This is a genomic window from Klebsiella sp. GB_Kp047, from assembly GCF_040065235.1.
GTDB classification, from domain to species: Bacteria; Pseudomonadota; Gammaproteobacteria; order Enterobacterales; family Enterobacteriaceae; genus Klebsiella; species Klebsiella quasipneumoniae.
Window position 1 is genome coordinate 225117 of sequence record NZ_JBEAJG010000039.1, and the last position, 56758, is coordinate 281874.

A 56758-nucleotide genomic window follows, 5' to 3' on the forward strand; every position below is an offset into this window, starting at 1 on the left:
TCGCAGCTTTGGCGAAACCCGCCCGGGGAATAATCAACACCCGCAGCTCGACTCGGTGATCCGTATCGCCTCCCTCAGCAAACTGATGACCAGCGAGATGCTGGTGAAGCTGCTCGACCAGGGGGTGGTGAAACTCAACGATCCGCTGAGCAAATACGCTCCGCCGGGCGCCCGAGTGCCTGACTGGCAGGGAAAACCAATCACTCTGGTGAATCTCGCGACCCATACCAGCGCCCTGCCGCGCGAGCAGCCTGGCGGCGCCGCTCATCGTCCGGTGTTTGTCTGGCCAACCCGCCAGCAGCGCTGGAACTGGCTCTCAACCGCCACCCTGAAGACCGCGCCGGGCTCACAGGCAGCCTACTCCAATCTGGCCTTCGATTTACTGGCGGACGCGCTCTCCACCGCCGCCGGCAAACCTTATCCGCAGCTGTTTGAAGAGCAGATCACCCGGCCGCTGGGGATGAAGGACACTACTTTTACCCCATCGCCGGATCAGTGCCAGCGGCTGATGATCCCGGAGAAAGGCGCCAGCCCGTGTAACAACACTCTGGCGGCGATCGGCAGCGGCGGCGTCTACTCGACGCCGGGGGATATGATGCGCTGGATGCAGCAGTTCCTGTCATCCGATTTCTATACCCGCAGCCAGCAGGCCGACCGGATGCAGACGCTGATTTATCAGCGTAACCAGCTGACTCGGGTGATCGGTATGGACGTGCCTGGCCGCGCCGACGCGCTGGGGCTTGGCTGGGTGTATATGAAGCCGAAGAATGGCCATCCGGGGATTATTCAGAAAACCGGCGGCGGCGGCGGGTTTATCACCTATATGGCGATGAATCCGCAGGCTAACGTCGGCGCTTTTGTGGTGGTGACCCGCTCGCCGTTAACCCGTTTCAACAATATGAGCGATGGCATCAACGATCTGGTCAGCGAGCTGAGCGGCATGCAGCCCAACATGCAGACGGCCAGTCAGTAAGCCCGGGGGAGGTTTCGCCGATGCGACATAACGATCGTTTTGGCGAAACATCCTGATGCCATTTCAGTTACACTACCCTCTTTCATTTCACAAAATCAGGCAAACCATGACAGATTTAATCACTCGCCCCCGCCGCCTGCGTCAATCCGCTGCGCTGCGCGCCCTGTTTGAAGAGACAACACTGAGTTTGAACGACCTGGTGTTGCCGATCTTTGTTGAAGAAGAAATTGATGATTACAAAGCGATCGAGGCGATGCCCGGGGTGATGCGCATTCCGGAAAAATATCTGGCGCGCGAGATCGAACGCATCGCCAATGCCGGCATTCGCTCGGTGATGACCTTTGGTATTTCTCATCACACCGATGCCACCGGCAGCGATACCTGGAATGAAAATGGTCTGGTGGCGCGTATGTCGCGGATCTGTAAGTCCACGGTGCCGGAGATGATCGTCATGTCCGATACCTGCTTCTGCGAATACACCTCCCACGGCCACTGTGGCGTGCTGTGCGACCACGGGGTGGATAACGACGCGACCCTGGAAAACCTCGGCAAACAGGCCGTTGTCGCTGCCGCCGCCGGCGCGGATTTCATCGCCCCTTCCGCCGCGATGGATGGTCAGGTGCAGGCGATTCGCCGCTCGCTGGACGCAGCAGGCTTCACCAATACGGCGATCATGTCCTATTCGACCAAGTTCGCCTCTTCCTTCTACGGCCCGTTCCGCGAAGCGGCCGGTACCGCGCTGAAGGGCGATCGTAAAACCTATCAGATGAGCCCGATGAACCGCCGGGAAGCTATTCGCGAGTCGCTGCTCGATGAAGCCCAGGGCGCCGACTGCCTGATGGTGAAACCGGCGGGCGCCTACCTGGATATTCTGCGCGATATCCGCGAACGCAGCGATCTGCCGCTCGGCGCGTACCAGGTCAGCGGGGAGTACGCGATGATCAAATTCGCCGCCCAGGCGGGCGCTATCGATGAAGAGAAAGTGGTTCTGGAAAGCCTCGGCGCTATCAAACGCGCGGGCGCCGATCTGATCTTCAGCTATTTCGCCCTCGACCTGGCCGAGAAAAACATCCTCCGTTAAGCCTCCCTCTCCCCGGTGGCGCTGACGCTTACCGGGGCTACCAAACCTCATCTCCGGTGCGCTGTATTTATCGCGACCACCACACCGTAGCCCGGATAAGGCGCTTGCGCCGCTATCCGGGGACAGGCGCTAAACAATATCTGTAGCTAAAATTTTGCACGCCGCTTTCCATCTTCTGCGCGTTCTTCTTGGCGTACCGGATTTCGCCTTCTAACGTGTTAAACCACATCATAAATACCGAATTCCAGGAGATCCTGTGGTGGCTTATCGACGTTATTACATTAAAGGGGGAACCTGGTTCTTCACCGTTAACCTTAAAGACCGTAGAAGCATGCACCTAACTGAAAACATAGAATTATTGCGCTACTCTGTCGCCGTAGTTAAACAACATCGCCCCTTTATTATTGATGCCTGGGTGGTGTTGCCTGAACATCTGCATTGCATCTGGACACTACCTCATAATGATGACGATTTTTCTTCACGCTGGAGAGATATCAAAGGCTGTTTTACCAGAACGTTAAAACGACACCCCCTCTGGCAACCTCGCTTTTGGGAGCATGCCATACGCGATGAAGATGATTACCGCCGACACGTTGATTACATCCATATCAATCCACTTAAGCATGGCTGGGTCACCCGAGTGATCGATTGGCCATTTTCAACCTTTCATCGCGATGTCCAGCGCGGGCTATATCCCCCAAATTGGGCTGGCGATAGCTTTGATCTTAGCTGCGGTGAACGCCGATAGCCTCTCCCCGGTGGCGCTGACGCTTACCGGGGCTACAAATCGGCGCCAACCGTAGCCCGGATGAGGCGTTAGCCGCTATCCGGGAAACCTCGCTTGCTGCGACCGAATCTTCACCCAACTGTAATCTGAACGACATCTCTACCTTCTACTGTCTGGGCAGGACGGAGGAGGAGCCACTATGTTTAGTCTCGACAACGTACTCGATGACCTGTGGCCTCAGGCGAGGCCCGCCCCCTGGCAAAAGAAACTGTTAAAAAAGCTATTTTATGAGGAAGAGTTTCAACAATTTGCCGACCGTCACCGCCACCTGAAGGGGCTTGATACGGTCGAACAGGTGCTGGAATACCTCAATATCCGCTGCGCCATCCCGGCGCACGATCTCGAACAAATCCCCGAATATGGCCCGCTGGTCATTATCGCTAACCACCCCACCGGCACCCTCGACGGCCTGGCGCTCCTGTATGCGGTATCCCGCGTGCGACGCGACGTCAAAGTGGTCACCAACCGCATGCTCACCCACCTTGAGCCCCTGAGCTCGCTGTTTATCCCGGTGGATAATATTCATGGCCGCACCGCTAAAACGGCGCTGCAGCAGATGGACCAGCAGCTACAGGCCGGTGGGGTACTGATTTTCTTCCCGGCGGGGGAAGTCTCTCGCCTTACCCGTCGCGGCATTCGCGATAAAAAATGGCACTCGGGCTTTATTAAGCTGGCGGCGAAATATCGCGCCCCGCTGCTGCCGGCGTGGATTCATGCCCACAACAGCGCCCTGTTTTACGCCAGCACCCTGGTCTCCGACAACCTGCCGCTGCTCCTGCTGATGCAGCAGATGTTTCGCCGGCGCAACAGCAGCTTGCCGGTGCGTATCGGCCAGCAGATCCCCTGGTCGAGCTGGTTCGATGCCCAGTCCAGCGCTCGCGAACTTACCGGCCGCTGCTATCAGCACCTTGAACAGCTGCGCAAAGGGCTGCCTGGGCAGTTCAAAACTGAAAGCGCCATCGCCCGCCCGGAAGATCGGGCGCGGCTCAAACGCGAACTGCACAAGGCCGAATGCCTGGGCCGCACCGCCGATGGCAAAGTGATTTACCTCTGGCAGCGCAACGGTCAGGAGGAGGCGCCGCTGCTGCGCGAGCTGGGACGCCTGCGGGAAATCGCCTTCCGCGCGGTTGGCGAAGGCAGCGGCAAACGGCGGGATATCGACGGGTATGACGACGACTATTTGCATCTGATCCTGTGGGATGAAGAAGACCTCGAGATCGTCGGCGCTTACCGCTTTATGCCGACGGCCATCCAGCTGGCAAAGCGCGGCCTGGAGGGGATCTACAGCTCCAGTCTGTTCCACTACGACGGGCGAATGGACGACATCCTGCAGCACGGCATTGAGCTGGGGCGCAGCTTTATCCAGCCGCGCTACTGGGGTCGACGCGGGCTGGACTACCTGTGGTCCGGCATCGGCGCTTATCTGGCGCGCTACCCGCACTATCGCTATCTGTTTGGCCCGGTATCGATTTCTGGTGGGCTGCCGCCCGCCGCTCGCGATCTGCTGGTGGCGTTCTACCGGCTGTGGTTCCCGGCGACGCACCCGCTGGCGGAGTCCCGTCGCCCTTATCCGGCGTCGCTGCCCGACGTGCTGGCGCAGTTTGGCGGGGAGGATTACAACGACGACCTGGCCCGGCTGAAGTCCCTGCTCGGCAACCTCGGCTGCGCGATCCCGCCGCTGTATAAGCAGTACTCGGAAGTGTGCGAGCCGGGCGGCGTGCAGTTTATCGATTTCGGCAGCGATCCGGATTTCAATAACTGCGTGGATGGTCTGGTGCTGGTGGATTTGACCTATCTGAAAGCGAACCGCTATCAGCGATATATTGGCGCGCATCTGGGTGCGCAAAAATCGGCATAAAAGCTTTTTCCCGGCTTGCGGCGCGTTGCGCCTTAGCCGGGCTATGGTTCACCATTTCCGACGGTTCGGTAGCCCGGAAAAGGCGCGTCAGGCGCCGCCTCCGGTAAGCAGCGGGCAATGCAGCATCCGCCTTTCTCCGCGGCTCGCGGCTGATGCCTTAACCGGCTACAAGCCTTACCCCGCCCGGAAATACGGCTTATCGCCGAGAATCGTCGCCCGGTGCATAATGCGCCGCTGCGGCAGATAGTCGGCATTGGCGTAATGCTGCGTCACCCGGTTATCCCAGATAGCGACATCGTTCGGCTGCCAGCGCCAGCGCACCTGAAACTCCGGTTTGGTGATATGGGCAAACAGGAAGCTCAGCAGCGCCGCGCTCTCTTTCTCGGTCACGTCGACAATCCGCGTGGTAAAGCCTTCATTAACGAACAGCGCCTGCTTGCCGGTCACCGGGTGGGTACGCACCACCGGGTGCAGCAGGGGTGGATGCTTCGCCACCGCCTCCTGCCAGCGCCGATGCTCGGCTTCCGTGTGGTTGTACTTATACTCCTGGAACGATTTACGGAAATCGTGTTCCGCATGCAGGCCGCTCAGCAGCTGCCGGAAGGGTTCTGACAGCGCTTCCCAGGCGGCAATGCCGCTGGTCCACAGAGTATCCCCGCCGGTCGCCGGCAGCTCTTTCGCCGCCAGAATGGCGCCGGCGGGCGGCGTGTCGATAAAGGTGACATCGGTATGCCAGTTGTCATTATCCGGCGGATTATCGTTGTGGGTATCGAGGACGATAATCTCTTCCACGCCAGGGGCGTGAGGGTAGACCGGATGAATATGCAGGTCGCCAAACCGCAGCGCCAGGTCGCGCTGTTGCGCCGGGGTGATATTCTGTTCGCGCAGGAATACCACCTGATGACGCAGCACCGCGTGATACAGCTGCTCAAACTGGTTGTCGCTCAGCGGACGGGTTAAATCCGCCCCGGTCACCAGCGCGCCAATATACGGCCCCAGCGGGGTAATGCTCAGACGTTCACTCATTGTACTTCTCCATGCCAGGGCGTCAGGCGGCGCTGCAGCGCGCGCAGCCCCAGTTCCAGTAAAAAGGCGATAATGGCAATGACTGCGATCCCCGCCAGCACCACATCGGTGGCGAGAAACTCGCCGGCGGACTGCACCATAAACCCTAACCCACGAGTGGCGGCGATCAGCTCAGCGGCCACCAGCGTTGACCAGCCCACCCCGAGACCAATGCGCAGCCCGGTGAGGATCTCCGGCAGCGCGCCGGGCAGGATCACCAGCCACAGCACCTGCGCCCGGCTGGCGCCCAGCGAACGGGCGGCGCGAATCCGCACCTGCTGCGCGCTTTTCACCCCCGCCAGCGCCGACATCGCTACCGGGGCGAAAATCGCCAGGTAGATCAGCAGGATCTTTGACGTTTCACCAATGCCAAACCAGATCACCATCAGCGGTAAGTAGGCCAGCGGCGGCACCGGACGATAAAGCTCGATCAGCGGATCGAGGATCCCGCGCACCGTTGAGTTGAGCCCCATGGCGATCCCCACCGGTACGCCGATCAGCACCGCCGCCAGCAGCGCGATAACGATCCGCGTCAGGCTCGCCGCCAGGTGCTGCCAGAGCGTCGCATCCATAAAGCCCTGCGGCCCGGCGATGGTGATAAGCTTCTGCAACACCTGTCCTGGCGGCGGCAGAAACAGCGGGCTAATCAGCTGCAGCGCCGCGACCGCCCACCAGACGGCCAGCAGCACCGCCAGGGTCGCCACGCTGAGGGTAAGCTGACGGGAGAGCGGCCAGCGCCATTTCAGCGTCGACTGACGCGGTTTGTCGTTCAGTACCACGCTCATGAGAAAGCCTCCCGTTGGTCAAACACCCGGCTCAAAATGTATTCCCGCTGTTCAATAAAGCGCGGGTCGGATTTGATGCTGCGGCAGGATTCGCCCGCGACAAAGCGACGGCTGAAATCAAGCGGCAGCCGCTCCACCACCCGTCCCGGCCCCGGCGACAGCAGCACCAGCTCGGTGGCCATAAAGATGGCCTCTTCAATGTCATGAGTGATCAGCAGCACCTGTTTGCCGGTCTCATGCCACAGTTTCAGCAGCAATGTCTGCATCTGCTCGCGGGTAAAGGCGTCAAGCGCGCCGAAGGGCTCATCCAGCAGCAACAGCTGCGGATTCGCCGCCAGCGCCCGGGCGATGCCCACCCGCTGGCGTTGACCGCCGGACAGCTGCCAGATAAAGCGTTTTTCCGCCCCTTCGAGACCCACCTTCTTCAGCATCTGCGCCGCCGCTTGCCGGCGCTGCGCTTTATCCACGCCCGCCAGCTGGAGGCCCAGCGCCACGTTATCCTGCACATTGCGCCACGGCAGCAGACCTTCATTCTGGAAGACCACGCCGCGCTCTGCGCCCGGCCCGGTCACCCGCTGACCTTCGAGGGTGATGCTGCCGTGCTGATAGGGCACGAATCCGGCAATCAGGTTCAGCAGGGTAGTTTTACCGCAGCCCGAAGGCCCCAGCACCACCAACAGCTCCCCACTCTCCAGCGTCAGGTTGATATCCGCCAGCGCCGGTTTACCGCCGTAGTCGGCGGAAAGATGCGAGATTTGCAGCATCGCCGCCTCCTTTACTTCACAAAGCGGTCAGTGACGTACTGACGATAATCGGTTCCCGCCGCAGGCACTTTGCCCTGCTCTTTCAGGAAGCGCGCGGTATCCACGATGGCCTGATTGACCGGCCCGTTCAGCGCCTGCGCCTGCTCAGCGGCGGTGAGATAGGTATTGCCCTTCACCAGCCCCGGGACATCGGCTTCCGGCACCCCGCTCAGGCGCGCCAGCTTGCTGATGTTGTCCGGCTGTTTCAGCCATGCCTCCGGGTTGGCGATGTAGGGCTGCTGGGCGTCGATGGCGCTTTTAGCGAACGCTTTGACAATCTCCGGATGCTGCTCGGCGAAGTCCTTACGGACCACCCAGACGTCGAGGGTCGGCGCGCCCCACTCCCCAACCTGCGCGGAATCGGTCAGCACCTTGCCCTCTTTTTCCAGTTCATTAACCGCTGGCGCCCAGACGTAAGCGCCATCGATATCCCCGCGCTGCCAGGCGGCGATAATCGCCGGCGGCTGCAGGTTAATAATCTGCACCTGGCCCGGCTTGATGCCCCAGTGTTTGAGCGCCGACAGCAGGCTATAGTGGGTGGTGGAGATAAACGGCACGGCGATGCGCTTGCCGATCAGATCTTCCGGTTTGGTGATGCTTTTCTTCACCACCAGCGCTTCGGAGTTGCCGAGCTTTGAGGCAAGCAGGAACACTTCAATCGGCACCTGCTGGCTGGCGGCCACCGCCAGCGGGCTGGAGCCGATATTGCCGATCTGCACATCGCCGGAGGCCAGAGCGCGCACCACGCTGGCGCCGCTGTCAAATTTCCGCCAGTCGACGGTCGCCCCGCTGGTTTTGGCGAAGGTGTTGTCCGCCTGGGCGACTTTCGCCGGCTCTGCGGAGGTTTGATACGCCACGGTAACGTTGACCGCCTGCGCCTGGAAGGCGGCGACGGCCAGCGCCGCCAGAAGAGTAATTCGCGATGTGAATGCCATAATGTCTGCTTCCCCTGAGTTGTTATAGGTGCAGTATTTCCGGCATCAGGATGGAGATGAAGTAATTAAAAATTCTGGCTAATAGCGAATCGTTTTTAGAACAAAAGCGGGAAAGGATAGTTGATTTTGAGCGGTTGGTTGGTGGCAGATGGTTGGCGCCGGGTGGCGGCTGCGCCTTGCCCGGCCTCCGGTTCGCGCAATATGTAGGCCGGGTAAGCGCAGCGCCACCCGGCAAAAAACTCAGCGCTTCGCATTAAGCTCAGCAATATCCTTCGGCGTGGTGCGGCAGCAGCCGCCGATCAGCTTCGCCCCGGCAGCCAGCCACTGCGGCAGATAATCCGCCAGGCTGGCGCAGGCTTCGCCATGATGGTGCCAGGTCTTGCTCACCGCATCATAATGCTCGCCGGAGTTAGGATAGACCACCAGCGGCAGCGCCGTCAGGCTGTGCAAATGCGCCAGCGCCGCGGGCGTATTTTCCAGCGCGATACAGTTAATCCCCACCGCCACCACCTGCGGGTTATCCGCCAGGGCGGCCATCACCTTGCGCAGCGGCGTGCCGTCGCTCAGATGTTCGGCGTCGCGCAGCGTGAAGGAGTACCAGGCGCGAGCGCGGGGATACTCCTGCAGCAGGGCCGCCAGGGCCTGGATCTCGGCGAATGACGGCAGGGTTTCACAGGCCAGCAGGTCGGCACCCGCATCCAGCAGCGCTTCGACGCGCGGCCGGTGGAAGGCCTGGAACTCTGCCGCGCTGCGCTGATAATCGCCGCGATACTCCGAGCCGTCGGCAAGAAACGCGCCATACGGCCCCACCGAACCGGCGACCAGCAGCGTGCCGGCCTGCGGGTTCTCGGCGAGGTACGCCTCGCGCGCTTTGCGCGCCAGCTCGACGCTTTTGCCGATCAGCGCCCGGGACTGCGCGTCATCCAGCCCGCGTGCGGCAAAACCCGCCGGGGTGGCCTGATAGCTGGCGGTGATCGCCACCTGCGCCCCGGCGCGAAAGTAGTCGAGATGCACATCGCGGATCAGCTGCGGGTTCTCCAGCAGCACTTTCGCCGACCACAGGCTGTCAGCCAGATCGCAGCCGCGTGCCTCCAGCTCGGTGGCCATAGCGCCGTCCAGCAGCACGAAAGGCTGGGCGGCAAGCAGGGCGGTAAACGGATTAGTCTGCGACATGTTGGGGCTCCTGAGTCATTTTCCGTGAACGAGTAAGATACCAGGCACCATAGCACAGGGCCACAAAGGGGATCCCGCACCACAGCGCAATTCTCTGGCTCGGGTCAAAAGCAAGGCCCACGCAGGCCACCAGGCACAGCACAAAGCCCAGAATCGGCACCACTGGATACCAGGGGGCGCGATATTGCAGGTCGCTCAGCGCCTTACCCTGCTGCAGATGGCGGCGGCGGAACATAAAGTGCGAGGCGCAGATGCTCAACCACACCGCCACCACCGCAAAACCGGAGATCGCCGACAGCGCCACAAACACCGTGTCGGGCGCCACCACGCTGGAGAACAGCGCCAGCACGCCGCCCAGCATACTCACCGACAGCGCGGTCACCGGCACGCCCCGTTTATTGACTTTGGCAAAGCAGGCCGGCAGCGTCTTCTCGTTCGACAGCGACCAGAGCATCCGCCCGGAAGCGTACAGGCCGGAGTTGGCCGCCGAGAGGATCGCCGTCAGGATCACGAAGTTGAAAATATCCGCCGCGTAAGGGATACCCACCTTTTCAAACACCAGCACGAAGGGGCTTTTCTCCACCCCCGCCTGCTGCATCGGGATCAGCGCCGCCAGCACAAATACGGTGCCGATAAAGAAAATAATCAGCCGGGCGATGGTGGTGCGGATGGCGACCGGAATAACCTTATGCGGGTTTTCCGTCTCCCCGGCGGCAATGCCGATAAGCTCCGTCCCGGAGAAGGCGAAGTTCACCGCCACCATGGTCATCAGGATCGGCAGGCCGCCGTGCGGGAACCAGCCTTCGGCGGTGATATTGCGCAGGCCCGGCGCCGGGGAGCCATCCTGCATCGGAATGATGCCGAAAATGGCCGCACCGCCGAGAATAATAAACGCGATGATGGTGATCACTTTCACCAGCGAGAACCAGAACTCGCCTTCGGCGAAGAAGCGGGTCGAAATGATGTTAAGGCCGAAGATCACCGCGCAGAACACCACGCACCAGATCCAGACCGGCACCTGCGGGAACCAGTACTGCATACAGAAGCCAGCGGCGGTAAAGCTCGAACCCAGCGCCACCGTCCACGTCAGCCAGTAGAGCCACGCCACGGTATAGCCCGTCGCCGGGCCAAGGTAACGCGCCGCGTAAACGTGGAAAGCGCCGGTCTCCGGCATCGCTACCGACAGTTCGCCGAGGCACTGCATCACCAGCCAGACCACCAGGGCGCCAATCAGATACGCCAGCAGCGTCCCGGCCGCGCCGGTGGTGGAGATGATATAGCCGGTATTAAAGAACAGGCCGGTGCCAATCACGCCGCCGAGCGACAGCATGATCAGATGGCGCGTTTTCATGGTGCGCTTCAGTTGCCCACCTTGTTGTTGTGTTGTGCTTTGCATTTTATTTTCTCACGCCAGCCCGCTTGCCCGGGTCATGATGCGTATAAACGTATAGACATCTAAACATCCAAAAGAAGAAGTGTTATACCGTGCCGCCGCTGAAAAAGCAAAGCCGCTGCACCAGGTCGCGCGCCGACAGCGTGCAGCCTGCCCCATTTTTGCGCAGCGCCGACGGGCGCTCCCCGAACTGGCGCCTCATCGCGACGGACAACGTTCTGGCACTCTCTTTGCAGCCTGTCGTTCAGAACCTTTCTATCTGGCGAGGCAACACGTATGACAGAGCACACCACCACCTTAAAAAGAACGCTCGGCAGTTTTCGTTTATGGGGGATCGCCGTCGGACTGGTGATATCCGGGGAGTACTTCGGCTGGAGCTACGGCTGGTCGCAGGCGGGCACGATGGGGTTTATGGTCGTCGCCCTCGCGGTCGCCGCCATGTACTGCGCCTTTATTTTCAGCTTTACCGAGCTGACCACCGCCATCCCGCACGCTGGCGGCCCTTTCGCCTATGCCTACCGCGCCTTCGGGCCCACCGGCGGCTTTATCGCCGGTTTTGCCACTCTGATTGAATTCGTCTTCGCCCCGCCGGCCATCGCCATGGCCATCGGCGCCTACCTCAACGTGCAGTTTCCGGCGCTGGATCCGAAATGGGTCGCCTGCGGCGCCTACGTGATCTTTATGACGCTCAATATCCTCGGCGTCGGCATCGCCGCCACCTTCGAGCTGATCGTCACCCTGCTGGCCATCTTCGAGCTGCTGGTGTTTATGGGCGTAGTCGCCCCCGGCTTCTCCTGGAGCCATTTCACCACTAACGGCTGGGCGGGCGCGGAAAGCTTTAGCGGCCTGGCGCTGCCGGGGATGTTCGCCGCCATTCCGTTCGCTATCTGGTTCTTCCTCGCCATTGAGGGTGCTTCCATGGCCGCCGAAGAGGCCAAAGATCCGCAGCGCACCATTCCCCGCGCCCTGGGCGGCGGCATTCTGACGCTGACGGTGCTGGCGATTGGGGTGATGGTCTTCGCCGGCGGCGTCGGCGACTGGCGCGCGCTGTCCAATATTAACGATCCGCTGCCCCAGGCGATGAAGACGGTCGTGGGCAACGGCAGCGGCTGGCTGCATATGCTGGTGTGGCTGGGGCTGTTTGGCCTCGTCGCCTCCTTCCACGGCATCATTATGGGCTACTCGCGGCAGATCTACTCCCTCGCCCGCGCCGGCTATCTGCCCGCCGGTCTGGCCACCCTCAATCGCCGCACCCGCACTCCGCATCTGGCGATCCTTGCCGGGGGCGTGGTGGGCATCGCCGCGATCTTCTCCGACTCGCTGATCACCATCAGCGGCATGCCGCTGACCGCCTGCATCGTCACCATGTCGGTATTTGGGGCTATTGTTATGTATATCACTTCCATGGCGGCGCTGTTCAAACTGCGCCGTAGCGAGCCGAAGCTGATCCGTCCGTTCCGCGCGCCGCTCTACCCGCTGGCGCCGGCCTTTGCCCTCGGCATGGCGCTGCTCTGCCTGGTGGCGATGGTTTGGTATAACCTGCTGCTGGCGCTGATTTTCGCGGCGATGATGCTCGGCGGCTACCTGTGGTTCCGCAAAACCGCAGCGGCCCGTGAACGGGCGCCAGTGGATCCTCAACTGCGAACGGTCTCCTGAGGAGGCGGCATGTATAAAACCACGCTATCGGGCCAGGTATGGCGCTTTGATAGTCTGAAAACGCTGATGGCGAAAGCGTCGCCGGCCCGCTCCGGCGACGCCCTGGCGGGGGTTATCGCCCACTCAGCCGAAGAGCGGATGGCGGCGAAAATGACCCTCGCCGAGGTGCCGCTGACCGACATCCTCGACAATCCGCTTATCCCTTACGAGCAGGACGAAGTGACCCGCCTGATCATCGACACCCACGATGCGCAGGGCTTTGCCGCCCTGCGTCACCTGACGGTCGGCGATTTCCGCGACTGGCTGCTGGACGATGCCACCGATACCGCCACGCTGCAGCGGGTCGCCCGCGCTATCACCCCGGAGATGGCGGCGGCGGTAAGCAAGCTGATGCGCAATCAGGATCTGATCCTCGCCGCCAGCAAATGTCAGGTGGTGACGCGCTTTCGCAACACCATCGGCCTGCCCGGCCACCTCAGCGTGCGCCTGCAGCCCAACCATCCCACCGATGACCTGAAAGGCATTGCCGCCAGTATGCTCGACGGGCTGCTGTACGGCGCCGGGGACGCGGTGATCGGCATCAACCCGGCCAGCGACAGCTTACCGGTGCTGGCGCAGTTGAACGTGATGCTGGACGATATTATCCAGCGCTTCGCCATTCCCACCCAGTCCTGCATTTTGACCCACGTCACCAATACGCTGCAGCTGATTGAGCGCGGCGCGCCGGTGGATCTGGTGTTTCAGTCGGTGGCGGGAACCGAAGCGGCCAACAGCGGCTTCGGCATCAATCTTGCCATGCTGCAGGAGGCCCGCGAAGCGGCCCTCAGCCTCGGTCGCGGTACCCTCGGCAACAATGTGATGTATTTTGAGACCGGGCAGGGGAGCTGCCTGTCGGCCAACGCCCACCACGGCGTCGACCAACAGACCTGCGAGGCGCGGGCCTACGCCGTCGCCCGCCACTTTGAACCGCTGCTGGTCAATACGGTGGTCGGCTTTATCGGTCCGGAGTATCTCTACGACGGCAAGCAGATTATTCGCGCCGGGCTGGAAGATCACTTCTGCGGCAAGCTGATGGGCCTGCCGATCGGCTGCGACGTCTGCTATACCAACCACGCGGAAGCGGATCAGGATGATATGGACACCCTGCTGACCCTGCTGTGCGCCGCCGGGCTCACCTTCCTGATCGGCGTGCCCGGAGCGGACGATATCATGCTCAATTACCAGAGCACCTCGTTCCATGACGCGCTGTACGCCCGTCGTCTGCTGGGCTTAAAGCATGCCCCGGAGTTCGCCGACTGGCTGGCGAAGATGCAGATTATCGATCCGCACGGCGCGCTGCGGCTCACCGACGCCCGTCATCCACTGTTGTCCGTCCTGCCGCAAGGAGCCTCCGTATGAACCGTCCCGACGCCTGGAACCCGCTGCGTGAATTTACCGATGCGCGGATTGCCCTGGGGCGCAGCGGCGCCAGCCTGCCGACCCGCGAAGTCCTCAACTTTGGTCTGGCCCACGCCAGAGCGCGGGATGCTATTCATCAGCCGTTCGCCAGCCAGCAGCTGGTGGAGCCGCTGGCGGCGCTCGGCCTCGACGCTCTGACGGTGCACAGCGCCGCGCCGGACCGTCACACCTATCTGCGGCGTCCGGATCTCGGAAGGCAGCTTGCCGACGAAAGCCGCGCCGACCTCGCCGCCAGCGGCGTCCGCCCCGCCGACCTGCTGCTGGTGATCGGCGACGGCCTCTCTTCATGGGCGGTAGAGCGCCAGGCGGTGCCGTTGATCCGCGCCCTGCTGCCCTACCTGCAGACGCTGGGTATCGGCCTGGCGCCGGTGGTGCTGGCCCATCAGTCACGGGTGGCGCTGGGGGATGATATTGGCGAAACCCTGAAAGCCCGCGCGGTGGCGATCCTGATTGGCGAACGACCGGGTCTCTCCTCACCGGACAGCCTCGGCGTCTACCTCACCTGGCAGCCGCATCGGCAGCGGCTGGAGTCGGAGCGCAACTGTATCTCCAATATTCGCCCGGAAGGGCTGAGCCATGACGCCGCCGCCTTTAAACTGGCCTGGCTGCTGGAGCAGGCTTTTTTACGACGGCTTACCGGAGTGCGCCTGAAAGATGAAAGCGATAATCCGGCGCTGCATGGGAAAATAAAACCATTGCCCCCTTTAAAATAATAAGTCACGTGAGCAGCAGAATACATTGTTAATATTACCGGGCGCACCTGAATATTATATTCGGGTGCACGCTGAAATTTCCCGGCGGCGCTTCGCTTGCGCGGGCCGACGAAAACCGTTTAACTGGTATATTGCCTGTTTTCAGGCCGGGGAAGGCGCCTGTCGCCACCCGGCAAAATGCGTTCACCGTATCAAAAACCGTGTGGTCGCCAGCCTTATGCCCTTGCCTGCAGGTAATAAGAATATTGCATGAGTAAAAACGAAACGGACGTTGTAAGGTAATTCAGCGCATTAAAAATACCCGTCATACTTCAAGTTGCATGTGCGTTGGCTGTCAGTCACTTACTTCTGTAAGCGCCTGGGGACTCGCTCACTTGCCGCCTTCATGCGACTCGAATTATTTAGGGTATATATCTCGTTATCTATTCAACATAACAGCCAATAATTCGCCGGATAAGCTGGCGCATTATTCCTCAATGTTATGCAGTCATTGATGGTTAAAGATAAATAATCGACCGACGGAGAAATACCCATGAAATCGTTTTCCGGGAAAGCGTCTTTAATGGCCACGCTGGTTGCCGCGCTGGTCGGCGCCAGCAGCGCGCAGGCAGCGGAAATTAAAATCGGGGTGGTATTACCCCTGAGCGGCGCCCTCAGCGGCTATGGCCAGCCGTCGCAGAAAGGTCTGGACATTATTCAGGCCATCACCCCGACGTTAAAAAATGGCGATACCATCAAGCTTATCGTCATCGATGATAAAAGCGACAAAGTCGAAGCGGCCAACGCCATGCAGCGCCTGGTCTCCAGCGATAAAGTGGATGCCGTTATCGGGGAAGTCACCTCCTCCAACACCCTGGCGATGACCAAGATCGCCGATGACAGCAAAACGCCGCTGGTCTCCTCCACCGCCACCAACGACCGCGTCACCCGCAACCATCCCTACGTCAGCCGGGTCTGCTTCTCGGACAGCTTCCAGGGGGTGGTCGGGGCCAATCTGGCCTCCCGCGATCTGAAAGCCAAAACCGCCGCCATCGTGTTTGACAGCAGCAACGATTACTCCGTCGGCCTGGCGAAAGCGTTCCGCACCCAGTTCCTGAAAAACGGCGGCACCATTCCCATCGAGGTCCAGGCCCCGGGCGGCAGCAAGGACTTTAAAGCCCAGCTGGCGAGCGTCAAGGCGAAGAATGTCGACATGATTTATATGCCGATCTACTACACCGAAGGGGCGCTGATTGCCGTGCAGTCTAAACAGCTGGGGCTCAACAAACCGGTGGTGGGCGGCGATGGACTGGCCGCGGATCAGGTCTTCTTCGATGTCGGTAAAGACGCGGTCAACGGCTATATGACCACCGATTATTACTCGCCGAACGCCAAAGAGCAGACCCCGGCGGGGGAAACCTTCATCAAAGCCTGGGAAGCCAAATACCAGCAGCCGACCCATACCTGGGGCGCAATGGCGGCGGATGCCTATAACGTCATCGTCAACGCCATGAACCAGTGCAGCGATCCCCACGATCGGGTCTGCGTAAATGAAAAAATCCGCGCCACCAAAGATTTCCAGGGCGTGACCGGCACGCTGACCTTACAGAACGGCGATGCCATTCGCAGCGCGGTCATCAACGAAGTGAAAGATGGCAAGCTGGCGTTTCGTACCGTGGTTAACCCTTAAGTTGTGACGAGGCTACAAAATGGACGGCGCCATTTTTCTCCAGCAAGTGGTCAATGGAATGAGTCTTGGGGGCATGTACGCCCTGATTGCCATCGGTTATACGATGGTTTATGGCGTGCTGCGGCTGATCAACTTCGCCCATGCGGACGTGATGATGGTCGGCGCGTTTAGTACGCTGTTTTTATTTTCTTCGGTTGGGCTACCCTTCGGGGTAGCCGTTTTCCTGACCCTCGGGCTGTGCGGCCTGTTTGGTATGCTGATTGACCGGGTTGCCTATCGTCCGCTGCGTCAGGCCTCGAAAATCTCCATGCTGATCACCGCCATCGGCGTCAGCTTCTTCCTCGAAAACCTGTTTAACGTGCTGTTCGGCGGCAGCTCGCGCTTCTTCTCCGCCCCGGACTTTTTCAACCAGACCCGGGCCTTTGGCAGCGTCATCATTACCAACGTGGCGTGGATTGTGCCGCTGATCACCGTCCTGCTGCTGCTGGCGATCCTCTGGCTGCTGTACCGCACCCGCTATGGGATGGCGATCCGCGCGGTGGCCTTTGACGTCAACACCGTGCGCCTGATGGGCATTGACGCCAACCGGATCATCTCCCTGGTCTTCGCCCTCGGCAGTAGCCTCGCGGCGCTCGGCGGCGTCTTCTACTCCATCAGCTACCCGACGATCGATCCCCTGATGGGCGTGCTTATCGGCCTGAAGGCCTTTGCCGCCGCCGTGCTGGGCGGGATCGGCAGCGTCACCGGCGCGGTGCTGGGCGGCTTTATCCTCGGTTTTACCGAAGTGGTCGCGGTGGCGATCTTCCCCGAACTGGGCGGCTATAAAGATGCTTTCGCCTTCCTGTTCTTGATTCTGGTCCTCTTGTTCCGCCCGGTCGGCATTATGGGCGACGAACGTCTGGAAAGGAGCCGTTTCTGATGCTCAACGCGACGACGACCGCTGGGGCGCAGCTGCGCAACCTGGCCATTATTGTCATCTGTATCGCGCTGTTGGCCGGAATCAACGTGGTTTTCAATGACTACATTGTTCGTGTCATCAGCACCATTTTTATCTTTATGATCCTCGCGGTCAGCTACAACCTGATCAACGGCGTGACCGGCCAGCTGTCGCTGGAGCCGAACGGCTTCGTGGCGGTGGGCGCCTACGTCACCGCCCTGCTGATCCTCTCCAGCGACAGCAAGGTAGACATGTTTGAAATGGCCGCCCCCAGCCCGTGGATCCTCAGCCTGCACGCGGGTTTCCTCCCCGCCCTGCTGATAAGCGGCCTGTGCGCGGCGGCGCTGGCGGTGTGCCTCGCCGTACCGGTCTTCCGGGTGCGGGGCGACTACCTGGCCATCGTCACCCTCGGCTTCGGGTTTATCATCAAGATCCTCGCCATTAACAACCCGCAAATCACCAACGGCGCCATCGGGCTGAACGATATTCCGCAGCAGCCGCATCTTCTGTTCTGGTGCGGGCTGTTCGCCCTGCTGGCCACCGGCATGATCCTTCAGCTGGTGTGGTCGAAGTATGGTCGGATGATGAAAGCTATTCGCGACGACGAAGATGCGGCGATCGCCATGGGGGTCAACACCTTCCGCATTAAAACCTGCGCCTTCGCCACCAGCGCCTTCTTCGAAGGGATCGGCGGCGGTCTGCTGGCTTCCCTGCTGACCACCATCTCCCCGGGGCTGTTCGACTTTATGCTCACCTTCCAGCTGCTGATTATTATCGTCCTCGGCGGACTCGGCAGCACCACCGGCGCCCTGCTCGGCACCGTGCTGGTGGTCGGCAGCGGCGAGTGGCTGCGCTTTCTCGACCAGCCGCTGCAGTTCTTCGGTCACGATCTCGGCGCCTATCCGGGCCTGAGAATGGTGGTCTTCTCCCTGCTGCTGCTGATTATCATGCTCTTCGCCCGCGAAGGGCTGCTGGGGAAAAAAGAGATTTGGCAGACCGGAAGAAGGAGCGGCGGCTATGGCGGAAAATAAAATCATCCTGCAGGTGCAGGACGTCACCATGCAGTTTGGCGGCCTGCGGGCCATCGACAACGTCAGCTTCCATGTTGACGAGGCGGAGATCTTTGGCCTTATCGGCCCGAACGGCGCGGGTAAGACCACCCTGTTTAACGTCATCACCGCCAACTATAAGCCCACCAGCGGCAGCGTCACCCTCGCGGGCGCCTCGCTGAAGGGGCTGAAGCCCAACCAGGTGGTGAACGCCGGGATCGCTCGCACCTTCCAGAATATCCGGCTGTTTAACTCTATGACGGTGCTGGAGAATGTGATGGTCGGGCTCGACCGGGCCAGCCGCTATTCGTTGCTGGAGGCGGCCCTGCACATTGGCCGCTACTTTCCGGCCGAGCGGGCGGCGAAGGCCAAAGCGATGGCCATTCTGGAGGATATCGGCATCGCCCACTTCGCCCATATGCAGGCCACGAACCTGAGCTATGGCAACCAGCGCAAAGTGGAGATCGCCCGCGCGCTGGCCACCGCGCCGAAGCTGCTGCTGCTCGATGAGCCGGCTGCCGGGATGAACCCAAAGGAGACCGAGGATCTGGCGGAGCTGATCTTCCGCATGCGCCATGACTATCAGCTCAGCGTCCTGTTAATCGAGCACGATATGCCCTTCGTCAACCGCCTGTGCGAACGGGTGATGGTCCTGGAGTATGGTAAGCCATTGTTCAGCGGCCTGATGGCCGAGGCGATCCAGCATCCGGACGTCATTTCCGCTTATCTGGGAGAAGCCAATTATGCTTAACGCCCGGGAACTGAAGGTTTTTTACGGCGTGATCCAGGGGCTGAAGGGCGTCGATATCGACGTCTATGACCGGGAGATCGTCACCCTGATCGGTAGCAATGGCGCCGGTAAAACCTCCACCCTCAATGGGATCGTCAACCTGGTGCGCTCCAGCGGGCGCGTCAGCTTCCTTAACGACGATATCTCGCGCAGCCAGACCCACCAGATCGTGCGCCGCGGGCTTGCGCTGGTGCCGGAGGGACGCCGGGTCTTTACCAACCTGACCATCGAAGAGAACCTGCGCATGGGCGCTTACAATAATCTCGCCGGCTACACCCGCCTGCGCGATCGCATGTACGCCCTCTTTCCACGGCTCAAGGAGCGGCGCCATCAGATGGCTGGCACCATGAGCGGCGGCGAGCAGCAGATGCTGGCCATCGCCCGGGCGCTGATGAGCGAGCCGGTGTTATTGATGCTGGATGAACCGAGCCTCGGACTGGCGCCGAAAATTGTCGGCGAGCTGTTCGGCATCATTAAGCAACTGCGCGAAGAGAATATGACGGTGCTGCTGGTGGAGCAGAATGCGACGGCCGCGCTGGCGATCGCCGATCGGGCGTATGTCCTGGAGAATGGCCGGATCACCTTGTCAGGCGCGGCGCGGGAGATGCTGACTAATCCGGAAATTAAGCGGATGTATCTGGGGGGATAGGCATGGTCAAAACTGCCTGGGCTGCGGCGGCGCCTCCTGCGAGGCCGCAACCTCAGGCAGTCTCTTGCTACACAAAGCACACCTCGTTCCAGTAGGCTTCTCGCGTCCTGCGGCGCTCAGTATGTCTTATCATGACGGAACCACCGGGTTTCCACGTTGCCAATGTCCACGCCGTAAAGGCTGGCCACCGGCAGGATCGCCTCCATGACGCGTTGGGTATCTTGCTGTCCGGCTTCACCGTTGGACAAAAAAGCCAGCCAGCCCGTTAACCGTTGCCACAATGCCACTTTCATTTTCTCCTCTGTCGGGAAGCGTATCGCCTGGGTCTATTTCAACCACAGTTGGCCGGGCGCGGGAAATATTAATTCCGAATTTGCAATCCTGGCTGGCGCATATTACCCCCGGTGCTTTTCCCCTCACCCTAACCCTCTCCCTGAGGGAGAGGGAACCGTTCGGCAATCGTTGCCGCGCCGGTAAAACGCCAGCGGCGCATAAAGAATACCCACAGGTTTGTTAAGTTCTTTTTGGTTATAGATAAGAATTTTTTCTTCTTTGCCGCCGATGGGCAATTTATGGGAGCGTGATGTCCACAAAACAAAACAGGGATTCAGGGGAAAAACTATGCGCAACAAAACCACAAAAATCGCACTGGCGCTGGGTATGCTGCTGCTCGCCTCGCAGGCGCAGGCCGACCAGCTGGCTGACATCAAAGCTGCTGGCGTCGTGAAAGTCGCCACCTTTGACGCCAACCCGCCGTTCGGCTCCGTAGACGCCAAAACCCACCATATCGTCGGCTACGACGTCGACTTTGCCCAGGCGCTGGCGAAAGCGCTCGGCGTCAAACTCGAGCTGGTGGCCACTAACCCGGCCAACCGTATTCCGCTGCTGCAGTCCGGCAAAGCCGACCTGATCGTCGCCGACATTACCATCACCCCGGAGCGGGCCCAGGTTATTGATTTCTCAACGCCGTATTTCGTCACCGGCCAGCAGTTCCTCGTGCCGGCCGGTTCTCCGGATAAGCTTGATGAGTACAGCAAAGCGCGCATCGGCGCGGTGAAAGGCACCACCGGCGAACAGGCCCTGCACCAGCGTTTCCCGCAGGCTCGCGTCCTCTCCTATGACGATATTCCGCTGGCCCTGACCGCCCTGCGCAACGGCAACGTCCAGGCCATCACCCAGGACAGCACTATCCTTGCCGGTCTGTTGGCGGAAGCGCCGGATAAAGCCAAGTTTAAAATTCTGCCCGATCTGCTCAGCAAAGAAGAGATTGGCGTGGGCGTGAAGAAAGGCGAACCGGCCCTGCTGAAAGCCGTCAACGATGAGCTGGTGAAGCTGGAGAAAACCGGCGAAGCCGCGAAAATTTACGATGTCTGGTTTGGCCCTGCCACTAAAACGCCGCAGCCGCGCGCCTTTACCATAGAAGCGAAATAATATGTTCTCGGGTTTATTCTCCCACTCCGCGGCCCCGGCCGCGGATTTTTCACGTCTGCAGCGCGCCAGCATAACGTTTCGTGAGGTAGCCAAGCGCTACGGCGATCATCAGGTGCTTAACGCTATCAACCTGCAGGTCGAGCCCGGCGAAGTGGTGGCGATCCTCGGTCCTTCCGGATCGGGAAAATCGACGCTGATCCGCTTGATCAACCAGCTCGAATCCTTAAGCGGCGGCGAGATCCTGATCGACGGTAAACCCACCAGCCGGCTGAGCGGCAGCGCCTTGCGCCAGCTGCGTAGCCGCGTCGGCTTTGTCTTCCAGCAGTTCAACCTTTACGCCCACCTGACGGCGCAGGAGAACATCACGCTGGCGCTGGAGCGCGTCCACGGCTGGGGAAAAAGCGCGGCTCAGGAGCGGGCGCTGGCGCTGCTGCGCCAGGTCGGGCTGGAGGAGAAAGCGCAGCAGATGCCGGCGCAGCTCTCCGGCGGCCAGCAGCAGCGGGTGGCCATCGCCCGCGCTCTGGCCTCCTCGCCGCAGATTATCCTGTTCGACGAGCCCACCTCGGCCCTCGACCCGGAGATGATCGGCGAAGTGCTGCAGGTGATGAAAAACCTCGCCCACAGTGGGATCACCATGCTGGTGGTGACCCACGAGATGCAGTTTGCCCGCGAAATTGCCGACCGGGTGGTGTTTATCGACGGCGGCGACATTCTCGAGGTCGCCCCGCCGGCTGAGTTTTTCGCCCATCCGCAGCATGCCCGCGCGCGGCGTTTTCTGCAGAAGGTGCTGGATCCGCTGCACCAGGAGAGCCTCGAGTGACGCCGATGCTTGACTGGCACGGCGTCCTGAGCGGACAGCCGTTGCAATGGATTATCTCTGGTTTTCTCACCACCGTCTGGGTCAGCGTCGCCGGGATCCTGCTTGCCACTGCGCTGGCGGTCCTACTGCTGGCCCTGCGTCTCGGCGGCGGCCGCGTGGGGCGCGGGCTGGTCGCCGCGTGGGTCTCGCTGTTTCGCAATACTCCGCTGCTGGTCCAGCTGCTGTTCTGGTACTTTGCCGCCTGGAACCTGCTGCCGCTGGCGGTGAAGGACGTGGTAAACGACGAGCACACCTGGTCCATTCTGCCGGGCAACGTCTGGTGGCTGACGCCGGAGTTCCTCTGCTCGATGTGGGGGCTGGGGGTCTTTACCTCCGCCTTTCTGGTGGAAGAGATCGCCTCCGGACTGCGCGCCGTCAGCCACGGGCAGCGGGAAGCCGCGCTGTCGCAGGGCTTTACCCCGTGGCAGGAGCTGCGCTTTATCCTCCTGCCGCAGGGACTGGCCAACGCCTGGCAGCCGATTGTCGGCCAGTATCTCAACCTGATGAAACTCTCATCGCTGGCCAGCGGCATCGGCTTTGCGGAACTGACTTATCAGGTGCGGCAGATTGAGAGCTATAACGCGCACGCCCTGGAGGCGTTTGCCGTTGGCACCGCGCTGTATCTGGCGCTGGGGGTGGCGATGGGCGTGGCGCTAACGCGTCTCGGCCCGGGAAGAAAACTGCAACGGAGCGCCCAACATGAACGCTAATCTGGCGGTGATCGCCGATAACCTTGATTACCTGCTGTGGGGCCGGCTGGCGGAGGGCCAGCCCGGCGGCGTGGCCCTGACCCTGCTGATGGCCATCGGCGCCACCCTGCTGGCGCTGCCGGGAGGCATTGCGCTGGCGGGGCTGGCCTGGCGCTACGGCGGGCTGACGCGACGTCTGCTGTTCCTGTGGGCGGAAATTATCCGCGGCATCCCGCTGATATTTGTCATCTTCTGGCTGTGGTATCTGCTGCCGATGCTGACCGGCGGCGATCTGCCCGGCGCGGTGACCGTGACCCTGGCGCTGGCGTGGTTTACCGCCGCCTCGGTGATGCATTCGGTGCTGGCCGGGCTGCAGTCGCTGCCGAAAGGACAGTATGAGGCGGCGCTGACCCAGGGGTTCGCCCCCGGGCAAACGCTGCGCCTGGTGCTGCTCCCGCAGGCGCTGCGCAACGTTCAGCCGTCGCTGGTGGGGATCTTTATCGGCCTGCTGAAGGACACTTCGCTGGCGTTTATCGTCAACGTCCCGGAGCTGACCACCGTGGCCGGCCAGGTCAACAACCGGGTGCAAATCTATCCCCTGGCGATCTTCGTCTTCACCGGCGCGGTGTACTACCTGCTGTGCTGCGGTCTGAGCCTGCTGGCCAGCCGGCGCTTTACCCGCCGCGCGACCGCCGGATAAGGCTCACTCCGCGGGACGGGGCTTCAGCGGACAGGTATCGCTGATCTTAATAAATTTGTCGTTATAGACCAGATAGTGGTTCCCCGGCTGGCGCAGCGCCGGCTGGCGAACTACGTCCCCGGGACGCAGATACCACGCGTCGCCCTCCTCTTCGGTCGAATCGCACCTGGGTTTAATCAGCAGCTTAAACCAGGTATTGCCGGTGTTGCTCACCGTCCCGGCCGCCTTATCGAAAGACCATTTAAACTGCACCTCGCGCGGGCGCACCACCAGAATGGTATCCATCACCACCACCGGCTCCATGCTGACTTCGCCGCCGGTCGGGCTGCGCCTCGTCAGGTTACGGGTGGGAATTTCACGAAACGAGACCCGATAGTAGCGCTCGCGGTTATCCCGCGGCCCATGATAATAAAATTTGAAATATTCGCTCTCCCCGGCCTGCAGCGCCAGCTGGCGGGGGGCGAACAGCAGTTCGCCATCCACCGGCCGGGAGCGCACTTCGCTGCCCCCAGGGCGGTCGATGGCGCTGACGGTGATCCGGTACAGCCGCGCGCTTTTATTGTTATTGACCACCCGTTTGCTGGCGAAATCCGCTTCAGCCGGCAGGGAAAAGGTCAGATTGCCGACCGAGATTGCCTGCGCCAGCGGCGCCGCCAGCAGGCAGCCCAGCGTCAGCAGGGCCTTAGTTAATGTTGCGCCACGTCGCCTGGACATGAATCTCTCCTGAAGCGCTGACTTCGCCAAACCAGCCGTTATCGTCTACCGTCCGCAGCGAAATGGCGTTATCCATCGGAATCGAAAATTTCACCGTGGTCTTATCCATCTGCCCCACTTCGCCGGAGATATCGGTCCACGGCGTGGTCAGCCACAGCGCATCGGTCATATCCCGCCAGCTGTCATCGCACCCGGCGTCGTAGGTCTGGGTCGCGCCGCTGCGGGTGATAAAAGAGAGCGTCGCCGGGAACGGCACTTTCGCCGTACCGTCATCGGAGCTGAAGAGACAGTAGGAGCGCCCACCAATCACCTGCGCCGGTCCGGTCACTTTGATCAGCACTTCGTCGGCAGCCGTTTTACCGCTGGTGGTGACGATGTAGCCGAAATCGAGCGCCGGTTCACCGCTGCCGACATACCCCTCCCGCGACGGCGCCGAGGTATATTCGTCAGAGATAATGCTGATGCTGAAATCACGGGGCTTGATAATCAGCGTATTGGAGGTGGAAAACTCATACCAGCCTGACTCCGGCGAGGTGGTGTTCTGGAAGCGAAAGTTGAACAGATCCTTGGTATTGATATCGCTGATCCCGAGATTCACCATCTGCTTAAAGAAGTTGCTGGAGAAGAACACATAGATCGCATCTGAGCTCTTCATCTCGTTGAAGGTGTAGTAATAGGCGGTATTGCTCACCGGCTTCCATGAGCTGCCGTTGAGGCTGAACTGCATATCATACGCCCCGACGGCCGAGGCCAGCGACGAGTTGGCGATCGCCGGGAAAATATGGATCGACGTATTGCTTAACCCATTGGTCTGCAAGGTATAATTGACCATCTTACAGCTTAATCCTGAACGGCTGCCGATGGTCTGCGTCCGGCAGTCGGCGTTCCCTTCCCCAAGGGTTGGCACGCCATCGCTGTTGATAAACACCTCCGCCAGCGAGTGGGTGTTTATCAACCTCAGGTTCGCGGCTTTGGTGTGGGTGACGTTGCGCACATACCAGTTGCCGGAGGCCTGATCCTTACAGCGCGCGCCGCTGCTGGCGTCGTAGTTCACCGAGGTCTGGCAGGCATTGATGGTCATCGTGAAGCTGCCGCCGACCGGCATCTGTTGCAGATACTGATAAAACGCGTCCGACATCATACCGTGCATCCACTTCGCGCCGCCGCTGGTCACCGTCGCGCCATAGAACCCGCTGGCGTCAGTGGTCTGCGGCAGGATCAGGCTGGTGGCCATATCGCACCCGGCGTACCAGTTGATGCAGCGCAGGCCGGTTAAGGGGTGCGAAACCGGCGAGTTTTCCAGCCACATATCAAACTTCCAGTTGGCATTGAGCCCGGTGTTGTAGCCGTTATCGATATAGCCGAGACTCTGCTGATAGATGGTCCCGGAGCCGGTGTATTTTAAGCCGGTCCAGCGGTTGGCGCCGGTCATGCGCGGATCCAGCGCCCCGCCGGGAGTGACGAAAAAGTTGTCGTCGGAGTTGTTTTCCACAAACACAAACTCGCGCGCCGGCGCATCCGACCAGGTGGTCTTGGTCACCGCCGCCCTGAGCGCAGCCGCCGGCCAGAGCAGCGCGAGGATCGCCAGGGCGATTAATGGGTTAACTTTCATTCTCTTCTCCTGTCTGCTGCACCGCCGCCCACGACGAGAGGCCGCTGCAAACCACATCCCCCACCCACACGGCGCCGCGCGCCTGGCTGAGCTCCAGCGCCACTTCGCAGGTTTTATTGCCGCCGTAGCTGAAATCGATCGTGGGGTATTTCTTATCCACATCCATAACAAACTCGCCGTTTTCATCGGTGCGGGTACGGCCGATATGGTTGTTAATCCGCGCATTCGCCAGCAGCGTGCCGTCTTCCGCCCGAATACGACCGGAGACGGTGACCATCTGCTTCACCTCTGGCTCAATCACCGCCACGTTGCCGGGATAGAGAGTCAGATGACTCTTGCGCCCGCTGACGATGTCGTAACTGTCGAGCGAGTTTTTGCTGTTCTGCAGCTCCACCTCATAGCGGCCATAAGGGGAGAGCGGCAGATAGTTACGCTTACCGCTGAGCGGGAAGATCCGCCCGTTGACCCTGGCGCTGATTTGACCATCGTCCTCCAGCCCGGTGTTGAAGATCACCCCGGCGTTGCCGTCGGTTCGTCCGCTGGCGGCGATATTTTTGCCCTGCCAGCCGACGCTGCCGCTGGCGGTGAGGTTGGTGTTGACGTAGCCGTCCGCTGCGCTGTTGACGTTCAGCGTGCCGCTGGCGTAGCGGGCGTCGAACTGGGCATACGCCCCGCCGCTGAGGGTTTTGTCATCCCCGGTATCGCCGGAGATGGCCCGCGACAGATTGGCGCCGATGGTGCGAATGGTGCCTTCATCAAACTGTTTACGCGCTGAGAGGTTAGCCATGGTGTAGCCGTTCTGATGGGTCATCCCGGCGCTGAACCAGTTGCCCAGCGGCAGCGACAGATCGAGGGCGATATATTTCCCGGTGTTGGCGCTGCTGTCGCCATTGTTATAGCGCTGGATCCCCGCCCGCAGGCCAAGCGAGCCAAAGGCGCCGCTGTAGACCGTCTGATAGTAATCCGCGGTGTAGTAATGGCTGTTGTAGCGGCGATCATCGTTGTAGCTCACGCTGAACGTTCCCAGCTTCGACCACAGCGCATTCAGGTTGAGGGTGCCGCCGATCGCCCGGTTATCGGCATCGCTGCGCCGCAATTGATCGCCAATGTGGGTTCTCTCCTGGTTGACCCACACTGAACTAAAGCCCCCCGGCAACGTGGCACTGATGCTGCCGACGCTGCTCCACGAGCTGTCGCTGGCCAGCATGTTTTGCAGGTTAACGTTGATCGCCTCGCCCAGCGGCAGCGTCAGGCGAGTTTCTCCCACCGCCTGGTTGTCGTAGCCATAGCCCGTTGCCGCCCAGCTCAGGGTGCTGAGCGACCCGGAGGCCGAGAGGCCCGCCAGCCAGCTCTCTTTCGCCGGTCGGGTCTTTTTTCCGCTCTCCGACCAGCGATCCATATGAAAACTGCCGCCCCATACCTGCCACGCCAGCGGCGCGCCGGCGCCGCGTCCCCGGCTGAACAGCTTATTGACCCGCTGGGTGCGTTTGCTGACCACCCGCCCGTTGACGATCACCTCCACTTCCACGTCGTAAATACCGTACGGCAGGCCGCGGGTATCCACTTCATGGTTGCCCATGGCGAAGTTCTGGACGCTCAGCAACCGGCCGTCGCGGGTGAGATGCACCTCGCCCGCCGCCGGTAAAAAGGCAATCACCGGCGTGGCGGACTGGCTGTTGTCGAAGACGGTGGAGCTGGCCTGGTTCCCCCAGGAAAGGCCGTAAATCTTGCCCGCCGAAATAGCGGTCATCGGTCCCAGAGACTGCAGGTTCCAGGTGTCAAGCATCCCGCCGGCAAAGCGGTGGCCGGCGAAATCGCGTTCATACATGGCTTTATATAATTCACTGTCCTGCTGACCACTGCCGATGCCGTACAGCGAGCCGTCGAGCACCACGTGATGCTCACGCAGCGCCGTGACGTTGTTCAGCGACAGGTAGCTGGAGGTGTTGCTTCCGCCGTTGCGCATCTGGTTGTTATAGACGCCGAGGTTATAGCTCAGGTTGCTGCTCAGGGCGTTGACGCTCGACTGGCCGATGTCTTCGCTGCGCGAGCGCAGCACAGTGCCCAGCGCCTCGCGCTTGACCACCAGCTGCAACAGCAGCTGGCGCAGGCTGAGATCCAGCTGCGCGCTCTCGGTCAGAGTAATGGTGAGCGCCTCGCTGAACGGGGCGTTGGCGAGGCCGATCAGCTGCTGTCGGGTCTGTTCGCTGACGCTGGCGTTACCCTCATTGTCCTCCAGCCGGATCTGCCGAACGCGCAGCTGGCCGCCGTCCAGCCAGATAAATGCGCTGCCGATCCGCTGATCGTCCCGGGTGTCCTGGCTGCCGGCAAGATGAATATAAAGAGGAACGCTCATGCCGTCCTGCAGCGCCTGGCTGAAGGCCTGCGGAATAATCACCCCGCCAATCTGCTGCGCGCCTGGGGCCGCCGCACTGGCGTCGGGCTGAACGAACAAAAAAAACATGCCGAAGGCAAGCCGCGTTTTCAGTCCTGGGGAAATCCGTCGTAGAGGCATCGTCGTTATCCATCTGCACAGCTGTCTATTTCACGGGAACAAACTGCTCACCCTGCCAAAGCGCAACCCGTCCTTTTTTATCCGCCGTGTCCACGCGCGTAAAACGGCGTGATTTACCCGGCATCAGGTAGTAGTTCTCTTTGCACTCCTTACCGTCGGCGGCCTTCAGGCAGGGGCCGTAGGCGAGGATCCGCAGCGTCGCATTCCCGGTGTTGGTCAGGGAGCCGTTGGCATACTGAAAGCGGTAGTTCACCTGCCGGGGCGCCACCACCAGGATGGTGCCGATGCGAGCGGAAGCGGTGGCCACCGCGCTGCGGGTGGCGTTATCGCGCTGGGCATCGCTGAGCGCCTGGTCGAACCAGACAATGCGGTAGTAGCGCTCTTTGTTATCCGCCGGGCCTTTGTAGAAGAAGCGGATCACATCGCTGGCCTGGGCGGGTAGCAGCAGGCTGGCGGGAGTGAGCAGCACCTCATCCGGTTTATCCATCGGGATAACCTGTCCGTCGTCCAGTGGGGAAGAGAGCCGTTCGAGATGGATATTGATCAGGCGGCCGCTGTCGGTGCTGTTCTTGATCGTTTTGCTCAGCGTGCTGCTGCCGCTGTTCATAAACGATGAGATATCGCCGACATCCAGCGCCTGCGCCGGCGATACTCCGGCAAGCAGCAGCCCGAGGGCCAGAAGGTGCTTTTTCATAACAATTCCGTCCGTGAAAAAAGCAGGGGGAGCCCCCCTGCTGGCGCATCACAAGGATCAGCTGGTCCAGGTGGCGTCGAACTGTACGCTGACGTCGCCGCTCCAGATCCCTTCCGGCAGGGTGCTGTAATCGGTCACGGCGGTAGTGCCATCGGTGGTGCCGCTGATGATCGAGAAGGTGAAACCATCCTGCGCGGTGGTACGGCCGCTGGCGTTGTAGCCGTTAGCCAGCGCGCTGAGGTTGCCGCCCAGAACGTTGTTGGCGGTATCGATCATCACGGTATCACCGGTTTTTTCCACCGCTGCGCCGTTATAATCCACGCCCACGCTCAGCGTGGAGCCGGAGGTATCCAGCTGGGTTAAGGTGTTGGTGATAAGACGCGAGGTCAGCTTAAAGGCGGTCGCCGTTGCGTCACCCTCAATCGCCACGTCAAACAGACCTTTCTGCGAGTTAAAACCTTTCACGCCTTCGGCATACTGGAACGCCAGGCTGCCGAGCGGGGTGACCACCAGCTTGCTGTTGGTGTCTTTTTTGGCGGTCGCAGACCAGGTCGCTACAGCCTGAGCCGTTACGTCAGCAGCCTGCGCCACGCCCATACCGGTAAACGCCGTTACCAGAGCTATTGCCAGAACCTTTTTTTTCATCGCTTTTTCTTCCTGAGTTGAATTAAGGACATGATGTCCCGGTGAACCATTCAAAAATTAACTTACCTGGGTGTTACTGAACTAATTTGTATATTTTGGAATACAGCTTGGCCTCGGCATTGCGCCGATGGGTATATACTGTCTTCACGCTACAATTTTCAATTCTGGCGATCGATTTCGGCTGCATGCCCTGGGCGGTCATGCGGATAATTTTCATTTCCCGGTCTGTAATTTTATCTTTCTTAATATCTTTACGGAGAAACCTGCCATTAATCACATAGGCCAGCTCTTTTCGAATATCGCGACTCAGGCCAACATATACCACGCCGCGAATATCGCTATTGTAATACCAGTAATTCGCTAAGGCTTCTGACTTCCTGGCCGCAATTAATACGACCTGTTTCCCCTTTACCGCGGATAGCCATTCGCTGTCGCGCCTGATAAACTCGTTTAACGAAGCCGTATTGAGATTGATAAACACGAAATCTTTTCTGATTTTCTCTAGCGACAGATAAATTAACTCGTCGATATCTACAATCAGTTCAGACAATCCTTTATAGAAGTAGGAGTCATCGGCAGACCAAATATACTTATCGGAACAGCTTTTATATTCCATATAGTTTTTAACCTCATAGTCCTTGAAGTAATCATTTTTAAAACGTCACTGCTTGCCAGGCCTATAAAGTTTACTGGCGTATTCGATTCCTTTAGTAAATCGCCATTAAATAAGACACGCATTACTTATCAATATTGAATAAGCGGGGTTAAACTATAATTATTTTCTGCTTGGCGTTGAATTTAAGTTTTTTCCTATGGAGTGTCAACATGCGGGAAGGCAATGAATTTCGCGCCCAGGTCAATATTTACAAAAACTGAAAATATCTCATTTTTGAGCGCAAGAAAAAGGTATTTATTTTCATAAGGTTATTAGCAATATAACCCTCAATTCTTAGCTGAATTTTATATTACCCAGGATCTTCACCCTATTATGTTAGGAATATTCTTAATGAAGGGCAGAATGCAGTTGTCAAATAAACCAAATTTATTCAAAAATAAAGAATATAAGTCTAAAAATCAGCAATAACCAGGATGATTCACCAATACATAAGACTCATAAATAGATTAACCTGCCGCACAAAATAGTTATATATATGTTAATTTTGCGGAATGATGAATGCTAAACAAAGGCAGAAGCATTATCTATTCGATTAAACAGACCTCATTAGCAAGATAAAACGAGTTTTGCCGATGGGTTCCTGCCGTCACGGGGACGCCAGTCTCCGCGTTCCCGAAAGCATAGCCGCTTTTCGGCGCTTCGCCAGCGTACCACGCACGGTGAACCGCTCACCGCCGCCCTTTCCCGCCTGTTCACGGTTTGTTCGCAATACCGTCATCGAAATTTCACATAAAGACCTATTAATAGTGGCCAGTTAATGACGAACCTGGACACTCTTATGAACAGCTCTCTTGCCGCGGTGGCCGAAACTGATTTCCAGCCGTTCACCGAACTCAATGCCGGCCGGCAGCGGAAGGTCTTAAGCGTGCGTAATCTGAGTAAAGCTTATCAAGCCCAGCACAAGGTGCTGGACGGCATCAGTTTTGATCTGCACGCTGGCGAAATGGTTGGCATCATAGGCCGCTCCGGCGCCGGTAAATCGACGCTCCTGCATGTCCTCAACGGCACCCACAGCGCCAGCGGCGGCGAAATTCTTAGCTACCCGGAAGTCGGTACCCCGCACGATGTCTCCCGGCTGAAAGGGCGCGCGCTCAATGCCTGGCGCAGCCACTGCGGAATGATTTTTCAGGACTTCTGCCTGGTGCCCCGTCTCGATGTGCTCACCAACGTCCTGCTGGGCCGCCTCAGCCAGACCTCAACCCTGAAATCGCTGTTTAAAATCTTTCCTGAAGCCGACCGGGCGCGCGCCATTGCGCTGCTCGAGTGGATGAACATGTTGCCGCACGCGCTGCAGCGGGCGGAGAACCTCTCCGGCGGGCAGATGCAGCGGGTGGCGATCTGCCGGGCGCTGATGCAGAACCCCGGCATCCTGCTGGCCGACGAGCCTGTCGCCTCGCTGGATCCGAAAAACACCCAGCGCATCATGGATGTACTGCGCGAGATTAGCGAGCAGGGCATCAGCGTGATGGTAAACCTGCATTCGGTAGAGCTGGTGAAGACCTACTGCACCCGGGTTATCGGCGTCGCCAGCGGCCAGCTTATTTTTGACGATCACCCCTCCCGGCTGACGCAGGATGTGCTGCAGCGGCTGTACGGCGATGAAGTTAGCCAATTGCATTAATTTCACTCACACGGGCAACATAATGAAAAAATCTATGACTGGCGCAGTTCGTTTATCCGCAATGGTCGCGGGCATGATGATGGCATGGCAGGCAGCGGCGGCGCAGCCGAAAGAGCTGAATCTGGGCATTCTCGGCGGCCAGAACGCCACCCAGCAAATCGGCGATAACCAGTGCGTGAAGGCCTTCCTCGATAAAGAGCTGAACGTGGACACCAAACTGCGCAACTCTTCCGACTATTCCGGAGTGATCCAGGGTCTGCTGGGAGGGAAAGTCGACGTGGTGCTGAGCATGTCTCCCTCCTCTTACGCCTCGGTTTATCTTAATAACCCCAAAGCGGTGGATATCGTTGGTATCGCCGTGGACGACAAAGATCAGTCTCGCGGCTACCACTCGGTGGTGATTGTCAAAGCTGACTCCCCGTATAAAACGCTGGACGATTTAAAAGGCAAAGCCTTCGGCTTCGCCGACCCGGACTCCACTTCCGGGTATCTGATCCCTAACCATGCGTTTAAAGAAAAATTTGGCGGTAACGCCGACAACAAATACAACAACACCTTCTCCAGCGTCACCTTCTCCGGTGGCCACGAGCAGGACATCCTCGGCGTGCTGAATGGCCAGTTCGCGGGCGCGGTCACCTGGGCCTCGATGGTGGGCGATTACAACACCGGCTACACCACCGGCGCGTTCAACCGCCTGATTCGCATGGATCATCCGGATCTGATGAAGCAGATCCGCATTATCTGGCAATCGCCGCTGATCCCGAACGGCCCGATCCTGGTGAGCAATGCGCTGCCAGCGGACTTTAAAGCGAAGGTCGTGGCGGCGGTGAAAAAACTGGATACTGAGGATCACGCCTGCTTTATCAAAGCGATGGGCGGTACTCAGCACATCGGCCCGGGCAGCGTGGCTGACTTCCAGCAGATTATTGATATGAAACGCGAGCTGGTGAGCGCGCGTTAATCCTGCCTCAACGCCGCCTGCTTGCCCCAGGGTAAGCGGCGGCGCTACGTTGAAGATCCCCGACGCATGAAGACGACCCACACCGAATTTGAACGCTATTACCAGCAGGTACGCTCGCGGCAAAAGCGCGATGCCGTCTGCTGGTCGCTGCTGCTGCTGGCGCTCTATTTTGCCGCCGGCAGCGCCGCGGAATTTAATCTGCTGACTATCTGGCACTCGCTGCCCCATTTCTTTGACTATATGGCAGAGACCATTCCGCCCCTGAGCGCCGGCAACCTGTTCGCCGACGTGCAGACCAAAGGCTCGCTGGCCTGGTGGGGCTATCGCCTGCCGATCCAGCTGCCGCTGATCTGGGAAACTCTGCAGCTGGCGCTGGCCTCAACCCTGGTGGCCGTCGCCATTGCCACGGTTTTCGCGTTTCTTGCCGCCAATAACGCCTGGTCCCCGGCGCCGGTGCGCTTTGCCATTCGCGTGCTGGTGGCGTTTTTGCGCACCATGCCCGAGCTGGCGTGGGCGGTGATCTTTGTGATGGCGTTCGGCATCGGCGCGATTCCGGGCTTTCTGGCGCTCATGCTGCATACCGTCGGCAGCCTGACCAAACTGTTCTACGAGGCGGTGGAAAGCGCGCAAAACAAACCGGTACGCGGCCTGGCGGCCTGCGGCGCATCCCCGCTGCAGAAAATTCGCTTCGCCCTGTGGCCTCAGGTGAAACCTCTGTTTCTCTCCTATGGCTTTATGCGGCTTGAAATCAACTTCCGCTCGTCGACCATTCTCGGGCTGGTGGGCGCGGGCGGCATCGGCCAGGAGCTGATGACCAACATCAAGCTCGACCGCTACGATCAGGTGAGCATCACCCTGCTGCTGATCATTCTGGTGGTGTCGGCGCTGGACATGCTGTCCGGTCGTCTGCGCCTGTGGGTACTGGAGGGTAAGAAATGAGCGTCTGGCACATGCAACCGGATCTCGCCGCCAGCCGGCGGCAGCATAAGCAGCTCTATCAGGTCCAGGGGCGCTACCTGCGCTACGTCGGGCTGGTGGCGCTGGCCTGCCTGCTCTATTACGTCTGGTTTTTTCTGCAGTTCGGCATCAGCGGCGAACAGCTGACCACCGGCCTACAGCAGATTGGCCGCTATCTGGCGCGGATGTTCGTCTGGCACGACTTCTGGAACTGGCCGTTCGGCTATTACTTCACGCAAATCGGCATCACTCTGGCTATCGTCTTCGCCGGGACGCTCACCGCCACGGTGCTGGCGCTGCTGCTCTCCTTCTTCGCCGCCCGCAACATCATGCGCGGCGTGGTGCTGGGGACCCTCGCCCTGCTGATGCGCCGCCTGTTTGATGTGCTGCGCGGGATCGACATGGCTATCTGGGGGCTGATTTTCGTGCGCGCGGTAGGCCTCGGGCCGCTGGCCGGGGTGCTGGCGATCATCATGCAGGACACCGGCCTGCTGGGACGGCTGTACGCGGAAGGACACGAAGCGGTGGACCGCTCCCCCGGGCGCGGACTGACCGCCGTGGGCGCGAACGGCCTGCAAAAGCATCGCTTTGGCATTTTTACCCAGTCGTTCCCGACCTTCCTCGCATTGAGCCTGTATCAGATTGAATCCAACACCCGCTCCGCGGCGGTGCTGGGCTTCGTCGGCGCCGGCGGTATTGGGCTTATCTATGCCGAGAATATGCGCCTGTGGAACTGGGATGTGGTGATGTTTATCACCCTGCTGCTGGTGGCGGTGGTGATGATCATGGACACCCTCTCCGCCTGGCTGCGCCGTCGCTATATCGGCGGCGCCGTGGTGCCGCTGTATCAGGACGAACGCTAGCGCACCTTTGTGCCGGGTGGCGGCTACGCCTTACCCGGCCTACAGGATCCTCTCACAGGTTCACACGCCGTAGGCCCGCGCAAGCGCAGCGCCGCCGGGCGAGGGCATCAGGCACGGCGCTGCTTTTATGCCGGGTGGCGGCTGCGCCTTACCCGGCCTACGGCCCGAGCAACCAGTCATTAATTTACCCACTTGCGCGACTGAAACTGCCGGTGCTGGCGGCCTCAACATCGCTGAGACGTTCCCGGAAGGCCGGGGCAGCCCGCATGGATGCGGGCTGAGGGCCGTGTTTTGCAGGGACGCTGCCTCGGCCCGACCCGAAGCCTGCAGGGATAAGTCGAAGGCACCACGCAGTGGCGATGTTGCTGGCCGGAGCCCGGGGGTACAGGGGGCGGCGGCGACTGGCCGCCCCCTGTGCGCTCCCGGCGCCGTAAGTGACATAACGCAGAAGAACTAACCGGGAGCGCAATCTGCCCGGCATTAAAATAGAAGTTGTAGCCCTGCTAAACGCAGCGCGAGCAGGGACATTTCCGGTTGCGCCGATATTTCGCCGGGTGGCGGCTGCGCCTTACCCGGCCTACAGGGCCCTCTCACAGGCTCACACCCCGTAGGCCCGCGCAAGCGCAGCGCCGCCGGGCAATGACCGCCGGCACGGAGCCGCCTGTATGCCGAATGGCGGCACACGCCTTATCCGGCCGGGAACGACTGAACCCGCAGAAATATTTATCCGCTCCGCTATTCCAGCCGCCAGCTCAGCACCGGCCAGCCGTATCCGGCACCGGCCGCCTGCAGCTGCGGACAGGGATTGACCAGCCGCACGCGATCCGCATGCAGGCACAGCGGCAGATCGTTAATGGAATCGGTATAGAACGTCACCTCGCCGTTATACTGCGGATGCGCCTCGCGCCACTGCGCCAGACGCGCCACCTTTCCCTGCTGATAGCTGGGGATCCCGGCAATGACCCCGCTGTAGCCGCCGTCGACCATCGCCACGTCAATGCCCAGCGCCTGATCGATCTCCAGCGCGGCGGCCACCGCCTGCACCAGCAGGCTAACCGAGGCGGAGATAATCAGCATCTGCTCCCCCTCGGCCCGCAGACGACGAATGAGCTCCCACGCCTGCGGATAGACCCGGGGCAGGATCGCCTCGCGCACGCAGCGGGCCACCAGCGCATCAACGTCCGATTTCGGTATTCCGGCAAGCGGCGCCTGGATCAGGGCCACATAATCGGCGATATTCATCTCTCCCCGGTCATAATCCGCCATCAGCTGCGCCTCGCGGGCAAGATACCCCTTCTGCGTCGCCAGCCCTTCGCGAACCATAAACTGGCTCCAGACCGTACTGCTATCGCCCTGTATCAGAGTGTTATCGAGATCAAAAATCGTCAGCGTGTTGCCCATGGTACTTTCCCTTACTGGTCAAAATAAGCTGCCGGGAGCATGCGTAAAAAAGATGACAGGAAAATGAACCGGACGCCGCAGCGCCCGGCTCGTCGTCAGCCGGCGCGGACCTTGCCGGTGCGGAACACCAATACGATCCCGCCGACGATCGCCACCATACCGACCATCGCCGCCGCCGGCAGCCGGTTGCCCAGCAGCAGATAATCCAGCAGCGCCGTGATCGCCGGCACCAGATAAAAGAGGCTGGTGACATTGACGATATTTCCCGCGCTCAGCAGACGATACAGCAGCAGCTGGGCGACCACCGAAATCAGCAGCCCGAGAAACAGCACCGGAATAATCAACCCGACGTTAACGGTAAACCGGAAGCCGCTGACCGGGGCGATCAACAGGCACAGCCCCAGACTCACGGCATACTGCAGCGGCAGGACATCCGCCGGCGACTGACGGCTGCGCTTTTGCCACAGCGCGCCAAAAGTCATCAGCAGCAAAGCCGCCAGCGCAAACAGGATCCCCGCCATCGCCATGGGCGACGCCGCCAGGCTGCGCCATACCAGCAGCACCAGCCCCGCCAGGGCAAGCAGCAGCCCCAGCAGCCGCCGCCCCTGCAGGCGGTGCTCCACCACGCAAAGCGTGAGGATGGGCTGGATCCCCATGATGGTGGCGATAAGTCCCGGCGTCACGCCGTTGGCCATCGCCTCGAAGTAACAGACCGAATAGCCGCCAATCAGCATCAGGCCGGTGGCCGCGGTCTGCAGGCGGGTGCCCGGCGCGGGCAGCCAGCGCCGACGGACGATGGTCAGCGGCGCCAGCGCGACCAGGGCAATCAGAAAACGAAAGACCAGCAGCGCCATCGGCGAGGCGTTGTCCAGTCCCCAGCGGGTGAAAATGGCCGCACTGCCCCACAGCAGCACAAAAATGGCCGTTGTCGCCTGCGAGGCGAGCAGAGAATAGCGAACGTGCATAGCATGCTCCAGAACGTCAAACACAAGGTATCAAGCGTCATACCGGCAGGTAAGCGCCTGCTAAAGACGGCGCTAAGCGCCGAAAACAACCCGGTCTGGAGGGGGAGGCGGTGGGCAGAGCGTGGCGAAGCGATGATGAGGCGCAGACGTCATCCACCCCGCGTCGAAAGCGGCGCCGGGCAAAGTCTCACCAGAGATGGCGTAATGCGTCATGGAATGCCTCGTGAGATGTTGATGACAGAATCCTGGCACAGACCGTTGCGGAGTGACAACTGCCCTTTATGGCTGATCCACCCCAAGGCTGTTTATTTTAAATCGTAAATAAACGTAAAGGCGGCCTCGGCTTATTCAGCCGTTCTTTTTAATCGGCTATAAAACAAAGCAGTCTGCTTGCTACTTCGAAAATAACGATATGAAGCCAAAACTGAAGCATGCTCTCTTGTTAATTCCTTTTTTGCTGTTGGCAGGATGCTCCTCCTCACCGAAACAGGCAAAACATACAAAATCTCATGCGGATATGACCATTGACGGTGGATCGGACGATCTGATCCCGGTGGTGGCGGCTCTGCATGACCAGATGCACACCTGGCAGGGAACCCCCTATGAATGGGGCGGTACTGAACAAAGCGGCGTCGACTGCTCGGGTTTCGTCTGGCGCACGCTGAAGGATCGCTTTAACCTGCCGATGGAGCGGATCACCACCCGCGAGCTGCTGCACATGGGCGTGCGGGTCGATAAGCGTGATTTACGCCCCGGCGATCTGGTCTTCTTCCGCACCCGGGCCGGGATGCACGTCGGCTTTTACGATACCGATCATAATTTCCTTCACGCCTCGAGCAGCCAGGGCGTGATGCGCTCTTCGCTGGACAACCCTTACTGGGAGTCGGCGTTCTATCAGGCGCGCCGTCTGCCGAAGGAGTATAACGCGCAGATCACCATGAACAGCGACACCCTGCATCTGGCGAAGAATCGCCGCTAAAAAAAAAGCCGCAGCCTGGGCTGCGGCGGGTGGTTCTGAAGTTGATCAGAACTGGTAGGTCATGCCCAGCGCGACGATGTCGTCATCGTTGATGCCGAGTTTGTTATCGCTTTTCAGCTGGTTGATTTTGTAATCCACGAAGGCGTTCATGTTTTTGTTGAAGTAGTAGGTCAGGCCCACGTCAATGTAGTTAACCAGATCTTCGCTCCCCACCCCTTCGATATCCTTCCCTTTCGACAGCACATAGCCGAGGGACGGACGCAGACCGAAGTCGAACTGATACTGGGCCACCGCTTCAAAGTTCTGCGCTTTGTTGGCAAAGCCGCCGCTGATCGGGGTCATTTTGCGGGTTTCAGAGTACATGGTCGCCAGGTAGATATTGTTGGCGTCATATTTCAGGCCGGTCGCCCAGGCTTCCGCTTTCGAACCCTGGCCGCGGGCCAGCAGGTTCTGATCGTTGGTACGGTCGGAGCTGGTGTAGGCTGCGCTGACGGCGAAGTCGCTGCCGCCGAAGTCATAGCTTAACGAGGTGCCGACGCCGTCGCCGTTCTGTTTCTTCGCTTCACGGCCTTCGTTTTTACCCTGGTACTGCAGGGTCAGATCCAGGCCATCCACCAGACCGAAGAAGTCGGTGTTGCGGTAGGTCGCCAGGCCGCTGGCGCGCTTGGTCATAAAGTTATCGGTCTGGGCAGAGGAATCGCCGCCGAATTCCGGGAACATATCGGTCCAGGCTTCCACGTCGTACAGGGCGCCAAGGTTACGGCCGTAGTCGAAAGAACCGTAGTTCTTCAGCTTCACCCCAGCGAACGCCAGACGAGTCTTCTGGCTGGAGTCGCTCTCGGTTTTGTTACCCGAGAATTCAGATTCCCAACGGCCATAGCCGGTCAGGTCTTCGTTAATCTGCGTTTCGCCTTTAATACCGAAACGCACGTAAGTCTGATCGCCATCTTTGCTGTCATAATCGCTGAAGTAGTGCATGGCTTTGATCTTGCCGTACACATCCAGCTTGTTCGCGTTCTTATTATAAACTTCCGCTGCCTGCGTCGCTGTTGAAGCCACAAAGCCCATCATCATTAATGCCAGAGTACTCTTTTTCATTATTCAGTCCTGGTGATTTATTTATACGCGCTATTCAATTGCGGGCGCTCGCCCATCAAAAACTGGAGGTTTTTTAACGCCGGGATATTAAATATTTATGACAAGATGGAACTTTTTATAAAAAAGGGTATTTAAATGTATCTGACATATTTTTGTCACATTCCCTCTCCAGAATGCCCGATCCCGCGCAATAAAATGGCGCGCCCGCCGCCCCGGGTGTTGGCAAGCGGGCCGACTCCTGCTACAACATCAGCTCGATATCGATATTCCTTTTGAACGGCAGAGAATCATGAGTGAAAGCCAGACGCTGGTGGTAAAACTGGGCACCAGTGTTTTAACAGGCGGGTCCCGTCGCCTGAACCGCGCCCATATCGTCGAGCTCGTGCGCCAGTGCGCACAGCTGCACGCCATGGGACACCGTATTGTCATCGTGACCTCCGGGGCCATTGCCGCCGGGCGCGAGCACCTTGGTTACCCGGAACTGCCCGCCACCATCGCCTCCAAGCAGCTGCTGGCGGCGGTGGGACAAAGCCGTCTTATCCAGCTGTGGGAACAGCTGTTTTCTATCTATGGCATTCACGTTGGCCAGATGCTGCTGACCCGCGCCGACATGGAAGACAGAGAACGGTTCCTCAACGCCCGCGACACTCTGCGCGCGCTGCTGGATAACAGCATCGTCCCGGTCATTAACGAAAACGACGCCGTCGCCACCGCGGAAATCAAAGTGGGCGATAACGACAATCTCTCCGCGCTGGCCGCGATCCTCGCCGGGGCAGATAAGCTGCTGCTGTTAACCGACCAGCCAGGCCTGTTCACCGCCGACCCGCGTAGCAACCCGCAGGCGGAGCTGATTAAAGACGTCTACGGCATCGATGACGCGCTGCGCGCCATCGCCGGCGACAGCGTCTCCGGACTCGGCACCGGCGGCATGGGCACCAAGCTGCAGGCCGCGGACGTCGCCTGCCGCGCGGGGATTGATACCATTATCGCCGCCGGCAACCGCCCGGACGTCATCGGCCACGCGATGGAAGGCCTGCCGGTAGGCACCTGCTTCCACGCGCAGGAGTCTCCGCTGGAGAGCCGTAAGCGCTGGATCTTCGGCGCGCCGCCGGCCGGTGAACTGACCGTCGATGCGGGCGCGACCCAGGCGATCCTCGAACGAGGCAGCTCGCTGTTGCCAAAAGGCATCAAAATCGTCAGCGGCAACTTCTCCCGCGGCGAAGTGATCCGCATCCGCAATAGCGAAGGACGCGACATCGCTCACGGCGTCAGCCGCTACAACAGCGATGCGCTGCGCCTTATCGCCGGCCAGCACTCGCAGCAAATCGATGCCATTCTGGGCTACGAATACGGCCCGGTGGCCGTCCACCGCGATGATATGATCATCCGTTAAGGAGCTGAAAATGCTGGAACAAATGGGCATTGCCGCCAAAGCGGCCTCCTGGCAGCTGGCGTTACTCTCCAGCCGGGAAAAGAACCAGGTGCTGGAAAAGATCGCCGATTATCTGGAAGCGCAGACCGACGATATTCTGCGCGCTAACGCGGAAGATTTAGCCGAAGCTCGCGCCAATGGTCTGAGCGAAGCGATGCTTGATCGCCTTGCGCTGACCCCGGCGCGTCTGAGCGGTATCGCCAGCGATGTGCGCCAGGTGTGCAATCTGGCCGACCCGGTCGGCCAGGTGATCGACGGCGGGCTGCTGGACAGCGGTCTGCGTATTGAACGTCGCCGCGTCCCGCTGGGGGTGATTGGCGTGATTTATGAAGCGCGTCCTAACGTGACGGTCGACGTCGCCTCCCTGTGTCTGAAAACCGGCAACGCGGCGATCCTGCGCGGCGGAAAAGAGACCTGGCGCACCAACGCCGCCACGGTGAAGGTGATCCAGCAGGCGCTGCAGGAGTGCGGTCTGCCGGCCGCCGCGGTACAGGCTATCGAGAGCCCGGATCGCGCGCTGGTGGGCGAAATGCTGAAGATGGATAAATACATCGATATGCTGATCCCCCGCGGCGGCGCGGGCCTGCACAAGCTGTGCCGCGAGCAATCCACGATCCCGGTGATCACCGGCGGGATTGGCGTATGCCATATCTTCGTTGATGAAACCGCCGAGATCGCCCCCGCGCTGAAGATCATCGTCAACGCCAAGACCCAGCGGCCGAGCACCTGCAATACCGTGGAAACGCTGCTGGTGCACCGCAACATCGCCGACACCTTCCTGCCGGCGTTAAGCAAGCAGATGGCCGAAAGCGGCGTCACCCTGCACGCCGCCCCTTCCGCCCTCCCCGCGCTGCAAAACGGCCCTGCGAAGGTCGAGCCGGTGAAAGCGGAGCAGTATGACGACGAATATCTGTCGCTGGATCTGAACGTCAAAGTGGTGGCTGATATGGATGAGGCTATCGCCCATATCCGCGAACATGGCACCCAGCACTCCGACGCCATCCTGACCCGCACCCTGCGTAACGCCAACCGCTTTATCAATGAAGTGGACTCTTCCGCGGTCTATGTGAACGCCTCCACGCGCTTCACCGACGGCGGCCAGTTCGGCCTCGGCGCGGAAGTGGCGGTCAGCACCCAGAAGCTGCACGCCCGCGGCCCGATGGGGCTGGAAGCGTTAACCACCTATAAGTGGATTGGTTTCGGCGACGATACCATTCGTGCGTAAATGAGAACGGGCGATGCAAAAATAGGCAGTTGATTCCACTGACTATTGACGCATCGCCCGCTAAGTTCTAACCTTTTGCCTCGTGATTCACGCTCGTGAACACCTCTTGCAGGGCCGATATAGCTCAGTTGGTAGAGCAGCGCATTCGTAATGCGAAGGTCGTAGGTTCGACTCCTATTATCGGCACCATTCTAACGTCTCCCCAAGTCTACTAAAGTTCACTGAAACCCCTTATAATCTGCGCTTTACAGCCCCTTTTGGTATTTCTACGTCTACTACAGTTCCCTGAAATCTACGGTCGTTTGGGGGTACTTATGGGGGTATATGCTGTTCGGTCTAAAGGAGGTACCCCCAAGTGAAACTTAACGCCCGGCAGGTGGAGGCCGCTAAACCTAAAGATAAGCCTTACAAGCTGGCTGATGGTGGCGGTCTGTATCTCCTTATCAAACCTAATGGCGGCAAATACTGGCGGCTCAAATATCGTGTAGCCGGCAAAGAGAAGCTGTTAGCTCTGGGTGTCTATCCTGAAGTCACATTGGCCGATGCTCGGGCAAAACGTGAAGAAGCGAAAAGGGGTATCGCTGGGGGTATCGATCCTATGGAAGCGAAACGGGAGGAGAAGATTGCCCGTGAAATTCAGCTAAACAACAACTTCAAAGATATTGCCCTTGAATGGCACAGCAGCAAACTAAAAAAATGGTCTGCTGGTTATGCTTCAGACATCCTCGAAGCCTTCAATAAAGATGTGTTCCCATACATTGGCAAAAAACCAATAGCCGAAATCAAACCGCTTGAACTGTTGAATGTGCTGCGGCGCATTGAGGGGCGCGGCGCTACCGAAAAGGCAAGAAAAGTTAGGCAGCGCTGTGGGGAAGTTTTCCGTTACGCAATAGTCACCGGTCGAGCTGAGTATAACCCCGCCCCGGATCTCACCAGCGCGATGCAAGGGCACGAGTCCAATCATTTTCCTTTCCTCACACCTAAAGAATTGCCTGATTTCTTCAATGCGTTGTCAGGATATTCAGGAAGCGAGTTAGTAGTTTTGGCTGCTCGTCTGCTGATTATCACCGGATTGCGTCCCGGCGAACTCCGTGGGGCATTTTGGGATGAAATCAATATCAGTAAGGCGGTCTGGGAAATACCCGCCTCACGCATGAAAATGCGTCGCCCTCATGTGGTGCCGTTGTCCAGGCAAGCTCTTACGCTTATTGGTCAGATCCAAGAGCTAACAGGCAATTACCCGCTTGTGTTCCCAGGCCGTAACGATCCGCGGAAAACAATGAGTGAAGCCAGCATAAACCAAGTCTTCAAGCGGATTGGCTATAACGGAAAAGTCACCGGGCACGGTTTCCGGCACACCATGAGTACCATCCTGCACGAACAGGGCTACAACACCGCGTGGATTGAAACGCAACTGGCACACGTCGACAAAAACTCTATACGAGGAACGTACAACCACGCCCAGTATCTGGATGGCCGCCGCGAAATGCTCCAGTGGTATGCCGACTATATGGAGGCGTTGGAAAACGGCGAAAATGTAGTGCACGGAACGTTTGGGAAAAGCGCTTAACTGTATGTATAGACAGTGCTAATTGACAGTAGTAGACTTCTGTAGACTATCGTTAGCAGGAAGCTTTTATGCGAGAAAACATCCTCAACATGCCCCATCATCTTCGCCGACAACGTGTGGTCACTGCTGAACAGGCTGCAATGGCTATGGCCGGTGTGTATCGTTTTGCATGCTTAAGAGAATTTGATAAAAGTTATGACCCCGAAAGATACAACATGGCTTGTAGCTATTTTCGTATCATTCAAGCGGCTCTTAACAAAGAGCTAAGCCCGAAAACTGTTTGGACTGATATCGGCGGTAATTTTGTCAACGCTGAGTTTTACGCTGAAGATATTTGGTCCTGGGCAATCAAAGAGCTATCTGCTGAAGATGTATGGTATGGCTGTGAGGAAGAAAATGCAGCTCATGCTAATGAACATGTTCCTGGGGTATGGGGCGAGTTCGCTGGCAAAGACACTGCTTTGAAATTGATCGCTGGTATGGCGATTGCGCTTGAAAAAGCGGGTGGAAAATATGTTCGCGGTAAGAAATTGAACAAATCCGAAGTTGCCAGAAGTGCCTCAAGAATCATATTGGAGCATGGCGATGGCATCGATGTGACTGATAAGGCATTGACTATGCTAATTGATGAAGCTCTGAACACGTACGCTTCCAAATAGCCCGTAAGGATTTCCAAAAAGACGATCTACAGGTTCTAAAACTTCTGGCCGTACTTCTGTTTCCGTGGAAGAGCTGCTTCCAACTGATTTACTGTGACTTCCACAACTACCCTCTTGTTTTTGCTGAAATATACCTCGTAGACCACATTAGACTTCGAGAGGTATATATGTCCCAATCCCTTATCCGCTTACCTGAAGTTCAGCGTAGAACCGGCTATAGCAAGGCTTGGATCTATCGACTCATGGCTGAGCAACGTTTCCCCTCATCCATAAAAATTGGTTCTCGAGCAATTGCTTTCATTGAAAGCGAAATTGATGAATGGATTAGTGAGCGCATTGAATCGTCACGCAGCCAAACGAACTGAGATTCCGTGAGCTGAGATAATTTGCGAGAGTTTGCACTTCAGATCTCGCAGAATAAGTTCGTCGCGACAGCTCACTAAAAAATTCAAAAAGGTTAATGCCATGAAGAACAATTATGCCCGTCTGGGGCAGGGCTTCGCTCACCCTAAAAACTCCTTGCCTTGTTATTCAACTGAAGGGTATGCTTTAAAAGCACCAGCAAAATCTGGTGTCAGGATTGGCGTCCTGAATGACTGTATGGCGACACATGACGCGCCAAGCGTCTTTTTTTGTGCCGTTGATCCGTCTCACCTATTTTCACGCGTTGTGGTTCAAAACCGCTCTGCTAGCAAAATTATGGTGGGCTGGGTGGGGGCGGAGAAATCCGCGCCGGAGTCCATACAGTCCGGTTACGCCAACCCTGCTCAGTCCACCACCAGTGAAATTGGCGTTTCCGGTGGTGGTTATCTAGACCACTGTATGGAGGCTGCCACATGGCTACTACCCCAACCCAAAAACTGCCCAAATTCACCTGGCTTTTCCTCGGTACGCCGAAAGGCCGGACCTGTACTCCCGTTGTTATCCGCATCGTTGCCGACAGTGAGCAAGAAGCCCGCGAGTTTTATTCCCGCTGGGATCTTATCTTTGCCGCCAAAATTCGCTCTGAATGTTCGCTTTATCAATACAGTAGCGGCGCGTTTGAACTGGATGTTGCGAAACTGGGAGGTAGCCATGTTTAACCTCCAGACCCTGACAGCTAAAGCCCGCGAGCTGCGCGGCAACGTGGTAAAAGCCACTACCACGAAAGGCACCCGCACCATGACCCCCGTTTACGAACGGGAAGAGCAGCGCAAACTGCGCGAACGCATCCAGCAGACCCAGCCGGAGTGGGTTTTACTCTGGTGGGATATTGCGACCGTAACCGGCTGGCGTACCAGCGACGTGTGCAACTTCCGTTACTCCTGCATCAACTGGGAAACCGGCATTGCAACAATCATCGTGGCGAAGCAGACCAAAGCAGCGGAAGCCAGAGCGACCCGGAAGGGGATCGAGATTGTTCGCCAGCAGCGCAAGGACGCTGCCCGGCTTGCTGGCGATCACATTGGGTACATGCACTGGGATAGCGTGAGCTGCGACGAGCTGGCCGCCGGCATGACGGAAGAAGAACAGGCGATTGTGTTTGAGCTGGTGGCAAAGGCTGAAGTGAAGCACGACACCAAACAGCTGCCGCCGGGCATCATCAAACGACTGCGGGAACGCATGGAGCGCAATCTTATCGGTGACGACCTGGTATTTTCCCGCAGCCAGATTGAAAGTAACCGTTGCCAGTCTCTGGAAGGTAGCGTTAGCCGTCAGACGATCTGGAAGAAACTGCACAACGTCATGGTGTGGTTTACCCGCGTAGTAAACACGCGTCTGCGCCTGAGCGCCTATTCCAGCCGCAAAATTGCCGCCTTTAATCTCATGTCCGCCGGCGGCGAACAGGGCTTGCTGGTCGCCTCTGAAATGCTCGGACACAGTAACCCGGCAATCACCCGGACTTATCTCCAGCTGGGGAGCAAGGCCGCGGCTATCCAGACACGCCTCGCTATGGAGGTGAATGCATGACAAAGCCAACTCAAAACGAATCCATTGCCATGCTGACGACCAGCGCAGGCCAGGCGCTTGAATACAGCCGTCAGGCGCTTGCCGTTCTCGATATGTGGATAAACACCCTGGCGCCGGATGATGAAATGGAAAGCTTTCGTGTCGCGGCGGTTCACAGCCTGGTCAGTCAGGCATCGGAATATTTGGTGAAAGTCAGGGAGGTCAGACCATGACCGCTATTTATAATCTGGTGCGCTGTAGCGATGGCAAAACTGTATTCAGTTTTCCGGCCGGCGGCCGCTATCTGGTGGACACGTCGAATGGGTTGCAGTCGATGCGCCCCCTTATGGACGACGAGATCCTTTTCACGGTGGAGAGTGCCGCGCGCTTTCTGAAGAAGATTGGTTATCAGGTAATCCCGCCAGCGGCGTGAGGTAAAAAATATGACGATTAAAATTTCCGGCTTAGCTGCTGGTGGCCGCGCTCACCCTGAAATCAGGCCGGGCGATAAATGGAAGGACAGCCGGGGCAGCATCGTAATTATCGAAAGTTACCGATTCGACAGAGTGACATATTGCCGCGAGGGGTACAGCTCACCGTGTTTTTGCACGCCAGAAAGACTGGCGCGGGAATTTGAATTTATTTCTTCTGCGCCGGGCACCGGTGGAAGAGATATCGATCGAATTATGCGGGTGCAGGGCATCGAACGAATTCGGGTTATGCGGGAAATCATCAGGGAGCGAGGGAACAGAAAATGAAGAATGCACCAAACCTTAAAAAGCAGCCTGCGGATCTCATGGAGGAGTCAATCATCTTTGCCGGCGCCGATGCCTGGACTTTCGCCAAAGCATGGCAGGAAATGAACCCGATTGGCGATACGGTGCCGCCGGTTGTGCTGGATAAAAAGCAGCTGGCAGAGCTGGAGAATATCCGCATTGTGGATGATGGCCGGCTCTATGCGCGGGTTTGCCGCGGCGGGCATCTGACCGAACGGCAGATAACCATTCTCGCGACAAAGCTGGCGGTGGCCGGCGTGGAGCGCGCGCAATTCTACTCTGAAGGTTATCAGCTTCTGGAGGACTGGACGCCGCAGCTGCCGCGCCTCAAAGCCGATGCGGAAGCCGGCAAAAGTATGGTGATCGGCAAACCGCTGACGGATGTAAACCTCCGCGACCTGGCTGATAACGAAAAGGCGCTCATACTGGCCGCGCGTTACACCGGCATTGCAATCAACGAAAACAGCGAGGGCGTGTACGTCTACCGCGCCGGCATTTGGGAGAAAACGTCTATGCTCGAGCTGAGCCGCGAAATGGTGGCTATCTACAACGAGAACAAAACCAACTTCAGCAAGCGCGCGATCAACAACGTTATCGACGCCCTGAAAATCGTTATCCCGGTGATGGGGGAGCCGCGGCGGAGCCTGATCCCCTTTGCAAACGGTGTCTACGATATGGAAACCGGCGTTTTCTCCGAACACAGCCAGGATAACTGGCTGACCAACCACAACGGCGTGACCTACACGCCGGCGGTGCCGGGCGAAAACCTCCGCGACCACGCGCCGAACTTCCATAAGTGGCTAAGTTACGCATCAGATAGAGACGCAATTAAGATGCAGCGCATCGCTGCAGCGCTCTTTATGGTGCTGGCGAACCGGTACGACTGGCAGCTGTTCCTCGAGATAACCGGTGAGGGCGGTAGCGGGAAAAGTGTCTTTACCCATATCGCTACGATGCTGGCCGGTGCGCATAACACCGCCAGCGGGAACATGGCGGCGCTCGACAGCGCGCGCGGGCGGGCGCAGTTCGTCGGGAAAAGCATGATAACGCTTCCTGATCAGCCCAAATATTCAGGAGAGGGTACCGGGATAAAAGCGATAACCGGCGGGGATGCCGTGGAGATCGACCCGAAACACGAGCACCAGTACACCGCCGTTTTGCGGGCGGTGGTTGTGGCCACGAACAACACGCCGATGATTTTCACCGAACGTGCCGGCGGCGTTTCCCGGCGACGCGTAATTTTCCAGTTTAACCGGCGCGTCAGCGAGGAGGATAAAGATCCCGACCTGGCAGAAAAGATATCCGCTGAAATTCCGGTGGTGGTTCGTCGGCTGCTGGCGAACTTTGCGAACCCGGAAAAAGCGCGGGCGCTGCTGCTGGAGCAACGGAACAGCGAAGAAGCACTGGAGGTGAAGCAGAAAACGGATCCGCTTTATGCCTTCTGCGCGCATCTTGAGCGGCTGGCTGATTGTGCGGGAATGATGGTAGGAAACCGCAATCCGCCTCACTATCCGCGAATTTATCTCTATCACGCTTACCTGGCATTCCTGGAGGCCAACGGTTTCGACAAGCCGCTGACGCTGAATAAATTCGCAGAGGGGATGGAAAGCGCGATGAGGGAGTTTAATCACGAGTACCGTAAGGAACGGAGAGCCCGTGGCATGGTGACCAACGTTGAACTTTCAGAGAGTGCGGAAGACTGGTTACCTCAGACGCATCCTGTAGCCGGTCATAAAGAATGAAGTTCAGATAAATATGGAGAAAGGTATACATGGTATACATCGAGAGAATAATTTATATATAAATCAGTGAAATAAACCATGTATACCTTGTTTTCAGGTATACACAGGGTGTACATGGTGTTCATTCTCTCATTAACCATCTGATCGTTTATTAAACAGAATGATGTATACCGTGTAGACCTGAAATCCCAAAATGTAGGCTGGTGTTCATAGGTTAATATTATGTTTTATAAGCAATTTATAGCCTTTATGAACACCATGTATACCTTGAGGGCAAATTCTTTAAAACGCATCCATTCATTTCACGTTGTGCATCCCCTCGATTTCATTACCATCATTTCATTACTTGCAATGATTATTGTGATTGTTGCGTTTTTTATCATGTGATAACCAAGGGGGAAGCATGAAAAAGGAACACGTGAAACCCGTTCTTCTGAGCGCTGCTCAGGTTGCGGCATTAAAAGCCATCCAGGAGCAGGAACGCCAGAAATCCGGGTTTGGTATCGCACCATCAATCCATGATGTGGCGAGAAAAATATTTGATGTTGGGCTATTCAGAATGGAGGTAAGCCAGTGAGTTACGAAATTAAAATTGGGCAAAGAAGCATTGCTATCACTGATAACGTTTCTGAAGTGGTTGCGCCTAATGAGCAGATGGCGATTCTTTTTAAAGGGATGGCGAATATTTTTGGTGATCTGCGGGCCGTGGCAATGTTAGCTGAGGCGGAAGCCGATGCCGTAGAGGTTATCCGCAATGATCCGGATTTAAACGAAGCAGCAAAAAACCGCCGGGCCAGAGATGCGGCAAATAGAGACACACTCACGGCTTTCACTAGAAGTACGGCGATGATCAGCGAACAAGCTGAAAATATTCTCAATTATCTTAAGACCAAACTGGCCCCAGTTGCTCCGTTGGCCGAGGGTGATGTTGTCGGATTTATGCGAGATAGTGAGCTACGGAATGTATTTCGCTCGCTGGATGGAGCTGCGAAAGAAAAGCTGATGGTAGCAATGTATGCCGGGAATCAGACTGATTTATGTGACGCCCTGCTACGAGGTAACGCCATTTGCTCAGGCGTAACAGATTCTCAGCTGGAGCGACTGACTTTTGCCCGTATCGCCACAGATAACGGAGCCGTTATCAAATCTGTTTCTAACTTGGTAAAAGCCATTAACCGCAACCTGCAGCAAATCATCGCTGTTCGCACATGGTATGCAAATCTGGTATTTGGAAGCAATGACGACCCTCGCGATGTGGCTCCTCGAGTCTCCGGGCTGGCGAATCTGTCCGAGTACATTGATGGTATGGAAAAAATTAATTCCCGACAGGGTAAAGCAGATGATGAAAATGGGAAACAGGCCGCCTGATGGCGGCTTTTTTCTGCCCGGAGGGAAACACACGATGCTGTTAAGTAAATCAGCCTACGCCAGGCATATGGGCGTTAGCCGACAAACAGTTTACGGCTGGATAGCACGTGGTGAGATTGTGCTATCAGGCGATAAAGTGGATGTTGAAGCAACACAGGCGAAGCAAAATTCTGCTGGTGCTGGTGCTGGTGCTGGTGATCATCACAATGCAATGACGTGGGCGCAGGCCGCCGCGTGGGTATGGGGGCATGACGGCGGGAAAGAGCTGCCGGCTGATATTAATGCTGGCCAGCGAATAGAGGCAGCAGCCGCTGAGCTGGGTTTTGATGTTCAGCACGAGTCCGATGAACAATTGCTGATTCTCTTCCGGCCGGATGAAGAAACCCACAGCTTCTATGGCAAAGACCGTGCAGCAGGCGCTTTACGGTTTCTTCGTTCTGAGCTGGCTTACGTTGCCACAATGCACCCCGATACGCTGGATGACTGGAACAAAACTGGTTTAATGTCACTCTGCCTGCTGGACGGCGAAAAACTGTAAACCCCCCAGCCCTCAAACTTGACACTTTTTCGCGAGAAACTGGGAAAAGTGTCAACCCAACCTAACGGATCCTGACGCCTGCGAACAGCAGCTAGAGCAGAAGTGTAAAGGGCTGGCGTTGAGCTTTGTTGAGCCCGGCGGTTAGCTTTTGTTAGTCCTGATGCGAAGCAGCGCAGGTGTCAGCCTGTTATGGTTTGTTATGCCTTACTAGGGAAAACCAGGGGGAAAGTGACAACCTCTCCCCCTTTAGAAAACTTCAGGTACAGCTCGTTGGTTGCATCAGTCAAAACCTGTCACCCGCTGGCTATACCAGCGGGAATTTTTGGCTCTAAACGCTCTAAGTTACAGTTGATGTGATCTGTAAACTGCGGCTGCAACTAGTAATCGTATAAAACCATCAGTTGCAGTTTTGCTAACTATAATCACAATGATAATGTATATAATTATACATTGTGTGCGAGGTAATCATACAATGCTAAAAGTTTGCGATAATCAGTATGAGACTTGTCCTTAAATTCTCGGACATGTTTTTCTAAATCTTCCAAGGATATATGTCCATCATGAGCATTGAAGAAAATAATATTTTGTAATTTGCTATCAATATCTGAATGTTTAGCGTAAATATCTTCAATGGTGTGTTCTACTATTCTTTGATTCTTGGGTAACCTAGCATAGTTTGACGCTATTAATCTTTTTTGATTTTTCATTAATGATGTTAAGCATTTAACACCTGGACTGAATTTATGAAAAGCATAAGCTGGGAAATATGATCTTTTATTGATGGTGAACTTGTCAAGCAACTCGACAACATGCGACTCCTGATTTGAAATTAGATCAAAATAGTTTTCCATCATCTCCTGAGGTGTTTGCATGTGTATTTTTATAGAGTTAACAGAACCGACGGCTAGAACAAGCTCATCATTTCTGAGCGTGTCCAAATCCCCAACAAGTTTTACTTTTATGTCTCCGCCTTCCTTTATTTTACCAAAGACACTCTCTGCTCTGCGTATATCCATTACCGAAACTGGTAAGTGCAGTTGAGCAAGTTCTTTATATATGTCTGAGAAGTTATCTGTAACGATTTTATTAATGCTAATTAACCCAGCATCTTCTACTTCGAGATCGTGAGAGACAACGTTTAAATTATCAATGCCTTCTTCTCTTTCAATCAGAAGGAAGTTGTTTTTTATTTTTTCTGCAATTTTAGAACGAGGTGGTATGTATGAAAATATTGTTTTTAATACTTTTTTAATATTAGGGTCACCTATTCTATACCCCATAAATATAATCGGGTTATGTATAAATAAGGATAGGAGTTGAGCACGAATCAACTCATATTTTTTATCAAAATGAACATAGTCATCACCAGTTATTATTATGGATTCTGGTTTGCTAACGCATCCGTGAATTTTATAAACAGAACCATAAGGATTGCTTAAAAGTATATCATTCCCAATTACAGGGTTATAACCAATTGCACTTTCGATAAAATTATCATAGTTTGTTGTAATCACAGAGGCAATATTTTTGGAGGCTTTTACTAATTCAGATATTTCATCTTGAACTCCTAATTTTAAATCTGTGATATTCACTAACTGTGAAAGATAGATTTTAAATCTGCTAATATTTGAGGAGGTATCTTCCGAGTTGTAGTATAAGTCATTGATATTTTTGAACTTTCCATTCCTATCTGCTTTAAGTGTTGCATCAAATATTTGCTCTAATTGCGTTGCCACTTTTGGAAGGTCTATAATACCATCTTTATTACTGTTTTCTCTGACAAGATCTTTATATAGTTCATTAGAGTTTGTCAGGTCAATACTAATTTTCTCTAAGAGTGCCGGCCAGCTATAAGAAATTGATAAGTATCTCATGCTGAAACCTGCTCCAACAAATAATATTGGATGGTTTCTGTAGCCTTTTAGAAAATCCGTTATATTCATTTGACCCCCGAGATATATTAGTGGTAATCATTAAAATTTGTTAGAACACAGCTCAAGTATGTATTTATCTGTAGAGATAAGAATTTACTTGTTATTGACCATTTGGATAGTAAATTTTCATGAGCCTCTCTTTTTCTTCGTTGAATGCTTTATCAAAATCAATTTCTTTGTCTAAATTAGAATGTAAGTCGTTTAAAGCTTTAACAAGAATCCAAGCGCTATGGTGAATGAATGGGTTTAATCCAATAATGTTTCCTGCAGAATTATCGTCAACTTTCTCAACTGCTAAAATTGCTTGGATTTTTTTACAACTTTCCTGAATGTTCCAATCGGAAACATGTAATAATAATGCAGATAAAGCCATGAGTGGGTTGTTTGCTTTGATAGATGTTGGTGTGTAACTAATAATCATACGGAGTCGAGGGTGGTAGTCTCGAATCAGTCTTGCCATTTGAGTAGCTATCTCATATTTTTCGTTGAGAATTGATCTGTCAAATGTTGATGTTCCAGAGTCTTTAATTACTATAGTTCTTGCTTTTTTGACTACTGATTTAAGCCTTACATTCCAAAGTTCAGGATTCTCATTACGGTTTAGATAGAATTGAGGGTACTTGAAATAAAGGGATTGATATACTTCCTCATTGATGTCGAACCAACTTTTGTTTGTGGCGCTGAGATCGACAACATAATTATCATAGTTTCTCTTGTATCTAATCAATGAGGCCTTTGCAAGGTAAATTATGTGAGGGCTTAAATTAAATGTAAAAGTGCCTTTTTCTCTTAAATCTAAGAACCATTGGCGCATGTTACGTATATCTTCTTGCGTAAAAATCTTCTCCTGAATTCCCGCGCAGACCATAAGACCTATTAAGCGTGTCGCTTCAGAACCCGAGCGCATAAAATCAATTCGGCCTTCATTTGAAACAACGTTCAACTTATCATCTCCAGTATAAAAATCACAAAATGGGAGGTGAGAGTCTTTACCTAGATTGTCTCGAAATGCAAAGTGTGCTTGCTTTACAACTTTGCCGTTACTGAGCGATCTTCCTTCCGAAACGTAATAACCACCAGAAACATTGCATGCCGGGCATTCAACATCCTCTTTAACAAAATCTCTAAAACTTAAAGAAGGATCTGAGTTGCTACGTTCGAAAAGGTTTTCCAACTGCTTAGCATCCAGTTCACGCTTAAATTTTCTAGAATAGGCTGTTATCGTCATTTGGGGGTCTCCTTTCGAAGGGAGCTTAACTTTACCATAGGATGACCATAAAGGGAGCTGTACGGCAAACATCACTAAGGTTGGGCCTAAAACACAAATTCCCAGAGTGCCATTTTGACGTCTAGCTAACTTGATATGCTTCAAGGCAGTTCTTAAATTGTGGTATCAACATCAATAGAATGTTTTTTAAACAATTTAGATGGCAACAAGAAAATCCGGGGGTACTTTTGGGGGTACCTAATAATGGTTTAATTTTTTTATTCATATAAATCAATTGGTTGGTTTTTATGATTTGCTCCTATTATCGCACCATTTCAACTTCCCCCAACTTCCGTATTTATCCATAACTATCCTGATTTATAACTATTTTACTGTTTTTTAGTCCATCGTTGTCCGTAACGCTCTAGTAAAGTCCGATACTTAAGGTATTTAGGATTATGTATATCTCCTTGTTCGGTCCTGGATTCCTATACACCTGCCTTCTAATGAGATGCAGATTCGCTGCACTAAGTCCGAAGATAAACCCTATACTCTTGGGGATCGGCAAGGCTTGTCATTGCTTATAGAACCTAATGGAAGCAAAAGCTGGCGGTTCCGCTATCGCTGTGTCGGTAAGCCCAAAATGATCTCGCCTGGTGCGTATCCTACGATCACACCTGCAGATGCCCGTTCTCGTCGTGACGATGCCTGAAAGCTGCTCGCATAAGGAAAGAACCCGAATGAGGTTCTAAAAGAGCAGAAGATCGCTTTGCAAACGGAATCCGAAAGTGCGTTCGAAAAGATAGCTTGAGAGTGGCATCATATGAAGACCGCCAAATGGTCGGCAGGATATGCGTCAGATATCATAGAAGCTTTTAAAAACAACATTTTCCCTTATGTTGGAACAAGGAAAGTGGGAGAGATTAAACCGCTGGAGTTGCTGAACGTACTGCGTAAAATTGAGAAACGTGGTGCGTTGGAGAAAACGCGGAAAGTGCGTCAGCGTTTTTCTGAAGTGTTTCGCTACGCAATTGTAACGGGTAGAGCGGAGTACAATCCTGCGGCAGATCTTTCCAGCACTCTCGAAGTACACCAATCCAATCATTTCCCGTTCCTGAAAGCTGATGAGATACCCGAATTTCTGCGTGCCTTAGACAGTTTCACAGGCAGTCGGCTTGTACAAGTTGCTACGAAATTACTCATGATTACAGGTGTGAGAACCATTGAATTACGTGCAGCATTATGGCAAGAATTTGATCTGGATTACGCAATTTGGGAAATTCCTACTGAAAGGATGAAAATGCGCAGGCCATATCTTGTGCCATTGTCGACTCAGGCGTTAGATTTACTCAATGAACTGAAGATCATGACTGGGAACTATCGTTATGTTTTTCCGGGGCGGAACGATCCGTAAAAGCCTATGAGTGAAGCGAGTATCAATCAGGTTATAAAACGTATTGGGTTTAGTGGACAGCTAACTGGTCACGGATTCCGACATATGATGTTTGCTATTTTACATGAAAATAGGTTCTATACGATATGGGTTGAACTTCAATTTGCGCATGTTGATAAAAAGTCAATACAAGGAACACACAATCATGCACTGCATATTCAAAAAAGAGCATCAATGCCTCAATGGTACTCTACATATATTCTAAGGGATAAAAAGTGATAATAAACGATAAGCATTTGGAAAATATTATTCAAGCCTCTGATGAGGACTCGCTGGCTATTTTTGTTGGTGCAGGAGTTTCCAAATCATCAGAAAGTGAAAATATAAAGCTACCGTCATGGTCGGACCTGATTGATGAGCTAAAACTTGATTTGGGCATAGATTACGAAATTGATTATTTGAAAGTTGCACAGCTTTATTATCTCGAGTTTGGCTCTCATTTATATTTTAAGAAAATTAAGAAGTACTTCCCTGACAATGTAACTCCTTCGAAATTGCATGATTTAATATTTAATATAAACCCCCATTGTGTGATTACTACTAACTGGGACTGTCTTTTAGATACTGCAGTCATTGAAAATGCGTATATATATGACATTGTCTGCAGTGATAAAGACTTGATGAAGTCTAGTCTTGATAAAAAACTTATAAAGATGCATGGTGATTTTAAAAATCACAATATTGTATTCAAAGAAGATGATTATATTAATTATGACGTCAATTTCCCTCTAGTATCTAATTACATAAAGAGTGTTCTGTCGACCCACACAGTGATTTTTATAGGCTATTCTTATAACGATATAGATATTAAGCAAGTTATAAAATGGGCCCAAAATCACTCCGCTGTACGTCCTCCAATGTATCTTGTTGTATACGAAGATGATTATGCTCAAAGAAAATATTTAGCTAGCCATGGTATTACGACTATCAAAGTTAGCAGCTACCAGACGGAGTTCTTTACAGATAAGAGAAGCTCATGCCTTTATGGTTTTTTAAAGTCGATAAAAGAAAAGAGAGTCAGTAACAATGAAGATAAAAATATAATTAAGCATGTATATACTAAATTGCAAGAACTCAGCTCCCTGAATGCTATTCTAGCTGAACAAATTACTGAATGCTTAGGGGATTCAACACTTTTATTTCGAGAAGTTAATGGCGAAATAATGGCTTTTTTAAAGTTTTATAACTCAGAGGTAACGCAGAAAACAGATAAGGGCATGCGGTATGTGTATAAAAGATTCAAGGATGTACTTAAAGATAATGAAGAGTCAAAAAAATATAACATTCTTCTAACCCCAATTTTTGATATTCTTTGGAAAGCAGATATTTCCGGGGTAATAGTTGATGACAAAGATAGCGAGGCTATTCTAACTACTGACTTTGTGCCTGAATCAAAAAAGTTATCAGATAAAGAAATATTTACCTTTGAGTATAATTTCGACTTTGATTTTAGTAAAAAAAATCACACAGGGAAAAGTGTCGATTTTGATAATTGTGATGTATATGCATTCTTCCAGACAGGAAATTATGAAATGGCCTATCATGCTATTGAAAATGTTATCAAGCATGATTTGAAGCATAAAAATTATGCCTCATTACTTATTTCCCTTCTTAATTACAATATGATATTGCATGTGCTTAAATATCGTCTTGGTCGTAATAGCAACAGGTTTTTAGATACAGAAAGTTATAACCTTAAAGAAAGGTTTGACAGCTTTCCTAAAAATGTAAAGCGGACATTAAGTTCATTATTAGATATAGTAACCGTTGA

At 56.0% G+C, this 56758-nt stretch carries 56 protein-coding genes, 1 tRNA gene and 2 pseudogenes (2 of these 59 only partly in view); 39 read left to right on the plus strand and 20 right to left on the minus strand.

Going from position 1 to position 56758, the window contains the following annotated elements; translation table 11 throughout:
• From ampH to ABLV76_RS18510, 4 genes are all read left to right on the plus strand, one after another.
• Positions 1–973, plus strand: partial view of a D-alanyl-D-alanine-carboxypeptidase/endopeptidase AmpH gene (ampH, locus tag ABLV76_RS18495; protein WP_004204886.1) — the 3' portion only. 188 nt of this gene lie to the left of the window's left edge; 973 of the gene's 1161 nt are visible here — the last part of the coding sequence; its start codon lies beyond the left edge, outside the window; the stop codon is at positions 971–973.
• Positions 974–1079: 106 nt separating this feature from the next.
• Positions 1080–2054: a porphobilinogen synthase gene (hemB, locus tag ABLV76_RS18500; RefSeq protein ID WP_004204887.1), complete on the plus strand. Its 975-nt coding sequence runs from the start codon at positions 1080–1082 to the stop codon at positions 2052–2054.
• Between the two features lie 256 nt (positions 2055–2310).
• Positions 2311–2802 (plus strand): transposase, encoded by a 492-nt coding sequence (locus ABLV76_RS18505; protein WP_004204888.1) that lies wholly within the window; start codon positions 2311–2313, stop codon positions 2800–2802.
• 178 nt (positions 2803–2980) lie between these two features.
• Complete coding sequence (locus ABLV76_RS18510) at positions 2981–4699, plus strand: GNAT family N-acyltransferase (RefSeq protein WP_004204890.1); 1719 nt, start codon at positions 2981–2983, stop codon at positions 4697–4699.
• Between the two features lie 174 nt (positions 4700–4873).
• Here the strand turns inward: ABLV76_RS18510 and tauD are convergent, their stop codons facing one another.
• The 7 genes from tauD to ABLV76_RS18545 form a co-directional block, all read right to left on the minus strand.
• On the minus strand, positions 4874–5725 hold the full coding sequence (tauD, locus tag ABLV76_RS18515; protein ID WP_049117017.1) for a taurine dioxygenase: 852 nt from the start codon (positions 5723–5725) through the stop codon (positions 4874–4876).
• Positions 5722–6549 carry a taurine ABC transporter permease TauC gene (gene tauC / locus ABLV76_RS18520; protein ID WP_004144603.1) on the minus strand — a complete coding sequence of 276 codons (828 nt, stop codon included), beginning with the start codon at positions 6547–6549 and terminating at the stop codon, positions 5722–5724. Before tauC ends, tauD begins: the two co-directional genes overlap by 4 nt.
• Entirely contained in the window at positions 6546–7313 is a 768-nt protein-coding gene (gene tauB, locus ABLV76_RS18525; protein ID WP_004178719.1) for a taurine ABC transporter ATP-binding subunit, read from the minus strand. Before tauB ends, tauC begins: the two co-directional genes overlap by 4 nt.
• 11 nt (positions 7314–7324) lie before the next feature.
• On the minus strand, positions 7325–8287 hold the full coding sequence (gene tauA, locus ABLV76_RS18530) for a taurine ABC transporter substrate-binding protein (RefSeq protein WP_004204897.1): 963 nt from the start codon (positions 8285–8287) through the stop codon (positions 7325–7327).
• A gap of 240 nt (positions 8288–8527) precedes the next feature.
• Complete coding sequence (gene mmuM, locus ABLV76_RS18535) at positions 8528–9460, minus strand: homocysteine S-methyltransferase (RefSeq protein WP_049117015.1); 933 nt, start codon at positions 9458–9460, stop codon at positions 8528–8530.
• Positions 9447–10856 (minus strand): S-methylmethionine permease, encoded by a 1410-nt coding sequence (mmuP, locus tag ABLV76_RS18540; RefSeq protein ID WP_004204899.1) that lies wholly within the window; start codon positions 10854–10856, stop codon positions 9447–9449. Before mmuP ends, mmuM begins: the two co-directional genes overlap by 14 nt.
• A gap of 82 nt (positions 10857–10938) precedes the next feature.
• Positions 10939–11067 (minus strand): hypothetical protein, encoded by a 129-nt coding sequence (locus tag ABLV76_RS18545; protein WP_161992934.1) that lies wholly within the window; start codon positions 11065–11067, stop codon positions 10939–10941.
• Between the two features lie 62 nt (positions 11068–11129).
• On the opposite strand from ABLV76_RS18545, the gene eat reads away from it, so the two are divergent.
• The 3 genes from eat to eutC are packed head-to-tail and all read left to right on the plus strand — an operon-like array spanning position 11130 to position 14680.
• Positions 11130–12509 carry an ethanolamine permease gene (gene eat / locus ABLV76_RS18550; protein ID WP_004204901.1) on the plus strand — a complete coding sequence of 460 codons (1380 nt, stop codon included), beginning with the start codon at positions 11130–11132 and terminating at the stop codon, positions 12507–12509.
• Between the two features lie 9 nt (positions 12510–12518).
• Positions 12519–13907 (plus strand): ethanolamine ammonia-lyase subunit EutB, encoded by a 1389-nt coding sequence (locus ABLV76_RS18555; RefSeq protein ID WP_004204902.1) that lies wholly within the window; start codon positions 12519–12521, stop codon positions 13905–13907.
• A complete protein-coding gene (gene eutC, locus ABLV76_RS18560) occupies positions 13904–14680 on the plus strand; it encodes an ethanolamine ammonia-lyase subunit EutC (protein ID WP_348878410.1) in 777 nt (258 codons plus the stop codon). The genes ABLV76_RS18555 and eutC overlap by 4 nt, the downstream gene beginning before the upstream one ends.
• A 426-nt stretch (positions 14681–15106) precedes the next feature.
• Here eutC and ABLV76_RS18565 read toward each other — a convergent pair whose 3' ends face one another.
• A complete protein-coding gene (locus ABLV76_RS18565; protein ID WP_032426080.1) occupies positions 15107–15250 on the minus strand; it encodes a hypothetical protein in 144 nt (47 codons plus the stop codon).
• Here ABLV76_RS18565 and ABLV76_RS18570 point away from each other — a divergent pair.
• Genes ABLV76_RS18570 through ABLV76_RS18590 form a run of 5 tightly spaced genes read left to right on the plus strand, consistent with a single transcriptional unit; the run spans position 15243 to position 19774 of the window.
• Positions 15243–16349 (plus strand): ABC transporter substrate-binding protein, encoded by a 1107-nt coding sequence (locus ABLV76_RS18570; RefSeq protein WP_004147267.1) that lies wholly within the window; start codon positions 15243–15245, stop codon positions 16347–16349. The two genes, ABLV76_RS18565 and ABLV76_RS18570, sit on opposite strands and share 8 nt — an antisense overlap.
• A gap of 19 nt (positions 16350–16368) precedes the next feature.
• Positions 16369–17268: a branched-chain amino acid ABC transporter permease gene (locus ABLV76_RS18575; protein ID WP_002890128.1), complete on the plus strand. Its 900-nt coding sequence runs from the start codon at positions 16369–16371 to the stop codon at positions 17266–17268.
• Entirely contained in the window at positions 17268–18317 is a 1050-nt protein-coding gene (locus tag ABLV76_RS18580; protein WP_002890127.1) for a branched-chain amino acid ABC transporter permease, read from the plus strand. The genes ABLV76_RS18575 and ABLV76_RS18580 overlap by 1 nt, the downstream gene beginning before the upstream one ends.
• Positions 18304–19086 (plus strand): ABC transporter ATP-binding protein, encoded by a 783-nt coding sequence (locus ABLV76_RS18585; protein ID WP_017900983.1) that lies wholly within the window; start codon positions 18304–18306, stop codon positions 19084–19086. Before ABLV76_RS18580 ends, ABLV76_RS18585 begins: the two co-directional genes overlap by 14 nt.
• A complete protein-coding gene (locus tag ABLV76_RS18590) occupies positions 19079–19774 on the plus strand; it encodes an ABC transporter ATP-binding protein (protein WP_004204908.1) in 696 nt (231 codons plus the stop codon). The genes ABLV76_RS18585 and ABLV76_RS18590 overlap by 8 nt, the downstream gene beginning before the upstream one ends.
• A 116-nt stretch (positions 19775–19890) precedes the next feature.
• On the opposite strand, the gene ABLV76_RS18595 is transcribed toward ABLV76_RS18590, so the two are convergent.
• Positions 19891–20067 carry a hypothetical protein gene (locus ABLV76_RS18595; RefSeq protein WP_012542732.1) on the minus strand — a complete coding sequence of 59 codons (177 nt, stop codon included), beginning with the start codon at positions 20065–20067 and terminating at the stop codon, positions 19891–19893.
• 328 nt (positions 20068–20395) lie between these two features.
• Between ABLV76_RS18595 and ABLV76_RS18600 the strand changes: the two genes are divergently transcribed.
• From ABLV76_RS18600 to ABLV76_RS18615, 4 genes are read left to right on the plus strand one after another with little or no spacing between them, the layout of a single operon-like run.
• Positions 20396–21205 (plus strand): ABC transporter substrate-binding protein, encoded by an 810-nt coding sequence (locus tag ABLV76_RS18600; RefSeq protein ID WP_002890106.1) that lies wholly within the window; start codon positions 20396–20398, stop codon positions 21203–21205.
• A 1-nt stretch (position 21206) separates the two neighbouring features.
• The gene (locus ABLV76_RS18605; RefSeq protein ID WP_004204909.1) at positions 21207–22025 is read left to right on the plus strand and encodes an amino acid ABC transporter ATP-binding protein; all 819 of its coding nucleotides are present in this window, start codon (positions 21207–21209) and stop codon (positions 22023–22025) included.
• Positions 22022–22774 carry an amino acid ABC transporter permease gene (locus ABLV76_RS18610; protein WP_049004152.1) on the plus strand — a complete coding sequence of 251 codons (753 nt, stop codon included), beginning with the start codon at positions 22022–22024 and terminating at the stop codon, positions 22772–22774. Before ABLV76_RS18605 ends, ABLV76_RS18610 begins: the two co-directional genes overlap by 4 nt.
• A complete protein-coding gene (locus ABLV76_RS18615; protein WP_017900979.1) occupies positions 22764–23453 on the plus strand; it encodes an amino acid ABC transporter permease in 690 nt (229 codons plus the stop codon). The genes ABLV76_RS18610 and ABLV76_RS18615 overlap by 11 nt, the downstream gene beginning before the upstream one ends.
• Before the next feature lie 3 nt (positions 23454–23456).
• On the opposite strand, the gene ABLV76_RS18620 is transcribed toward ABLV76_RS18615, so the two are convergent.
• The 6 genes from ABLV76_RS18620 to ABLV76_RS18645 all read right to left on the minus strand — a co-directional run bounded on the left by ABLV76_RS18620 (position 23457) and on the right by ABLV76_RS18645 (position 30249).
• Entirely contained in the window at positions 23457–24167 is a 711-nt protein-coding gene (locus tag ABLV76_RS18620) for a fimbria/pilus periplasmic chaperone (RefSeq protein WP_348878411.1), read from the minus strand.
• Positions 24136–25779, minus strand: a complete 1644-nt coding sequence (gene ecpD / locus ABLV76_RS18625; RefSeq protein WP_004204915.1) for a fimbrial adhesin EcpD — start codon at positions 25777–25779, stop codon at positions 24136–24138. The genes ABLV76_RS18620 and ecpD overlap by 32 nt, the downstream gene beginning before the upstream one ends.
• Entirely contained in the window at positions 25769–28294 is a 2526-nt protein-coding gene (locus ABLV76_RS18630; RefSeq protein ID WP_064794548.1) for a fimbrial biogenesis outer membrane usher protein, read from the minus strand. Before ABLV76_RS18630 ends, ecpD begins: the two co-directional genes overlap by 11 nt.
• A gap of 25 nt (positions 28295–28319) precedes the next feature.
• Complete coding sequence (locus ABLV76_RS18635; protein ID WP_017900976.1) at positions 28320–28988, minus strand: hypothetical protein; 669 nt, start codon at positions 28986–28988, stop codon at positions 28320–28322.
• A 57-nt stretch (positions 28989–29045) separates the two neighbouring features.
• Positions 29046–29633: a common pilus major fimbrillin subunit EcpA gene (gene ecpA / locus ABLV76_RS18640; protein WP_064794550.1), complete on the minus strand. Its 588-nt coding sequence runs from the start codon at positions 29631–29633 to the stop codon at positions 29046–29048.
• A 73-nt stretch (positions 29634–29706) separates the two neighbouring features.
• On the minus strand, positions 29707–30249 hold the full coding sequence (locus ABLV76_RS18645) for a helix-turn-helix transcriptional regulator (RefSeq protein WP_004144585.1): 543 nt from the start codon (positions 30247–30249) through the stop codon (positions 29707–29709).
• Between the two features lie 838 nt (positions 30250–31087).
• On the opposite strand from ABLV76_RS18645, the gene phnC reads away from it, so the two are divergent.
• The 4 genes from phnC (at position 31088) to phnE (ABLV76_RS18665) (ending at position 34711) form a co-directional block, all read left to right on the plus strand.
• A complete protein-coding gene (gene phnC / locus ABLV76_RS18650; RefSeq protein WP_004204921.1) occupies positions 31088–31930 on the plus strand; it encodes a phosphonate ABC transporter ATP-binding protein in 843 nt (280 codons plus the stop codon).
• A 22-nt stretch (positions 31931–31952) separates the two neighbouring features.
• The gene (phnD, locus tag ABLV76_RS18655; RefSeq protein ID WP_032426081.1) at positions 31953–32891 is read left to right on the plus strand and encodes a phosphonate ABC transporter substrate-binding protein; all 939 of its coding nucleotides are present in this window, start codon (positions 31953–31955) and stop codon (positions 32889–32891) included.
• Positions 32892–32957: 66 nt separating this feature from the next.
• Positions 32958–33830, plus strand: coding sequence for a phosphonate ABC transporter, permease protein PhnE (phnE, locus tag ABLV76_RS18660; protein ID WP_002890001.1), 873 nt, complete (start codon positions 32958–32960; stop codon positions 33828–33830).
• The gene (phnE, locus tag ABLV76_RS18665) at positions 33827–34711 is read left to right on the plus strand and encodes a phosphonate ABC transporter, permease protein PhnE (protein ID WP_017900973.1); all 885 of its coding nucleotides are present in this window, start codon (positions 33827–33829) and stop codon (positions 34709–34711) included. Before phnE (ABLV76_RS18660) ends, phnE (ABLV76_RS18665) begins: the two co-directional genes overlap by 4 nt.
• A gap of 735 nt (positions 34712–35446) precedes the next feature.
• Here the strand turns inward: phnE (ABLV76_RS18665) and ABLV76_RS18670 are convergent.
• Together ABLV76_RS18670 and ABLV76_RS18675 are read right to left on the minus strand one after the other, a co-directional pair.
• Positions 35447–36112 carry an HAD family hydrolase gene (locus tag ABLV76_RS18670; RefSeq protein WP_094309507.1) on the minus strand — a complete coding sequence of 222 codons (666 nt, stop codon included), beginning with the start codon at positions 36110–36112 and terminating at the stop codon, positions 35447–35449.
• Between the two features lie 95 nt (positions 36113–36207).
• Positions 36208–37077 carry a DMT family transporter gene (locus ABLV76_RS18675; RefSeq protein ID WP_094309506.1) on the minus strand — a complete coding sequence of 290 codons (870 nt, stop codon included), beginning with the start codon at positions 37075–37077 and terminating at the stop codon, positions 36208–36210.
• Between the two features lie 412 nt (positions 37078–37489).
• Here ABLV76_RS18675 and ABLV76_RS18680 point away from each other — a divergent pair, with 412 nt between their 5' ends.
• A complete protein-coding gene (locus tag ABLV76_RS18680; RefSeq protein WP_032426068.1) occupies positions 37490–38056 on the plus strand; it encodes an NlpC/P60 family protein in 567 nt (188 codons plus the stop codon).
• A 45-nt stretch (positions 38057–38101) separates the two neighbouring features.
• Here ABLV76_RS18680 and phoE read toward each other — a convergent pair whose 3' ends face one another.
• Positions 38102–39154 carry a phosphoporin PhoE gene (gene phoE, locus ABLV76_RS18685; RefSeq protein WP_004204700.1) on the minus strand — a complete coding sequence of 351 codons (1053 nt, stop codon included), beginning with the start codon at positions 39152–39154 and terminating at the stop codon, positions 38102–38104.
• Between the two features lie 289 nt (positions 39155–39443).
• Between phoE and proB the strand changes: the two genes are divergently transcribed.
• The 16 genes and pseudogenes from proB to ABLV76_RS18765 all read left to right on the plus strand — a co-directional run bounded on the left by proB (position 39444) and on the right by ABLV76_RS18765 (position 50393).
• Positions 39444–40547, plus strand: a complete 1104-nt coding sequence (gene proB / locus ABLV76_RS18690) for a glutamate 5-kinase (protein WP_048294226.1) — start codon at positions 39444–39446, stop codon at positions 40545–40547.
• Positions 40548–40557: 10 nt separating this feature from the next.
• On the plus strand, positions 40558–41811 hold the full coding sequence (gene proA / locus ABLV76_RS18695) for a glutamate-5-semialdehyde dehydrogenase (RefSeq protein ID WP_004147253.1): 1254 nt from the start codon (positions 40558–40560) through the stop codon (positions 41809–41811).
• Between the two features lie 113 nt (positions 41812–41924).
• Positions 41925–42000, plus strand: a tRNA-Thr gene (locus ABLV76_RS18700).
• A 166-nt stretch (positions 42001–42166) separates the two neighbouring features.
• Positions 42167–43381, plus strand: a complete 1215-nt coding sequence (locus tag ABLV76_RS18705; RefSeq protein WP_032416079.1) for an integrase arm-type DNA-binding domain-containing protein — start codon at positions 42167–42169, stop codon at positions 43379–43381.
• A gap of 68 nt (positions 43382–43449) precedes the next feature.
• Positions 43450–44040 carry a hypothetical protein gene (locus ABLV76_RS18710; protein ID WP_020802548.1) on the plus strand — a complete coding sequence of 197 codons (591 nt, stop codon included), beginning with the start codon at positions 43450–43452 and terminating at the stop codon, positions 44038–44040.
• 167 nt (positions 44041–44207) lie between these two features.
• Complete coding sequence (locus tag ABLV76_RS18715; protein WP_045339018.1) at positions 44208–44405, plus strand: AlpA family transcriptional regulator; 198 nt, start codon at positions 44208–44210, stop codon at positions 44403–44405.
• Positions 44406–44640: 235 nt separating this feature from the next.
• Positions 44641–44829, plus strand: a pseudogene (locus tag ABLV76_RS18720) (ash family protein); the annotation flags it as partial.
• A gap of 47 nt (positions 44830–44876) precedes the next feature.
• Entirely contained in the window at positions 44877–45122 is a 246-nt protein-coding gene (locus ABLV76_RS18725) for a host cell division inhibitor Icd-like protein (protein ID WP_020802552.1), read from the plus strand.
• Positions 45115–45990: a tyrosine-type recombinase/integrase gene (locus tag ABLV76_RS18730; protein ID WP_021312336.1), complete on the plus strand. Its 876-nt coding sequence runs from the start codon at positions 45115–45117 to the stop codon at positions 45988–45990. Before ABLV76_RS18725 ends, ABLV76_RS18730 begins: the two co-directional genes overlap by 8 nt.
• Entirely contained in the window at positions 45987–46202 is a 216-nt protein-coding gene (locus tag ABLV76_RS18735) for a hypothetical protein (protein ID WP_017880047.1), read from the plus strand. Before ABLV76_RS18730 ends, ABLV76_RS18735 begins: the two co-directional genes overlap by 4 nt.
• A complete protein-coding gene (locus tag ABLV76_RS18740; protein ID WP_020802561.1) occupies positions 46199–46402 on the plus strand; it encodes a hypothetical protein in 204 nt (67 codons plus the stop codon). Before ABLV76_RS18735 ends, ABLV76_RS18740 begins: the two co-directional genes overlap by 4 nt.
• 10 nt (positions 46403–46412) lie before the next feature.
• The gene (locus ABLV76_RS18745; RefSeq protein WP_032416075.1) at positions 46413–46727 is read left to right on the plus strand and encodes a DUF4222 domain-containing protein; all 315 of its coding nucleotides are present in this window, start codon (positions 46413–46415) and stop codon (positions 46725–46727) included.
• Positions 46724–48487, plus strand: coding sequence for a primase-like DNA-binding domain-containing protein (locus tag ABLV76_RS18750; RefSeq protein WP_004191845.1), 1764 nt, complete (start codon positions 46724–46726; stop codon positions 48485–48487). Before ABLV76_RS18745 ends, ABLV76_RS18750 begins: the two co-directional genes overlap by 4 nt.
• Positions 48488–48890: 403 nt before the next feature.
• Complete coding sequence (locus ABLV76_RS18755) at positions 48891–49064, plus strand: hypothetical protein (protein WP_204361743.1); 174 nt, start codon at positions 48891–48893, stop codon at positions 49062–49064.
• A complete protein-coding gene (locus ABLV76_RS18760; RefSeq protein ID WP_032416072.1) occupies positions 49061–49855 on the plus strand; it encodes a hypothetical protein in 795 nt (264 codons plus the stop codon). Before ABLV76_RS18755 ends, ABLV76_RS18760 begins: the two co-directional genes overlap by 4 nt.
• Positions 49827–50393 (plus strand): helix-turn-helix domain-containing protein, encoded by a 567-nt coding sequence (locus ABLV76_RS18765; protein ID WP_223371149.1) that lies wholly within the window; start codon positions 49827–49829, stop codon positions 50391–50393. Before ABLV76_RS18760 ends, ABLV76_RS18765 begins: the two co-directional genes overlap by 29 nt.
• Positions 50394–50836: 443 nt before the next feature.
• Here the strand turns inward: ABLV76_RS18765 and ABLV76_RS18770 are convergent, their stop codons facing one another.
• Together ABLV76_RS18770 and ABLV76_RS18775 are read right to left on the minus strand one after the other, a co-directional pair.
• Positions 50837–52336 carry an SIR2 family protein gene (locus ABLV76_RS18770; RefSeq protein WP_023342981.1) on the minus strand — a complete coding sequence of 500 codons (1500 nt, stop codon included), beginning with the start codon at positions 52334–52336 and terminating at the stop codon, positions 50837–50839.
• Positions 52337–52427: 91 nt separating this feature from the next.
• Positions 52428–53555: a hypothetical protein gene (locus ABLV76_RS18775; RefSeq protein WP_023342982.1), complete on the minus strand. Its 1128-nt coding sequence runs from the start codon at positions 53553–53555 to the stop codon at positions 52428–52430.
• 475 nt (positions 53556–54030) lie between these two features.
• Here ABLV76_RS18775 and ABLV76_RS18780 point away from each other — a divergent pair.
• Together ABLV76_RS18780 and ABLV76_RS18785 are read left to right on the plus strand one after the other, a co-directional pair.
• Positions 54031–55206, plus strand: a pseudogene (locus tag ABLV76_RS18780) (integrase arm-type DNA-binding domain-containing protein).
• Positions 55203–56758, plus strand: partial view of an SIR2 family protein gene (locus ABLV76_RS18785; RefSeq protein WP_141411375.1) — the 5' portion only. 1183 nt of this gene lie beyond the right edge of the window; 1556 of the gene's 2739 nt are visible here — the first part of the coding sequence; the start codon lies at positions 55203–55205; its stop codon lies off the right edge, out of view. Before ABLV76_RS18780 ends, ABLV76_RS18785 begins: the two are co-directional and overlap by 4 nt.

Bases quoted from the DNA above. Each gene is read 5' to 3' on its own strand.
- hemB (WP_004204887.1), top strand. From the start codon at position 1,080: ATGACAGATTTAATCACTCGCCCCCGCCGCCTGCGTCAATCCGCTGCG.
- ABLV76_RS18510 (WP_004204890.1), top strand. From the start codon at position 2,981: ATGTTTAGTCTCGACAACGTACTCGATGACCTGTGGCCTCAGGCGAGG.
- tauD (WP_049117017.1), bottom strand. From the start codon at position 5,725: ATGAGTGAACGTCTGAGCATTACCCCGCTGGGGCCGTATATTGGCGCG.
- tauC (WP_004144603.1), bottom strand. From the start codon at position 6,549: ATGAGCGTGGTACTGAACGACAAACCGCGTCAGTCGACGCTGAAATGG.
- tauB (WP_004178719.1), bottom strand. From the start codon at position 7,313: ATGCTGCAAATCTCGCATCTTTCCGCCGACTACGGCGGTAAACCGGCG.
- tauA (WP_004204897.1), bottom strand. From the start codon at position 8,287: ATGGCATTCACATCGCGAATTACTCTTCTGGCGGCGCTGGCCGTCGCC.
- mmuM (WP_049117015.1), bottom strand. From the start codon at position 9,460: ATGTCGCAGACTAATCCGTTTACCGCCCTGCTTGCCGCCCAGCCTTTC.
- mmuP (WP_004204899.1), bottom strand. From the start codon at position 10,856: ATGCAAAGCACAACACAACAACAAGGTGGGCAACTGAAGCGCACCATG.
- eat (WP_004204901.1), top strand. From the start codon at position 11,130: ATGACAGAGCACACCACCACCTTAAAAAGAACGCTCGGCAGTTTTCGT.
- ABLV76_RS18555 (WP_004204902.1), top strand. From the start codon at position 12,519: ATGTATAAAACCACGCTATCGGGCCAGGTATGGCGCTTTGATAGTCTG.
- eutC (WP_348878410.1), top strand. From the start codon at position 13,904: ATGAACCGTCCCGACGCCTGGAACCCGCTGCGTGAATTTACCGATGCG.
- ABLV76_RS18570 (WP_004147267.1), top strand. From the start codon at position 15,243: ATGGCCACGCTGGTTGCCGCGCTGGTCGGCGCCAGCAGCGCGCAGGCA.
- ABLV76_RS18575 (WP_002890128.1), top strand. From the start codon at position 16,369: ATGGACGGCGCCATTTTTCTCCAGCAAGTGGTCAATGGAATGAGTCTT.
- ABLV76_RS18580 (WP_002890127.1), top strand. From the start codon at position 17,268: ATGCTCAACGCGACGACGACCGCTGGGGCGCAGCTGCGCAACCTGGCC.
- ABLV76_RS18585 (WP_017900983.1), top strand. From the start codon at position 18,304: ATGGCGGAAAATAAAATCATCCTGCAGGTGCAGGACGTCACCATGCAG.
- ABLV76_RS18590 (WP_004204908.1), top strand. From the start codon at position 19,079: ATGCTTAACGCCCGGGAACTGAAGGTTTTTTACGGCGTGATCCAGGGG.
- ABLV76_RS18595 (WP_012542732.1), bottom strand. From the start codon at position 20,067: ATGAAAGTGGCATTGTGGCAACGGTTAACGGGCTGGCTGGCTTTTTTG.
- ABLV76_RS18600 (WP_002890106.1), top strand. From the start codon at position 20,396: ATGCGCAACAAAACCACAAAAATCGCACTGGCGCTGGGTATGCTGCTG.
- ABLV76_RS18605 (WP_004204909.1), top strand. From the start codon at position 21,207: ATGTTCTCGGGTTTATTCTCCCACTCCGCGGCCCCGGCCGCGGATTTT.
- ABLV76_RS18615 (WP_017900979.1), top strand. From the start codon at position 22,764: ATGAACGCTAATCTGGCGGTGATCGCCGATAACCTTGATTACCTGCTG.
- ABLV76_RS18620 (WP_348878411.1), bottom strand. From the start codon at position 24,167: ATGTCCAGGCGACGTGGCGCAACATTAACTAAGGCCCTGCTGACGCTG.
- ecpD (WP_004204915.1), bottom strand. From the start codon at position 25,779: ATGAAAGTTAACCCATTAATCGCCCTGGCGATCCTCGCGCTGCTCTGG.
- ABLV76_RS18630 (WP_064794548.1), bottom strand. From the start codon at position 28,294: ATGCCTCTACGACGGATTTCCCCAGGACTGAAAACGCGGCTTGCCTTC.
- ABLV76_RS18635 (WP_017900976.1), bottom strand. From the start codon at position 28,988: ATGAAAAAGCACCTTCTGGCCCTCGGGCTGCTGCTTGCCGGAGTATCG.
- ecpA (WP_064794550.1), bottom strand. From the start codon at position 29,633: ATGAAAAAAAAGGTTCTGGCAATAGCTCTGGTAACGGCGTTTACCGGT.
- ABLV76_RS18645 (WP_004144585.1), bottom strand. From the start codon at position 30,249: ATGGAATATAAAAGCTGTTCCGATAAGTATATTTGGTCTGCCGATGAC.
- phnC (WP_004204921.1), top strand. From the start codon at position 31,088: ATGAACAGCTCTCTTGCCGCGGTGGCCGAAACTGATTTCCAGCCGTTC.
- phnD (WP_032426081.1), top strand. From the start codon at position 31,953: ATGAAAAAATCTATGACTGGCGCAGTTCGTTTATCCGCAATGGTCGCG.
- phnE (WP_002890001.1), top strand. From the start codon at position 32,958: ATGAAGACGACCCACACCGAATTTGAACGCTATTACCAGCAGGTACGC.
- phnE (WP_017900973.1), top strand. From the start codon at position 33,827: ATGAGCGTCTGGCACATGCAACCGGATCTCGCCGCCAGCCGGCGGCAG.
- ABLV76_RS18670 (WP_094309507.1), bottom strand. From the start codon at position 36,112: ATGGGCAACACGCTGACGATTTTTGATCTCGATAACACTCTGATACAG.
- ABLV76_RS18675 (WP_094309506.1), bottom strand. From the start codon at position 37,077: ATGCACGTTCGCTATTCTCTGCTCGCCTCGCAGGCGACAACGGCCATT.
- ABLV76_RS18680 (WP_032426068.1), top strand. From the start codon at position 37,490: ATGAAGCCAAAACTGAAGCATGCTCTCTTGTTAATTCCTTTTTTGCTG.
- phoE (WP_004204700.1), bottom strand. From the start codon at position 39,154: ATGAAAAAGAGTACTCTGGCATTAATGATGATGGGCTTTGTGGCTTCA.
- proB (WP_048294226.1), top strand. From the start codon at position 39,444: ATGAGTGAAAGCCAGACGCTGGTGGTAAAACTGGGCACCAGTGTTTTA.
- proA (WP_004147253.1), top strand. From the start codon at position 40,558: ATGCTGGAACAAATGGGCATTGCCGCCAAAGCGGCCTCCTGGCAGCTG.
- ABLV76_RS18710 (WP_020802548.1), top strand. From the start codon at position 43,450: ATGCGAGAAAACATCCTCAACATGCCCCATCATCTTCGCCGACAACGT.
- ABLV76_RS18715 (WP_045339018.1), top strand. From the start codon at position 44,208: ATGTCCCAATCCCTTATCCGCTTACCTGAAGTTCAGCGTAGAACCGGC.
- ABLV76_RS18725 (WP_020802552.1), top strand. From the start codon at position 44,877: ATGGCTACTACCCCAACCCAAAAACTGCCCAAATTCACCTGGCTTTTC.
- ABLV76_RS18730 (WP_021312336.1), top strand. From the start codon at position 45,115: ATGTTTAACCTCCAGACCCTGACAGCTAAAGCCCGCGAGCTGCGCGGC.
- ABLV76_RS18735 (WP_017880047.1), top strand. From the start codon at position 45,987: ATGACAAAGCCAACTCAAAACGAATCCATTGCCATGCTGACGACCAGC.
- ABLV76_RS18740 (WP_020802561.1), top strand. From the start codon at position 46,199: ATGACCGCTATTTATAATCTGGTGCGCTGTAGCGATGGCAAAACTGTA.
- ABLV76_RS18745 (WP_032416075.1), top strand. From the start codon at position 46,413: ATGACGATTAAAATTTCCGGCTTAGCTGCTGGTGGCCGCGCTCACCCT.
- ABLV76_RS18750 (WP_004191845.1), top strand. From the start codon at position 46,724: ATGAAGAATGCACCAAACCTTAAAAAGCAGCCTGCGGATCTCATGGAG.
- ABLV76_RS18755 (WP_204361743.1), top strand. From the start codon at position 48,891: ATGAAAAAGGAACACGTGAAACCCGTTCTTCTGAGCGCTGCTCAGGTT.
- ABLV76_RS18765 (WP_223371149.1), top strand. From the start codon at position 49,827: ATGATGAAAATGGGAAACAGGCCGCCTGATGGCGGCTTTTTTCTGCCC.
- ABLV76_RS18770 (WP_023342981.1), bottom strand. From the start codon at position 52,336: ATGAATATAACGGATTTTCTAAAAGGCTACAGAAACCATCCAATATTA.
- ABLV76_RS18775 (WP_023342982.1), bottom strand. From the start codon at position 53,555: ATGACGATAACAGCCTATTCTAGAAAATTTAAGCGTGAACTGGATGCT.